The organism is Stenotrophomonas sp. YJH_SMC_81, assembly GCF_059370875.1.
On sequence record NZ_JCAFUB010000001.1, the window covers coordinates 1 to 56,019 of the forward strand.

Here is a 56,019-nt window from a genome sequence, read left to right on the forward strand (position 1 = left end):
CAGCAACATCGCACCAGCGGTGACGGCCGGACCGCCCGTGCCCAGGCCGATGAACCACAGCGCCCGGGTCTTGTCCGCCTGCAACCCTGGATCATTCAGGATCTTGATGCCATCAATGCTCGACAGCGCCACCTGCATCCAGGCCAAGCTCTTGTCGATCTGGTCTTCCGGCTGCTGGTCCTTGCCGGTCACCACGTGGGTGATCAGGCCTTTGACGTCCTCGTTGAGGAATTTCTGCAGGTTGCTGCCGAACATCGCCATGCTGGTGGCAACGCTCACAATCAACGCCGCGCGCGCCATATTGGTCACCAGCACCATCATGGAGTCGCGACTGCGGCCGGTGACGATCCGGAAGCCCTGGATCAGTACCCACAGCGTCATCAGCACCAGGGCAATACCACCGACCCAGGACATCATGCGCCCCATCAGGTCGATGCCGTAGTCACTGATCCTGTCGCGCAGGTAATCCATGATCAGCTTGAAGAAGACGAAATCGCCGATCGACTGGACACGCACAGCGTAGCCCAGCAGATCCTGCAATCCGCCTGAGAAATCAAAGTTGGCCAGCCACCTGATCGTCATTTCCACAATCCCTTGGTAATTCCGTTACTGCATGAAATGCCGCATTGCTTTGCAGCGCATGTCTACGTATTAGCGGCCTGCAATCACTTGACGCTGAGCGCGGCCTTCAGTGCGGTGGTCTTGACCATGTCGCTGATCAGCTGCTTGGTCGGGTCCCCCTTCAATGCGGCCTGCGCCACCACCTTCTGGTTGGACTCCATGACCTCGATATAGGCATCATAGGATTTCATCCGCGCTTCCCAGCTCTGGGCAAGTGCGGCAATGTCATTGGCGGTGCGGAGCGATTCGCTGTCGGCACCCTGCACGGTGCCCTGATCGTTGTTGGTCAGGCGGATCTTGAGGATGCGGGTCAAGGAGTTGTTGATGCGCGGAACGGTCTGGGTCAGGAAATCGATCGCGTCGTTGTACTTGCGGTTCTGCATCATCCGGATGTTGACGCAGATCTGCATCTGCTGCTCCTTCACATCCGCCTGCGGATTGAACACGAACACCTTGAAGGCGGACTCCAGGCTGAAGTCCAGCGCCTTGCCGCAGGTTTCGGCAACCAGATAGTTCGGTGCCACCGGCACCAGCGGCGCGCTGTCGGGCATACCGAAGCTGTTCACCGCCGCCTGCACCTGGATCAGCGCCTGGCGATACTGCTCCAGCGTGCGGATCCAGCGGGTGTTCTGCTCGACGTACTCGGCCGCGTCCTGCGCTTTGGCCGCGTAGACGGTCGCCTCGGTCTTGTAGGTGTTGATCTGATTGAGCAGGTGCTGGATGAGGCTGGTACCGGTCTCCTGCACGGGAATCCAGGCGCTGACATTGCCGGTGCCGAGCGCCATCATGGCTGCCACGGTCATCGCTGCAAGACGGGGCGCGCGGCGGCGGGGCGAGGAAGCTTGCTTGGTATTGTTCATATCAGTCTCCATTGATCGGAACTCGTAGTCTTCGGGCAGGCCGTCTCGCGGATCAGGTAACAGTGTCGCGCGCTGCGACAGCCGCCTTGCCCGAGCCCTTTCGATTCTTGTAGAAATCTTCAAGCCACTGTTCCGGCGTCAGCTCATCCACCGTCACCCGTGCGCGTACCGCAGCTGTCTGCAATACCCGATGCATGATGTCGATGTTGTCAGTGGACGCCGAGATCACTGACAGGATGTCGTCCATGCCACGCAGGTTGAGCTGGCACACGCTGGAGGCATGACCCTGCTTGACCAGGAAGCAGCGCGAGCGCTCGTCCAGGGCGGTAACCACCCTGAACTCGGCCTCGGTCAGTTTCAGGCCATCCATGTAATCGCTCTTGCTGGCATTCGGGTTCGGCAGCAGGATCAGCGTGGCGGTCTGTTCGATCAGGGCGGCGGAGATATCACTCTTCAGTGCATCTTCCGGGCTCTGCGTTGCGAAGATGCCGAGACCATTCTGCTTACGGATGGTCTTCTGCTTGTTCTTCGCGAATTCCTTCAGGCCACCCTCGCCGTCCAGGATCTTCCAGAACTCGTCCATCACGTAGATCAGCGGACGACCATCGATCAGTGACTCCAGGCGGTGCAGCAGGTAATTGATGACCGGCACGCGCACTTCGGGATTGTCGATGATGTCGGTGTAGTCGAACCCGATGATATTGGCCTTGCTCAGGTCGACGGTATCCACCGGATTGTCGAACACCCAGCCCAGCGAATTGCCCGAGGTCCAGCGGCGCATGCGCGCGTAGAGCCCATCGTCACCCATGTTGGGCAGGCTCTTCTGGAAGTTGGTCATGCTGCGCAGGTGCATCGGCGTATCGAGCATGCTCTCTACAGCGCGATAGATATCCTCTTCCTCGCGGGCGCTGTACTCACGCTTGCCGGCCAGCACCTTGATCAGGTCGGCCAGGAACTGCACGTTGGCTTCGTTGTTCTCGCACTGGAACGGGTTGAAGCCGGTCGGCGCGCCGTTCTCCAGGGCCAGGTAGTTGCCTCCGCAGGCCCGCACGAAGATTTCCGCACCACGGTCCTTGTCGAAGAAGAAGATGGTCGGCGACGGCTCATACTTCTGCACCTGGCTGAGCAGGAAGTTGATCAGCGCGGTCTTACCGGTACCGGACTTGCCGATCACCATGGTGTTGGCGATCGCCTTCTCCCCCAGCGAGTTTTCCGACGGATGGGTCGCGTGGAAATTGAAGTAGTACGGCTGGCCGTTGGTGGTCTGCAGCGTGGTGACGCAGTCGCCCCACGGGTTGTTGTGCTGCTTGCCAGTGGCGAAGTTGTGCAGCGGCGACAGGCCCAGGAAGTTCAGCGAGCTGACATTGGCCAAGCGTGTGCGATAGCGCCAGTTGCCCGGCAGCTGCGAATAGAAGGACGAGGTAACCGCCAGGTCTTCCTTGGTCGACACGAAGCCGGCGTTGGATAGCTCGGCGCGGGTCGAAGCGACGTTCTGCGACAGCTTGGCCTGGGTGTCGCCGTAGACCGCCATGATGAAGTGGTATTCACCCAGCACGAAGTTGCCCGACGACAGCTGATCCATCGCCTGGTCCAGCTCGACGATCTGGCTCACCGCCTTGTCGCCGGAGGAGATCATCATGCCCTTGGTGCGGTCGAGCACCTTGAGCGCGTCCTGACGCCCCATCGGGCTGAACGAATGGGTGATGACGTACTCGTAGTCCAGGTACTTCAGGCCGTTGAGGATGCCCGGGTAAGTTCCCTCGGCATACTCCTTGATGTTCAGGATGGCGCCGAAGTGGTTGGCACCATTGGGGGTATTGATGACGAAGTCACCGGTCTTGGACGAGAACATGTGCCGGCTGACCGGCAGGTAGTCCTTGATTGGTGCCGACAGCACCGGGACCGGCTCGTCAATGCGATTGATCAGGTAGCCGAACAGCTCCAGCGTTTCCGAGAACACCACGCCATTCTTGGCCTCATACATGCCCAGGCGATACGGCGCGTAGTCGCGGATCACGGCCTCGACGTTGCCGGCCAGTTCCATCAGCTTTTCGACTGCCTGCTCCTGCTCCGCGCGCAGCTTGTCCACGTTCGCCGACTTCTCGACGAAGCGCTTACCCGCCACCACGGGGCGATAGATCATGGTCAGGTACAGTTCGTTTTGCATGATGCGCTGCGAGGACAGCATGCCCATGTACTGGTCGGACACGTCCTGGTTGAAGCGCTGCTTGTAGTTGCTCTTGCCCTTCAGCGTGCGGCGACGACGGATGTCATGCACCCAGAACGCCACGTTCACGAAGTCGGGAGCACGCAGCGTCTGCAGCAGGCGGTTGAACGTGTTGTGGCGATGCTCCAGCTCCCACTCCTCACGGCCGACGAACGGCAGCCCTTCCAGATGCCAGGTCAGCAGGTAGTCGCCGCCCGTGGTCTTGACCACGTTCGGGGCGACGTGCGACGACAATGGAATGAACTCGCTGATGGAGGTGTCTGGGCTGAACATACGACTGCTTCCAAAGAGGTACTGCCAAGAAGTTTCAACAGACCCGACGGGCGCTTGCGCCCGCCGGGCCGGATCCGGACCTCAATCCATTCGGGCCGGCTTGTCGCGGTAATGGTTGGGGTTGAACACCCACATGCCATCGTGTTCCTGCACGTTGCGGACTTTCAGCTTGAACATCAGGCGCAGGCCCAACAGGCGGAAGATCATTTCGTCACGCTTGGCCATCTGCCGCATGATGAAGACCGCCACCGGGATGGTGAGCAGGAACCAGAAGTTCGTGTACATGCTGAGCAGCAGCAACCCACCTGCCACCATGAAGAATGGCAGGTAGGGCACGCCCAGGAACATGGCCGGGCGCGTGCAGCCGCGGAACACGACGTTCTTATGCACTGTAGTACTGGATCGCGTTGTTGATCAGGTAGTAGGTGGTGCCGGTGCCGCCGCCGCACTTGCCATCACTGCCTTCGCCCAGCAGCATGCGCGCGATCTGGCCGGCGGCACCGATCAGCACGCCACCGATCAGGATCGGCGCGACGTCAGCGATGCGCTTGTGTGCGAAGGCGATCTGGTAGCCGGCGAAGATCACCGCGATGGTCACCACGGCGATCGAAGCCATGTTCAGCAGGCCGTTGATGTTGGAGAAGAAGCCGCAGACCTTCTTGTCGGTACCGCCGAAGTCGGGACTGGTGGCGAACACCTGCGGGGCGAACAGTGCGCCAACGAAGATCGTGGCCATCAGCAGGGTCTTCAGCGTGCGCTGGGCCTGGACGAGGTCGAGATTGGATCGCTTCATGGATTGATTTCCTTGTTGATGGACTAACACAACTGAATCGGCCAGCCGGGGGACTGGCCGCACCACGACTTCGTCAGAACACGAAGGCCGCATCCCCTGCGGGAATCTGTTGCACCGGTGCGGCCTGCACCGGCGCGTTGTACGAATTGTCGGTACCGGCCACAGGCTGGTTACGCTCGCTCCAGGGGCGCAACATCACCGGCCCTTCGTTGCCGGCGCCAGCCGCGCCCGGCAACTGCTGCGGCATGGCCATCGCCTGTGCGGGGCCTTGCTGTGGCAGCTGCTGCGGCATGCCGCCGGCCTGCTGCTGCGGATAGGCGCCCGCCTGGGCCGGCTGCGCCTGCGGCTGCATCATCCGATCCACCGAACCCAGCACCACCTTGGACAGCGCCTGGTCAGCGATGTTCAGCAGGCTGCCCCGCGCCATCGCACCGGTGGAGGGATACACGACATACGCGCGTGCCGGATCTTCCGACGGCACGTACACCGGGCCATTGGATTGAGCAACGATGCGCGCCTGCGCCGGAGAGGCCAGCTGCGGATGATGCTCGACCTTCACGCTGCGGCGTTCACCGCGGCTCACCACGTCGATCGGCGCAACACCATTGCTGGCAACCTGCTGGCCGCGGCGGATCGAGTCGTAGATCTTCTGCACGTAGCCATGACGGAAGCCGGTCTCGAAGTTGCCCGAGTAGTAACAGCTGAACGACTTGCCCCAGTCACCGCCGGAACGCTTGTAGCATTCAGCAAGGATGCGCGAACCGGCCTGCAGGTTCGGGCACTGCTGGAAGGCCTTCTCGTAGGAATCCAGCCCGTATTTGCCCAGGTTGTAGCGATTGACCTGGGCCAGCCCGATCGAGAAGTTGTAGCCCTTCTCTTCCAGCATGCGCACCGTCGCCAGCGCTTCATCCAACGCCTTGGGCTGGCGCACCAGTGCACCGCCGACCACGCCGATGGCGTAGGGATTGCGCGACGATTCGACGTTGATGACGTGCTGCATCACATCCATCGACACGGCCATCTCCGGGCACGCCATCATTTCCAGTCCTGGCAGCATCCCTCAGCCCTCCTGCCCCTGGGCACGCCCAGGATTGAAGTCGATGCCGGTGATGTAGCGCGAGCCGGCATGCGCCTTGATATGCACAACGATGTCGATGGTCATCATCAACAGCCGCTTGATCACGTTGAACTCCAGGCCCGAACCTTCGGCTGAAGCCTTCACCATAAGCGCCAGCTGGTCCCAGGTCTGCTCCGGGCTGCCGGCATGACAGCTGGTGATCGAGCCCGGGTGGCCGGACGCGCAGTTGCGGATGAAGTAGAACGCCTCGTCACCGCGCAGCTCGGCCAGGATGATGCGCTCGGGCTTCATGCGCAGGCAGGCTTCCATGCAGCTCTTGGCCGTGACATTGCTGGTGCTCTGCCCGCCCTTGGAATACAGCAGGTGCACGACATTGGGCTGGGTCAGGAACAGCTCGCGTGCGTCCTCGATGGTGACCAGGCGCTCGTTGTCCGGGATATGGTTGACCAACGCCTTCATGAAGGTGGTCTTGCCGCTGCCGGTCGCGCCGGATACCACGATGTTCTTGCGGTACATCACCGCACGCCGGAAGAATTCGGCGTACTCTCGCGAATGACGCAGCTCCAGCAGCTCGCGATCCTGCTCGCTGATGCTGCCATCAGATTCCAGGATCTGATTGAAGAAGCCGTCTTCGTGATACTGCGTGAGCGACTTGGTGTGCTTGGACGGCAGACGGATGGTGATCGACACCTTGCCAGCGTCACACGCGGGCGGAATGACGAACTGTGCACGCTGGCCGGTGGGGAACGTGAGCGACACGACCGGATCGGCATCGGTGATGCGCTGGCCGGTGTTGCTCTCGTTCACCACCGCCGTGCAGAACTGCCGGGCCCGCTCGAAGGTCAGGCTCGGCACGTCCACCCGCTGCCACCCCGCCCGGGTTTCCAGGTACAGCTCACCGGGACGGTTGATGCAGATTTCCGTCACTTCCGGGGAAGTCATGTACTCGGCGATGCCCAGCACTTCGTACTGATAGCGCAGGAAATCGCTGGAGACGAGGGCGAGGGGTGACACTTCGGCGTCCATGATCGTTCGTTGGGTTACCGGCGGGGGTGCAGCACGTTGGTGAAGTCGACGTCCTTTGCAACGTAGACGTTCACGATCGTGCCCTGGTTGATGGTGACGGTCGGCGGACGACGGTTGCTGCTGAGAGCCTCATTGGCCAGGCGCTCCATCGTGCGTGCGGTAGCACTCTCATAAGGCGACTGCACCGTCATGCCATTGTTGGCGATGGTCGTGGTCTCCGGACCGTGCTCGGCGGCCGCATACTTGAAGGCATCGGAAATCAGGCTGATCATCAGCGCCGAAGCGATACGGCTACCCCAGTGCGCGCTGTACTGGCCCGGATGACCGGCGCCACCCAGCTGATCCACGCCCGGGCTGGACATCGCAACGTCGATGCCATTTGGTGTGGTGATGCGATCCCAGATCACTTCCACGCGCTTGCCCATCGGACCGCCGCCGTAGGCGCCATAGATCTTGGAGCCCTTCGGCAGCAGCAGGTTGCGACCGTTGATCGAGTACACCGGCTCGGTCAGCAGGCACGAGGTATAGCCGGCGAGATCGGTGATGATGCGGGTTTCCAGCACGCAACGCAGGTAGGTGCCACGCACCAGCAGCGCGTCGGGGCTCTGGATGTAGGTGGCGCTGGAGACATCCTCGACGTCCGGGCCGCGACGGACCTTTGCCGGCGCCGCCTGATTGTTGGGCAGCTGCGCCAGCATGGTACGGGTGTACTCATCCATGCCGCGGCCGCCATTGCCCCCGTTGCCATCCTGTCCATCACCACCACCCACCCCGCTCCCGGAGCCGATGCGGCGGTCCAGCAAAGTCGGGCCACGGTCCATCTCGCGGGCCGAATCGGACTGGGGAACGAACAGCGGGGTGGAATCCAGCGGCGGCGGCGGTAGCGGCGGCGTCATCGGAATCGGATCAACCGGTTGCATGGCCTGGGAGGGCACCGGACTCGTCTGCACGGCGTCCGGCAGCGTCGGCGTAGACACGCGCGCAACGTCCGGCACCTTCTGCACGGCATTCTTGTCATCCTGCCCCTTGCGGAACAGCAGGAAACCCATGGCCACCAGCAGCACCACGATACCGCCCAGGAACAGCAGCGCCTTGCGGTTCAACCGCTGCTCTTCGGCCGAGCGCAGCTGCGGCGCGGCCGCATCCAGATCCGGCGCGGGCTCGGCCTGGGTCGTGCCGAAGTAGGGATTCGACGGCGCGTCCGCGGCACCCTGTGCGCCGTACGGGCTCTGGCTCTCGTCGCGTCCGTTGTTCGGGTCGTTTCCGGGAGTGTTCTGCTGGCTCATTTCTTCACGTTCCTTCGCAGGCCGACGACGAAGTCGCCGTGGCGGATGACCAGGTACGGGTGCGTCCCGTGCACGATCAGCGTATTGCCTTCAACCGTGGTGTTGACCACGAAGTCTTCACCGTATTCCGTTTCACGACCGAACACCGCCGGGAAGATGCCGGTCTTGTACTCCGGCGAATTCGGCAGTTTCAGGTAGGTGAAACGACCATCGTCGTAGGCGTTGACCGGGATCAGCCACCCCATCTTCTTCGCCTTGCTGGTCGAATAGGAGTAGTTGAAGTTGTACTGCCGGTCCTTGGCCAGTTCCGAGCTCAACAACGGCTTGGCCTCTTCTTCGACCGCTTCCTGGGCGACACCGAACACGGTGTCGTTGGGATAGACGAAGGCGATCTTGTACTGCACGCCTGCACGGCGTGCCTGCTCCAGCTGGCGCCAGTCGGTGGCCACCACCTTCAGTTCGAAGATGTAGGAATGGGTCTCGGTGCGCACCATCATGTTGGTGTCAACGTCGACGTTCTTCGGCTTGAGGTAGAACACGTTCTCGCGGCGGGTCAGTTCCCAGCCGCTGCTGAAGCCGGTGCTGTAGTCGAGGATCTTCTCGTTCGGGCTCAACTCGATCTGGGTGGTCAGGCCCAGGCCGGTGCGAACCGGATAGATACGGTCCTTCTCGTACTCGTAGTGGTCAACCGCCTGCGCCATCGCCGCTGCTGAGAACAGCAACGACAACATCGACAGCAGCGCCAGCGCGCTTCCCCTGATATTTCGACTACTCATCGGTTGCTTGCTCCATCAGCAGTTCCGGTGGAATTGTTCTGCGCCGGCCTCATGGCCGGCTGTCCGGGCATGGCCTGCCCCGGCATCGCTTGCCCCTGCACCGGCTGACCCGGCATCGGTTGGCCCTGTACAGGCTGTCCCGGCATTGCCTGGCCCGGTACCTGGCCGTTGGCTGGCACCGCGACCGGCTGGCCGGTGGCCGGGTCGATCATGGTGGCCGCGGCCGGATTGTTGGGATCGTAGACACCCTGCGCCTGCTGCGCGGCCTGCGCGGCCTGCTGCGCCTGTGCCTGCATGGCGCCGTCATCCGGCACCGGCACGCCACGCGAGTAGTCGTTGTCGACGCGGTACTCGGTGACCTGGAACGCCAGCGGATTGAGGATGCGATCCTGTTCGGACAGCGCCAGGTTCTGGTTGTAGCTGAAGCGCATCGTCACCAGCTGGTTGTCCAGGTAGGTAGAGACGCCGGTGCGCTTGTCCAGCAGGCTGCGCTGGATGCGCACCGAAGCGCCGCGGAAGCTGCCGTTCGGTTCTGCGCCCAGCGGCGTGATGCTGAGGATCTTGACCCGGATCGCGCGTTCGCGGCCATACATCACGAACGGGTTCTGCGGATTGTTGCCGGCATAGCGGACACGCATGGACTGCGCCACCGGATCGGTGGACATCACGAACACCAGTTCCCAGTCACGCAGCCCCATCACCGCCGAGTCATACGATTCGCGCGCGAGCACGTACTGGGCGACGTTGCTGCGATTGATCGCTTCGTTGGTGGTGATCGTCTCGCCCTGGAACGTGCCACTCAGGCGCGCGACGGTCGCGGTACCCGTGTAGGCATCGGCCATCACCAGGAACGGCACCTTCTCCTTCAGCGGCAGCATGTAGTAGTAGCCGCCCGCCAGGGCGAGCGACATCAGCAACGAGCCTGTGGCGACCCACCATGCGCGCCGCTCGCTGCGGCGTGCCATGTCGGCCACGGTGATCTCGTAGCTGACCGCCTTGGCGACCGACTGCTCGACCTTGGGACTATTGCCGGGATCCTTCTTGCGGAACATGGATTCTTCCGTACTGCTGAAACATCAATGGGCGTGGCACCCCTGCGACAGGCGCGGGGAGCGGCACGTTCGATGATTTCGAGGTGGACTCAGGTGCCGCTGTTGGAATCAGCGCCCTGCGCCGACGCGGTCGGCGTCGAGCCAGCGCTCTGCACAACGATCTGGTTGCCAACGATGGAGACGGAGATGCCCTGCGCTGCATAGGCTGCGGTCAGATCGATCACGGCCTGCTGTGCGTTGGTGGTGTCGATGTTCGAGACCGCGCCATACAGGGTGAAATCCGAGCTGAGGCGGTAGTCCAGCGTGCGCCCGGAATCCTTGGCCCAACGCTCGAGCATGGCTTTGAGCGTGCCATCCATCGGCGAGGCCTGGTAGACGTAGCTGGAGTACAGCGGAATTTCGGTCGTCGTCGCAGCAAAGCGGTTGACCGGCTTCCAGCGGCCTCCGAAATCCGGAGCGGACTTGGTGGCGCAACCGGCCACCATCAGCGCCGCCACTGCGGCGATGGACATTTTCGCGATAAACGCCTGATTCATACGGGCTTCACTTTGACGTACGAAAAAGCAGTCCCGAGCATTGGTCCCCTGGTCGTCCGGCGCTGCATCGCGCACGCCGGAATCGGAGGGACACGCTGTGTGCAGCGCACCCACTCCGGCTCCCCTGCAGCCCAAAGGCTGCCAACCAGGTCGCGGGGCCATCGGCGCAGCCGACAACACATCCGCATACCTCACCAACGTCGAAACCATCCTTGTTTCCATGGCACAAACTCCTGGCCACCCTGCTGCTACATCTTTGACATCCAGCACACACTTCTGGACGACAGACACAGGGTCGCACAACCACGCGTCAATTCCATGTCAGGCAAGTCTGAAAATCCATGAACAAATGCCAAATTCTTGACCGAAATCACGAATTCACATTCTTAACTTCGAATCAAATTCACAAATTAAGCGTCGTGAATTAGACGTTCAGCATCGGAACATCCACCTTCGGCAGCAGCCTCGAGGTGAAGTAGCGGTCCTTGTAGTAGCGGATCTTGTCGCACTTCACCGGATGCGGTATGCCCTCATACAGGAACACCTCCATGTCCGGCCCCATCGCCTTCAGCTCCTGCGGCAGCATCAGCGCGCGCCGTTCCTCGGTGAAGTTGTGGGTCTTCTCGCGGGCATGGGTGACGTTCTTCTTGCGCACCGTGGTGTAGCCCAGCATGTCCGAATAGTCATTGGCATCCTGTTGCTCACGCGGCGCGTACAGGATCTGCAGGGCATGGTTGGTGATGATGGTGCGTGACACTTCCCGGCCGTAGGTGGCGTCGAGCTGGGACATGCTCTGGATGATCGGCAGCAGGCGGATGTTGTAGCCAGCCATGTAGGACACCGCCGAGGCGATGATCTCCACTTTGCCGATCGAGGTGAATTCGTCCATCAGCAGCAGGCACTGGTACTTCAGGTCCGGGTTGGACTTGGGCAGTTCCTTGGTGTTGAGGTTGATCAGCTGGCTGAAGAACAGGTTGATGATCAGCCGGCTCTCGGCCAGCTTGTTCGGTTGGATGCCGATATAGATGGTCATCTTCTTCTTGCGGACATCGGTCAGCAGGAAGTCGTTGCAGCTGGTGGCCTTGTCCAGCACCGGATTGATCCAGGGATTGAGCGGTTCCTTGAAGGTGCCCAGGATCGAGGCGAAGGTCTCATCGGCCTGGGACAGCATGTTGGCGAACGCCGAACGTGCGTTGGCGCTGAGGAACGGCCGCTCCGACAGGGTCTTGAGGTACTTCTTCAGGTCGGTGCCGTCGCCGGAGGACAGACGGTACACCGCACCGAGCGTGGGCGTGCCGGCGCCGCCCGGGAAACCGCTGCTGCGCTCGTCGTCCCAGTTCTCGAACAGATACAGGGTGAAGGCCATGAACGCGTTGCGCGCCTGGCTGACCCAGAATTTCTGGTCCTCGGCCCCGTCCGGATACAGCATCGCGGCGATGCTCATCAGGTCCGACACCCGGAAGGCCGGATCATCGGAGACGTAGCTGAGCGGGTTCCAGCGGTGCGTGCGCCGGTCCTCGGCGAAGGGATTGAACAGATAGATTTCCTGGCCCTGGCTGGCGCGCCAGCCACTGGTCAGGTCGAAGTTCTCCTGCTTGATGTCCAGCACGACCAGTGATTCGCCGTACTCCAGCAGGTTCGGGATGACCACGCCCACGCCCTTGCCCGAGCGGGTCGGCGCGGCCAGGATCACGAACTGCTGGCCATCCAGGCGCACCAGCTTGCCGCCATGGCTGCCGACCACGATGCTCTGGCCGGTCTTCTTGAACATGCCGTGCTTGGCCAGGTCGGAGCCGGTGGCAAAGCGCGCATCGCCGTGCAGCGAGCGCTTGTCCTTCTTCAGCAGCAGCACCAGGCCGGCCACCAGCAGCACCAGCAAGGGCAGGCCGAAGCCCACGTAGCCCGCCCATTTGATCTTGCCCACGAAGGGCGCGACCTGCGGTTGGCCGATGGCGTGGACGTACTGGTAGTAGGTGTTCCAGGTGAACAGCTGGGTGTCCAGCCCCAGGAACAGCAGGGTCAGATAGCCGGAAAACACGAAACCGAGCAGCAGGGTCGCCAGCGTGATGATGGCGATGAGCAGATACTTCTTACTGGGCAACACCCGAATCCTCCATGATGCGCACGCGGCGCGACGGCCTAGCGGTGGCGCCAGCGCGACGCCTTCTTCCGCAGGTGGTTCTCGTTTTCCAGCCCGGGCTCCTCGCCCTCTTCACGCACCAGTTGCAGCAAGCGTTGGCGCGCTTCGGCCAGTGATATCAGGTCGGTCAGACGATCCCCATCGTCGGCGACGACCGCATGGCCGACCACATCGCCGGGAGCGTACACCGGCTCGTAGGACACCGCTACCAGCTGATAGCGCCCACGGGTTTCCAGCACATGCCTGAATTCCTGCATCTCACTCCTCCTTGTCGGGGCAACACTGCGTCCCCTGCCTCGCCATCATGCCCGTGGCAGCGTCATGGGCGCATCCACAACCGCTGCGGCGTTTGCGCGAAACTGTGCGCGGATATCCAAGGAGACTGCAATGGACTGGGTAGCACTTGCCCGCACGCTGGCCACCGAGGCCCACGCGGGGCAGATCGACAAGGCCGGCCAGCCTTACATCGGCCATGTGGCGCGGGTGGCGGCTGCGGTGCGCGGCGACGATGACGCCGAAGTGGTGGCCTGGCTGCATGACGTGGCCGAGGACTGCCCGGCGTTTGCCGCACGGATCGAGGTATTTCCCGCACCGCTGCGCGAGGCGGTGCAACTGCTCAACCGCGATGCAGCACCCGACGCGGACAGCTACTACGCGCGCGTTGCCGCCCACCCGCTGGCACTCAAAGTGAAGCGCGCCGATCTGGATGACAACGCCGATCCACAGCGGCTGGCGATGCTGGACGGAACCACGGCAGGGCGCCTTCGCGACAAATACGCTCATGCCCGGGCGGCGCTGGGCATCTGAGCCGGCCGCGAGGTGGCGCGGAGGGCCGGCGTGTCACCGATCAAACGCTGATTTACCCTGAGTGCTGCTGCTCCTGTTGCAGTGCAGCAGTACAATGGACGGCTCCCCCGCCCCATCGCGCCCCCGCATGAGCCCCAACTCTTCCCTGGCTGCGCGGCTGACGCCCCGTCAGCGCACCCTGATCATCCTCGCTCTGTCACTGGGTGGCTTCGCCATCGGCACCAGCGAATTCGCCAGCATGGGCCTGATGCTGGAGATCAGCCGCGGCCTGTCGATTTCCGAAACCCAGGTCGGGCACCTGATCAGCGCCTACGCCATCGGCGTGGTGGTCGGTGCCCCGATCCTCGCCTTCGTGGGTGCCAGCTTCCCGCGCCGCAAGCTGCTGCTGGCGCTGATGGGCTTCTACGCGATCGGCAACCTGGCCAGCGCGCTGGCACCGAATTACGGCACGATGCTGGTGGCACGCTTCGTCGCCGGCCTGCCGCATGGCGCCTACTTCGGCGTTGCGATGCTGGTGGCCGCTGCGATCAGCCCTGCCGGCCAGCGCGGCCAGGCGATGTCGCGGGTGCTGCTGGGCCTGTCGATCGCGATCCTGGTCGGCAATCCGTTGACCACCTGGCTGGGCCAGCAGTTGAGCTGGCGCACCGCCTTTGCCCTGGTCAGCGTGCTGGCCATTGCCACGGTGGCGATGATCGCGCGCTTCCTGCTGCCGGACCCGGACGAAGTGCGTACCTCGCCGATGCGCGAACTGCGCGCCTTCAACACTCCCCAGGTGTGGCTGGCGCTAGCGATCGGTGCGGTCGGCTTCGCCGGCATGTTCTGCGTGTTCACCTACCTCGCACCCACCCTCGTGCAGGTCACCGGCGTGGCCGAATCGTGGATGCCGCTGGCAGTAGGCGTGTTCGGCATCGGCGCGATCATCGGCAACATCGCCGGTGGCTGGCTGGTGGACAAGTTCCATTTCAAGGCCGCCGCCGTGGTGCTGCTGTGGTCGATCGTGATGCTGCTGCTGTATCCGCTGGCCGCACAGTCGGTGTGGACCATCGGCCCGATGATCATCACGGTCGGCACCATGGGTGCGCTGGCGGCGGTGCTGCAGACGCGCCTGATGGACGTGGCCGGCGAAGCGCAGACGCTGGCGGCGGCCTCCAATCACGCCGCCTTCAATACCGCCAACGCACTCGGCCCGTGGCTGGGCGGCATGGCGATCAGCGCCGGCTTCAGCCCGGCCAGTACCGGCTATGTCGGTGCAGCCACCGCGATCGGCGGCCTGCTGCTGTGGTGCGTGGCGGTGATGCTGGACAGGAAGCGCAAGACCGTCGCCGCCGGCAACCACTGAAGAACGGACGACCGCATCCACAGGTCAACCGTTCGACTGAGCCGGCTTCGTCGCGCTCCTGACGCGCGATGAACACATTTCGTGGATGTGCATTTGGGCACAGTGCAGCCGACGCCGTTTCCTCGGCCTGCACCGGACCCGCAATGCACCACCCTCGCGCCCCTGCCCGCCACGATGCCATCGCCTTGCAGGCCGGCATGCTGGGCAGCGTGCTGGGGGTGGCGTTGTCCAAGGCCATTGCCTTGTCCGCGTTGGCAGCCGGTTCGATGATGGGGATCGGGCTGTGGGTGGTGGCCTGTGCACTGCTGGCTGCGTGGGCGCTCGCAGCCTATCTCGCCTGCCTGGCGCTGAGCCGTCGTGTGTTCGTGCTGATGGTGGCGCTGTGCATGGTGCTGATGATCTGCATCGCCTGACCCAGCAGGGGCCGGACTATCGCGCATTTGTTACAGAATAACAAGTGCAACGGGTCCGATTGTGCATGCCCGGCGTCACGGATTTGAATTCCATGGCCATCCTGGCATTACCCGAGGCCATCCCATGAACCTGCAGCCTTCATTCCACGCCACCCTCACTGCCATCGCTCTGGCGTCGCTCAGCGCCTGCGCCACCTACGACGACAGTGCCATGCATCCGGCCTGCCAGGAGCCACCCCATCTGAAGGATCTGCCACGCGAGGTCGCTGCCCGCGAGAGCCGTTGCAACAAGGGTGTGGAAGTGTGGTCGAGCGAGCGCGGCGGCAGTGACAAGCCGCTGGACCTGAGCGGAAAGAAAAAGGATCTCTGAAATGGAGCGCTGCCGGTTGCCGCGGCTGTCTTGATCATGTCCATGCACCTGGCTGACTGGCCCATCACAACCGGCGCGCGACGATGAGGTCTCCCCACCCTGTCGAGATTCAGATGCCGGACACTGCCCACCCTGTCATTCGCGCGTTCGAGGCCGTGTTCGATCTGTCAGGGGGCGTGCAGCGCATCACCGCGCTCACGGTCACTTGCCGGCATTGCACGTCGACCAGTTCGGCCAGTGAGGACAATCTGGTGCACTTGCCAGGTGGAGCATTGTTCCGCTGCGACGGGTGCGGCTGCCATCAACCGGTCAGCCATGCCCGGCTGTCGGACTGGCAACCGGCGTCGTTGCTGGGTATCTGAGGACCGCGACGTGGCAATGACTGTGGAACAGCGGAAAATACTCCAGGCCATCGCCGCTGCAGAACCGGTGCGCGGTGATGCCGCAACGTGGGCGGTGACCGCCGGATGGGCGGTACAGGCAGAGGACGGGGATATCGATCTCACCGAGGCTGGCCGGGATGCGCTCACCGCGCAGGCAGGTCGTGAGGGCTAGACCCGCCGCTCAGGCCAGCGTCGCCTCCCTTCGCGCTGCGTCGCGATAGCGGCAACCTGCGGAACAAAGGGCACATCGCTGCCACGTCGGCGGCGAAGTGGCGAGGTCTTTCATGTCGGCGGTGTGCAGAGCGTCATGACATGCGCTGGGCTATGCTGCGCCACCTTCCTGCGCCAATGGCGGCCATGCATCCTTTTCCCCTGCCAGTCTCTGCACCTGATCAGCTCGCTTACCGACTGCTGCAGGACAGTGACTGGGCCCGCTCGGCCACTGCCGCAAGCGCACCCGCCGAACTTCGCACGTTGCTGGCGATGATCCTGGATTCGCCAGAACCCCTGTGGCTTGCCTGGGGCAAGGAAGACAAGGCGTTCTTCTTCAATGATGCGTACCTGCCCATGCTGGGGGAAAAACTGCACGGCGCGATGGGCAATCGCCTGGAGGATGTCTGGGCGGACGTATGGCCAGACGTGGTGCAGGCCGTCAACGATGCCTTCGCCGGCACCAGCCGCAGTTTCAAGAACCTGCCACTGATGATGGATCGCGACGGCACGCTGCGTGAAACATTCTGGACGTTCTCCTATTCGCCGCTGCGCGTCGGCTGCGGCAGTGTGGCCGGCATCCTGTGCGTGGTCAGCGAACAGACCGAACGGGTGATCGAGCGCGACCTGCACAGCCGCCAGGTCGCGGCGATCACCGAGCAGGCGCGGGAGGCCCATCTGGAACTGGTGCGCGCCCGCGAGCAGCTGCGCCAGTCGCAGAAGCTGGAGGCGATCGGCCAGCTCACCGGCGGGGTGGCCCACGACTTCAACAACCTGCTGCAGGTCATCACCGGTTCGGTAGACATGCTCCTGCACACGTGGCCGGCAGACGACACCCGGCGCCGCTACATCCAGGCCATTGCAACAGCGTCGGACCGCGCCACCAAGCTGACCGCGCAACTGCTTGCATTCTCGCGTCGCCAGAGCCTGTCGCCGGAGGTCTTCGACCTCTGCGAAAGCGTGCACGCGCTCTCGGATATCATCACCACGGTACTTGGCGCGCGCATCCAGGTGTCGTTGACATTGCCCGATACACCGATGCCGGTACTGCTGGACCGGACCCAGCTGGACACTGCATTGATCAACATCGCGGTCAATGCCCGCGATGCGATCGAGGGACACGGCAGGGTGACCATCCAGGTGGAGCAGGTAACCGCCGTGCCTTCGGTGCGCTTCGCCGCGCCGATGAAGGGCGACTTTGCCGCAATCAGTGTGACCGACACCGGAGCGGGCATCGACCCTGCGGTGGTTGACCGCATTTTCGAGCCCTTCTTCACCACCAAGAGCGTGGGCGCTGGGACCGGACTCGGTCTCAGCCAGGTATTCGGCTTCGTCAAGCAGTCAGAAGGCGAGGTGGACGTGCAGAGCCAGGCCGGCGCCGGCACCCGCTTTACGCTGTACCTGCCGCTGGCGCAGGCAGGAGAAACGACGGAACGGCCGGCGGCGCAATCGGGGCTGCAGCATGGGCATGGCGTCTGCGTGCTGGTGGTGGAAGACAACGTCGACGTGGCCGAATTTGCGGTGGGCGCCCTGCGCGAACTCGACTACAGCGTGGTCCTTGCACGCAATGCGGACGAGGCCCTGGCCGAGCTGGAACGGGATGCCTCGCGCTTCCATGTGGTGTTCAGCGACGTGGTAATGCCGGGCATGAACGGCCTGGATCTGGCCCGTGCCATCCGCGCCCGCTTCCCGGAGCTTCCGGTGATCCTCACCAGCGGCTACAGCGAATTGCTGGCGCGGGATCCTGGCCATGGCTTCACCCTGCTGCGCAAGCCGTACTCATTGAAGCAGCTGGCCTCGGTGATGACCGAGACCGCGCGCCGCGCGCTGGCTGTGGTGGCATCGCCCTAGCCGGTCGCTCCCCGCGGCGGACCGAACCAGCGTTCCAGCGAGGGCGCCAGCCCCGACGCATCGCCGCCGGCATCGCAGGCCCAGGCCACGATACCGTCAGGGCGGACCAGCAACGCACCCAGTCCCATCGCATCGCGCGCCGTGGATATCACGCAGGTAACCGAGCGTTGCCAGCGCGCAAAGATCGGGCCGAGTGAAACGCCGGTATCGAGCCCCAGCAGCACGCCCTTCCCTGCGCGCAGCAGCTCCCCCATGCGATCGCCATTGGCCAGCTGGACGTCAGGCACGCTTTGGCCAACCCACGGATGCTCGCCGTTGAACACCGCTGGTTGTGCCACGCCCCACAGCCGCTCAGCGAGATAGGTGGCACCGTCGCGGGTCGCGGCCAGGTCGGCGAAGACCGCCGCCAGCGCGCGCTGCCCTGGGCCTGGTCGCATCAACGCCACCTGCGCACGCGACCAGTCGAGCACCCGGGCGCCGATCGGATGACGCTCAGCCTGATAGCTGTCCAGCAGCGTCTCGGCGGCGTCGCCTCGCGCCACGGCGGCCAGCTTCCACCCCAGGTTCATCGCATCGCCGATGCCGAGATTCAGGCCCTGACCTCCCAGCGGCGAATGCATGTGCGCCGCATCACCAGCCAACAGCACGCGGCCGCTGCGATAGGCCGTGGCCTGGCGCGCGGCATCGGTCCATGTGGTGGCCAGATGCAACGCGGTGATCGTTGCCTGGCGCCCGGACACCCGCCGCAGCAACGCCTGGGATGCGTGCAGGTCCAGTGGCCCGCGGTGGCCTGCGCCACCGTCGAAATCGGCCAGCGCCAGCACGCCCGGCGGGTTGAAATTGCACATGCCGTATTCGGTGAACTGACGCCCCGGGGTGAGCACCGACGGATCGGCCAGTTCAACCTGCAGCGTGTACCCGGTGAACTCGGGCGCCGTCCCTGCGAACTCGAAGCCGGAGTGCTTGCGTACCGTGCTGCGGGCGCCGTCGCAACCGACCAGCCATCGCCCCCGCATCAGCCCGCGAGCGGTCTGCACCTCCATCTGTGACTGGTGTGCGTGCACTGCCTGCACCGTACAGCCCCGCTCGATCTGCACACCCAGTGACACTGCGCGCTCGGCCAGCACCGCCTCCAGCGACTGCAGCTCCACCGCCATCTGGGTGGGTACCGGGGTCGGCAGGCGATCACGCCAGCGCCCGCCGTCCACGTCATCCAGGGCGAAAGGAATGCCGGCGAAGTGGCCTCCCAGCGGCCGCGGTTGCGCCAGCCAATGGGCGGTGCCGGGCGGCGGTGCGCCCTTGTCCGGCTTCAGCACCTGGCGGGCCGCGACCGCGTCCAGCAGGCCGCGCCGATCCAGCGCTTCCAGCGTGGGCGCGTTCAAGCCGCGCAGGCCAAAGGGCAGGCGCTTCAGGGCTGAATCGGGCGACTCAGCCTGCTCCAGCAGCAGGACCGAACAGCCGGCCTGGGCCAGCTCGCAGGACAGGAACAGGCCGACCGGGCCGGCCCCGGCAATGACAACGTCGTACAGCATCAGGATCCCCGCTCTGCGCCGGCCCGGCGCTCTGGTGCGCACAATGTTACACTCGGTGTACGTTTACACAAGCCAACCGCCATGACCCCGCCCCAAGGCCGTCGCGAGCAACGCAAGGCACAGACGCGACAGGCAATTTCCGATGTCGCCACCGCGCTGATCATCCAGCGTGGCTTCGAGGCGGTGTCGATGTCCGAGATCGCCGAGGCCGCCGGAGTCTCGCGCAAGACGGTCTTCAACTATTTCGCCAGCAAGGAGGACCTGGTATTCGACCGCGACGAGGAGGCGCGGGCGTTGCTGCGCGAGGGCATGGCGGCGCGCCGCGGCATGACGCCGCTGGCCGCCTTCCAGTCTCTGGTGAGGGAGCTGCTCGACAGCGGCCATCCCCTGTTGCGGATCAATGCCGGTGCAGCGGCCTTCTGGGCCACCGTGGCCGACAGTCCGGTGCTGGTGGCGCACGCGCGACGGCTGCAGGCACTGCTGGCCGACGACCTCACGCTGTTGATGGCAAGCGCGGTCGGGCGGCCAGCGGATGATGCCGAGGCACGCCTGGGTGCGGCGATGCTGCTGGCGTCGATGGTGGCGGCCTATCAGGGAGGACTGGCCAGCCAGCAGGAGGGTGAGGATCCGCGCCAGGCGATGCTGCAGCTGATCGTGCGCGGCGGGACCGGCGTGCTGGTGGCCCTGGCCGGCACTCCGTATACCGACCCGGGCCCGCGTCCATAGTGCATCCGGGGGATAGGCCTCGAAGCACTGCAAATGCTAATCTTTCTCATTTGCAGCCCGGCCTCGTCCCTCATGCCCCTTCCAACCCCGCTCAAGCACGCCCTCTGCCTGGCGCTGCCTCTCTCCCTGGCTGCACCTGCACTGGCTTCCGAGACCTCCACTGACGCCCCGAAGGACCTGGACAAAGTGGAAGTCCGCGGCCGCGCGCAGACCCTGTATCGCGCCAACGATGCAGCCGTCGGCACCCGCACCGATACTCCGCTGGAGCGGGTACCGCAGTCGATCCAGGTCGTGCCACGCGAGCTGATCGACGACCAGGCGGCGCGCCAGGTCACCGATCTGTACCGCAGCATCAGCGGCATCAGCTTCTTCAGCTATGCCGGCGTCACGCTGCGCGGTTTCCGCCAGGAGAACGTGCTCTACGACGGTCTGCGCGGCGATCCGTATGCAGGCTTCTCGGTGCCGCAGCTGTTCAACATCGAACGCGTGGAAGTGCTGAAGGGCCCGGCCGGTGCGCTGTACGGCGGTGGTGATGCGGGCGGCATCATCAACTACGTGACGCGCAAGCCCAAGGCGCGCGCCGAACGCCGCATCGAGCTGCAGGCAGGCGACAAGGACTTCCGCGCCGGATCGATCGAAGGCACCGGCCCGCTGAATGCCAGCGGCAGCATCCGCTATCGCGCCGGCCTGTATGCCGACAGCGAGCAGGGGGTGCGCTGGAACGCCGACAGCGAAAGCGTGATCGGCGATGCATCGCTGGCCTTCGACGTTGGCCAGACCGGCGAACTGGTGCTGCAGTTCACCGACATCACCCAGAACCTGGGCGGCAACCGGCTGCGCGGTGTGCCGGTGAACGATGCCGGCAGCTTCCTGACCGACCGGCGATGGAACCACAACGAGGCCAGTGATTTCCTCGACATGCGCGCCAGGGTTGCACTGGCGCAGTACCGCTTCGCACCGCTCGATACGCTGGACGTGGACATTGCTGCACGCTGGTTCAGCAACAACGAGCACCAGATGTACCACGAACCGATGGGCTTGATCGATCGTGACCGCGATGGCGTAGCCGAATGGATGACGCGCCAGCTGCGCAACCAGATCCGCGACAACGAGGCCTTCACCGCCAGCGGCAATGCCGTCTGGCGGATCAACACCGGCCGTATCGAACACAAGGTGCTGTTCGGCGCCGACGTGTATCAGCTCGACGCCGACTTCACGGCGCAGACCGCCAACAGTGCCGACCTGGCACGCGGCGCCGGCCCGGTGCGCGGCATCGACCTGTTCAACCCGGTCTATGGCGCGAGCACCTGGCATGACTACAACCTGGCCGCCCTGCCCTGGCGCAGCACCGCAACCCGCAGCAAGCGCTACGGCGGCTATCTGCAGGATGAGCTGGCGCTGGGCACGCGCTGGCACGTGCTGGCCGGACTGCGCTGGGATGGCTTCAAGGATGAGGACCGCATGGGTGGCGGCAGCGTGGATGGCAACGATCTCAGCTGGCGCCTGGGCAGTACCTTTACCGTCCGGGACGGCGTGAACCTGTATGCCAACATCGCCAGCGGCTTCGTGCCGCAGAGTGCCACCAACCAGAACCCGGCGGCCGGCGGACCGTTCGACGCGGAGCGCAGCAGGCAATGGGAAGTCGGCCTGAAGTCCCTGCTGGCCGACCGTGTGACCCTGAACATGGCGGCCTACCGCATCGACCGCAGCAACATCGTGCAGGCCACCGGTGAAGTACGGGACGGCGTGAACCAGCTGGCCGCGCTGGGCCTGGTATGCAGTACGGGCATGGAACTGGACCTGCTGGCCGACGTGACCGAGCGCTGGGTGGTGAACCTGACCTACGCCTACAACGACGCACGGGTGAAGGACGCCGGACCGAACGGCATCACCAATGCCTCCGGCGACCGCTTCGCGAATGCGCCACGCAACAAGCTCGGCCTGTGGACGCGCTACGACCTGCCTTCGATCAACTCGGCAATCGGCTTCGGCGCCGACCATGTGGGCGAGCGTGTCAGCCTGGATGGGCAGACGGTCAAGGCATACACGGTATTCGACATGAGCTGGAAGACCACGTGGAAGCAGTGGCAGTTCCAGGCCAACGTCAAGAACCTGTTCGACAAGGTGTACGCGGCCAGCGGCTTCATCGAGCGCAACGGGCATTTCCCGGGCGAGCCGCGGCGGGTGTATGTGCAGGCGGCTTACAGCTTCTGACGAGCCGCTCCTGTGGCGCCGTGCCCACGCCCGGCTCGGCGCTCGCCTGGTCACCCCATGCGTATCGCGTGACTTTCGCGCGCCTGCACATCGATATCCTGCTGGCGCTGCATGGCCGCCTGCTGGCGCTCAAGGCTGGCAGCTTCGATCTGCTGCAGTGATTGTTCAACCGGCATCTGCACCGCAACATCGGTAGGCATGACGGCTCGCAGATGCGCGGGATCGCTCATCTCGCCCTGCACCACGAACACGTTGCGGCCGGCCGGATGCTCGGCGGTCTGCGCGCTCAGCAGGACATGGTCCGCCCGTTCAAGCTGGTTGCGACGGGCCAATGCCATCACGCTCGCCACCAAGCGCTCGCTGTTCTCATCGTGGGTACGTCCCGCGCTGGCATCGATCGCGGCCACGCCTTCGCGCACCTGCTGCATCAGTGCGTAGTCGCGGTGGCCCGGACCAATGTCGGCCAGGCGGGTCGGTGCCTGCGAGGGATCCGGCACGTCGTCCACGGCTGCGGTCAGCGGGCTGCGGGTGATGGTCCGGTACGGGTCGTCCGGGTGGAACTGGGTGCGTTTTTCCTGGCGCTCCAGACGGACCTCGCGCGTGTCGTTGAGTTCGGCGATGCGCGCGGGGTCGGTGATCTCCCGCATCGAGATGTGGCCGCCGCCCGCGCTGACACTGGCCCACTTCCTGTCCGCTTCGAAGTACATCGCGTAGTAGCTGTTGCCACCGATGACGTTCGGATCGACTGCTGAGCGGCCCTCCAGCGCCTGGGTGGCTTCCAGCACGCTCAACCGGGTGAGGTACTGGCCGCCCTTCACCCATCCCATCTGGCTGACGGCATCGACACTGGTGTTGCCTACGCGCGGGCCTCCGGCGTAGTCATTGTTGAGCATGTTGGTCCAGATCTGTTCCAGCTTCTCGGGGCCGCTCTTCTGCTCAGCCGCTTGCAGCAACACGCGCGGCGTCCAGCAGTTAGGATCAAGTTCATGCCGTTCAAATGCCCGGTCGTGAGCCAGCATTACATCCTTGCCGGGGAGATTCAGTGCCAGGTCTGGACGGCGCTCGTTCATCCACTGCTGCCGCAACTCAAGATCTCTTTCGAGCAGGGTCTGCCCAAAGGACTCCCATTGCCGCTCCGTCAACTGTGCATTTGAAAACCGGGATCCCTCGTCCTGCTGGGTCTTTGCGTAGCTTTGTGCATACGCGTTCGCGACGCGTCCCGGCAGGCTGTCATTGCGTACAACACCCAGTGCCAGTGTCCCGTATCCATCGGCTCCCGGCAGTTGCGACAGGTAGTTCCAGTAAAGCTCGCGGTTGCCGTCTCTGGCATAGCTGCCAAGGACGCTCAGATCGCGTTCTGTCAATCCACTCATACCCTGCCCCTTCTCTTCCTTGAATCACCGATCACTTGGACCGGGTGCGCGCGATGACGTCCCTGACGGCCTCTTCCATGCGCTTCCAGTCTTTCAGAAACGCTCTCTTGTAGTCCAGGCTGACGGACAGCTTGTTGTCGATGTCCACGAAGTAATGAACGCAGCCCGCGGCCACTTCCCCTGGCTCACTGATCACCTCGCGCCCCTCCAGCCGCACGCCGTCGCCTCGGAATTCCTCGCCGTCACATTTGATGAATGAGCTGATCCGGCCGTCGCTCTGACGTGCGATGTACCAGTCTCTTTCGTAGGCGGGATTGCGCACAGGCGGCTTCCCGTACCGCGCCTCATACTTCTTCGCGTACACCACCATCTTCGCTTCATCGATTGCATGGGGCGTCAGGCCCAAGGTTTCCGGCTGCGCAACGCGTTGATCGAGACGGTCCCTGGGATCCTCCCTTTCCACAGAGCCCTCCTCCGTGATGGCTTCATTTGACGACAGCCTTGAAAGCAGTGTTTCAACGGGAACGCGATCAACATAGTTGATCCGGATGGGAATCTCCTTCCGGAAATCATTCGTACGCGGATTGGCCCGCGCACCCGGCGCCGTCGGCTTCATGTCCGGCCACTCGATGACCAGCGTCACGCCCTCGCCTGGCCATGGTGCGATCTGGCTGTCCAGGTAGTTGGCCGGAATGCGGAAGGTATTCGGCCCGAGCTTCACGTCCACGGGCGCATCGGTATAGGTGTGGCCGTTGATCGTGCGGCCGGTCTGCGTTGCGCCGGACATGGCGGGATTCCTTTCGTGTTCGGTGGACGGTGACCGTGCACATGCGCTGGCGCTCACCGCGACGGCAAGTGCAAGCGTCAGGCAACGGCCGGGGGACATCACGTGCATGGGCATTCCATTGCGGGGTTCCAGCGCCACTATAGGGAACCGGGCGTCAACGGAACAGGAACCGCGTCGCAGCCCTTCACGGCACCAGGCAGCGTTCCACCTGCAGCGACAACGCCTGGCAGGCGTTGAACAGACCTTCGACCACGGCTGCGGAGGGGCAGCAGGCGGGATCGTCGCTCTCCCGCGCCACATGCGCGGCGTGCAGCACCGCAGTCAAAGCCGTGATGCCCGAAACGCTGCGGGTGGCCAGGGCCATGTCGAAGGCGCGGCCGGGGCTCAGGCACATTTCACTCCAGGCCTCGCCATCGGCGCGCAGGTTCCTGCCGTGGCCTTTCAGGTGTGCAAAGAATGCCGATGGGGTGACGAACTCGGCGGATTCGCGGAGCGCGTCCTCCAGCGTTTCGGCCAAGGCAGCGGGAAGATCAAGTACAGCGGCACCCAGCAGCGCGTGCAGGCGGGGATGGTCGGGAAGACGTTCGGGCATGACGGCAACCTCACGTTGTGGCCACCTGCAGATGCAAGGTGGCGGACGGTGCGGGTTGGCGTGCCGGATACGTAGTACGAAAGCCGACGGGCCCTAAGACCCCCACGCACCATCCGCCATGAACTGACAGAAGGTGCATTGTCGTGATCGCAACATACGTTGCAACTACGACGCCTTGTACTACGTAAGTTCGGGACGCCAATCCCGGCCACGGCGAATGCCTTGGCGCGGACATGGTTACCGCCCTGAACCGGCGGTGGAAAGCAGGGAAATCCTGATCGATCACGTCGCTACGTTGGTTGCGTCAGTGGATGTCGAGTTGTCCATTGACTGGCGTTCTTCGCCAGCAGGCGACTACCATCGACGCGTACTTTCCGGACGCCCTATCCAGCCGTATACGACATGCGCGCTCGCGGTGCCAAAGACCCGCCGATGGCTGTAGGCATTCGCGAAACCCACATGCGGCAGGCGCAACGCCCCTCAGCCTTCAGCTATCGCCTTGGGTGCTCTGATAGCCGCGGTAGGTCTCGCCCCACTCGCGCATGGCCAGCAGCACCGGCACCAGCGTGCGACCGAACTCGGACAGCTCGTATTCCACCTTTGGCGGCACTTCCGGATACACGTGGCGGATCACCACGCCATCGGCTTCCAGTTCACGGAGCTGGCTGGTGAGCATGGACTGGGTGGCGTTGGGCACCCGCCGGGTCAATTCCATGAAACGTCGCTTGCGGGTCATCAGGTGAAACAGAATGATCGGCTTCCACACGCCACCGATCACGGACAGCGTGACTTCCACCGCACACCCGCTCTTGCCATCCCAACGCCTGCTACGCATGCATACTCCGGAAAACCATAGTACCTACGGAAAATCATCGTTCTTGTTGCAATAGTGGCACGAGCCTAGCATGGCCCCATTCCATGAATGTGAGGCCATCCATGACGTTCAAAGCCCTGCTGACACGCAAGACGAACAACCAGCTCTCGACCGAGTTGGTCGATTTCGATGAGGCGAATCTGATGGACGGCGACGTCCTGGTGCAGGTCGAGTACTCCACGCTCAACTACAAGGATGCGCTTGCGCTCACCGGCAAGAGTCCGATCATCCGGACATTCCCGCTCATTCCCGGCATCGATCTGGCAGGCGTGGTACTGGAATCCAGCAGGACCGACTTCAAGCCAGGCGACCGCGTCGTACTCAATGGCTGGGACCTGAGCATGGGCCACCACGGCGGCCTGGCCCAGCGCGCCCGCGTACGCGGTGAATGGCTCAACCGGATTCCCGGCAACCTGAGCACCCGCGATGCCATGGCCATCGGCACCGCTGGCTATACCGCGATGCTGTGCGTGCTCGCCCTGGAACATGCCGGCGTGACGCCCGACAAGGGCGATGTGCTGGTAACCGGCGCCAACGGTGGCGTCGGCTCGATCGCGGTGGCAATCCTCTCGAAGCTGGGTTACCGCGTGGTAGCCGCCACCGGACGTCCGGAGCATGCTGAGTATCTGCACAACCTGGGTGCGGCTGAGATCATCGATCGTGCGCAGCTTTCGGAGCCGCGCGAGCGGCCGGTGAGTGCCGAGCGCTGGGCAGGCGTGGTCGATGTGGCCGGCGGCCCCACCCTGGTCAACGCCATCGCCGAGACCAAGTACCGCGGCGCCGTGGCCGCGTGCGGCCTGGCCCAGAGCGACGCTCTGCACGGCTCGGTATTGCCCTTCATCCTGCGCAACGTGACCCTGGCCGGCGTGGATTCGGTGAATGCCCCACAAGAGGTTCGCCAGCGCGCCTGGGATCGGCTTGCAACTGACCTGGACCCGCAGAAGCTGGAAAGTACCGTGCAGCAGATCGGCCTCGCCGAGGTGCTGCATGTCTATGAGCAGATCATCCCCGGCAAGGTGCGCGGCCGCATCGTCGTGGATGTGAACGCCTGACGCCTGTCGTACCGGCGAGGGTGCAATGCCATCGCTGGCTCACGCGCGCGACTGACCGGAAAAACGCAACGTGCCACGCCAAGCCGCCTTATCATGGGGCGGCAAGGGCGCTTTACGCCCGGTGACGTACGCAAGGCAGTATCTGGATGTCTATGGAATGGCGCCCCTCGGGCTGGGGCCAGCGTGTGACCCGCTCGCCGGACTGGCAGTTGCGGCTGGATGGCGAACAGGTCGCGCTTTTGATCGACGGCAGGCAGTACCGCCAGCATGTAGCGAACGAACACAGCGTGCGGGTCGTTCGCGGCGTACTCTGGTCCAGGGTCGAACTGACGACCGAGCGCGGCGAAGCACTGTCTGTGGATGGGCTGCCGAACAGCCAGGGCTCCCGGCTTGCCGCTGCCGTGCAGCACATGCTTTTCGCGCGCTCCAGGCGGGGGCGCAAGGCACAGTTTGAGCACGTTCTGGCGCAGATCCAGGCGTGGCTGGCCGAGGCAGATGCGCTTACCGACCGAGGCACCACCGGCCGCCGCTGGATCACGTACGAACAGCAGCAGGCGTTGCTGGCCGACCGCCCGTCCCTGCCCCTGCCGCCCGCCGAGCTGGAGCAGCTGTTCCTCGACGAGGAGGTGCATGACGACCTGCACTCGGACCGCCACCGCATGGCACTGGACGCACTGCATGACTGGCAGCTGGATTGGCCCGCCCTGTGGGCGGACGCCAATGAGGCAATGGCGACCCGCGAACTGGGTCTGGCCAAGCCCTTCCTGGACCGGGTCGAGAGCAGGCCGCTGACCGAGGAGCAGGCCCGCGCCGTCATCTGCTTCGACAACCGCGTGCAGGTCGTGGCCGCGGCCGGCTCTGGCAAGACCTCCACGATGGTTGCCAAGGCCGCCTATGCCATCGATCGCGGCTTCATGGAGCCCGAACGGATCGTGATGCTCGCCTTCAACAAGGACGCCGCCAAGGAGCTGGAAGAGCGCGCGCAGCGATGCTTCGACCGGCTCGGCATGGGCGATACCGTGGTGGAAGCCCGGACCTTCCACGCCCTGGGCCTGTCCATCATCGCCAAAGCCACAGGGCGCAAGCCGGATATCCCGGAATGGGCGGTCGACGCGACGCTGGGCTTCAACAAGCTGGCCGAACTGGTGGACGACCTGAAGGACCGCTCGACCCACTTCCGCACCCAGTGGGACATGTTCCGCCTGGTGTTCGGGCGCGATCTTCCGCCGTTCGGCGCCGACATGATGGCCGATGGTTACGACCGCGATGGCACGCCCTACATGCGTACCCTGCAGGGCGAGCGGGTGAAGAGCCTGGAAGAGTGCGTCATCGCCGACTGGCTGTTCTACAACGGCGTGGCGTACGACTACGAGTGGCGCTACGAGTTCGATACCGCGACGGATACCCACCGCCAGTATCGTCCGGACTTCTACTATCCGGACGCCCGGCTGTATCACGAGCACTTTGCGCTGGATGCCGATGGCCAGCCGCCGAAGCACTTTGCCAACTACAGCGAAGGGATGCGCTGGAAGCGGCAGCAGCATGCGGCACGCGGCACCGCACTGGTCGAAACGACGTCGTTCGGCCTGCGCAGTGGACAGGCCCTGCAGCATCTTGCCGAGCGGCTGGGTGCGTCTGGTGTCGAACTCGACCCGCACCCGGACCGCGAGCTGCCTGACCCGGGCGCCAAGCCGATGCCGGACGCAGACCTGATCGGCCTGATGCGCACCTTCATTGCGCATGCCAAGAGCAACTGCCTGACGCTGGATGACATGGCGGCACGCCTGCGGCAGATGCCCGAGGATCAGTTCAAGGAACGCTACCGGCGCTTCCTGGAGATCGCCGGGCCGGTTTTCCAGGCCTGGGACAACGCGCTGGCTGACGAGCGCAGCATCGACTTCGAGGACATGCTCAACATGGCCGCCGGGCTGCTGGAACAGGGCCACTATGAATCACCCTACGATCTGGTGATGGCCGACGAATTCCAGGATGCCTCGCGCGCCCGTGCGCGCCTTTGCCGTGCGCTGGTCAGCCAACCGGGCCGCTATCTGTTTGCGGTGGGCGATGACTGGCAGTCGATCAACCGCTTCGCTGGCGCCGACGTTTCGGTGATGACCGGATTCCGTGAATGGATGGGGCATGGCCAGGTGCTGAAACTGGAGCAGACATTCCGATGCCCACAGGCACTGTGTGATGTTTCCAGCCGCTTCATCAGCCGCAACCCCGCGCAGATCGCCAAGAAGGTCCGCTCTGCTGCGCCGGCAATGGGCCCGGTGCTGCAGGCGTTCCAGATGAACCGGCGTGAGGAGGTGCAGGATGGCGTTCGCCAATACCTGTCGAAACTGCACCAGCAACTATTGTCAGGCGCGGTGGCGCAGGGCTGCAACGGGCGCGTGACGGTCTTTGTTCTGGGGCGCTACCGCGCGGACCGCGGCGCGGTGCCTTCGGATTGGAAGACGGCCTTTGGCAGCACGATGGACGTCGAGTTCCTGACCGCACATCGATCGAAGGGGCGCGAGGCGGACTACGTGATCCTGCCGGGCATGATCAACCGCAGCTTCCCGAGCCTGCGCGCCGATGACCCGGTGCTTTCGCTGGCGATGCCGGATGGTGATACCTATCCGCTGAGCGAAGAACGACGCCTGTTCTATGTCGCGCTGACGCGTGCACGACGATCGGTTGCGATGTTCACCGTGCAGGGCAGGCACTCGCCGTTCCTGGATGAGCTGGTGGAGGACGGGGCAGTGGAAGTGACCGCGATTTCAGGCGCGGCCATCCACGAAGAGCGCTGCCCGGTGTGCAAGGTGGGCGTGTTCGTGGACCGCAATGGGCCGCACGGGGCGTTCCGGTCGTGCTCGAGTTACCCGTTGTGCCATAACAAGCCGAAGGGTGGGCGTCGGGGATGAACACGTGACCTCACCAGCGAGCCAGCAGTTCAAGTATCCAGGGGTCGTAGTCTGTCAGAAACACAAATGCCTCTCCCTGGGCATTCGCGCATGGCGATGAGAGTGACCGCACCCAGCCGGCTGTCTCCCAGTATCACCATGAAACTAGGGCCAAGAATATAGGCACGACCCAGCGAAGATTACGATCAGCGCGGGAAAGTTAAAATGCCAACCAATTTCACAAAATGCGAGCAACCTCGCACAAGCGAGCCCTGCATCGGTGTAGGCAGTGTCTCCAAGTCTCTCGGCATTTGAGTCCAGGAGGTCACTGGCCAGCTGCGAAAACAGCTCGACTGATGCGCCAAATCGAACAAGGGAAAAGTATGGACACTGTAAAGAAATCATCGAAGCCGATTGGAAAGGCCTTGATCGCCCTCGCCATTCTCGTTGCGGTCGCGCCAGGACTAGCGGCCGCCAATCCGATTGCCAGTGAAAGCTCGGCGATTCATGAACGCCAGCTTGAATCTTCCGATGGAAAGAAGTGGATCGTTCGAACCATCCCGACGTCCGATTTCCAAGGCGGTACGGTGATGGTTGAGCAACGTCTGTTCAGAGATGGAAAGGGCGGGCTTGTCTATCGGTTTGACGACCAAAGTCAAGCAACCAAGATCTATCACCAGGCCCTGTGTGAAGCAAAAGACTCTGTCCCCTCAAGAGGGGCAACCACAATCTCCGGAGAGGCAGTGTGGAGTTGGTCCTGCACAAACAGCAAAGCTGATGTCCCCTCTTCGAGCAATGCTCCAATCTCCGCCAGGAGCTCGGACTATCTGTACGCTGTCGCCCCGAAGGGTACTATCCTGTAGCAAAAATTTTACATCCACTGGCGCTGTTGCTTTTAAGAGTGTAGTCGCGGGAGACATGAAGGCAACGCTCTCCATCGATGATGGAAGATGTACAACGTCGGTGACCGAGCCATATAGCTCACCATTCGAAGGCACACACACAGCGCAAGTGGCGTGTCTGATAAGTGATGCCCGAACTGTGAACACGTCGATGGAAGGATGCATACCGCAGCGGTGTGCTACTGGTAGAGGTTCCCTCAGCGCTGTGCAGTCTCCCTGAATCCACATTCAGATCAGTATTCGTTGGTACGTACAGGCGCAGCAGCTGAGCAACCCAACGCAGAGTAGACACTTGCTGTTCCCCATTACCGTAGACCCTGACGACAATCCCGACGCTCTGGCGAGGGGCGACGGCCATGTCAGGTGCTGAGATCACCTGTTTTGGGGCACTGCCCGGATGCTTGCCGACGCCCGGGCGGTGCCCTGTTTCGTCAGACGGTCAATTCGTAGAGCAGAAGGTTCGGCGCAGCCTCCGTCGCTGCAGGGAGAAGATTGCGCTGCGCCTGTTGTTGGCCGAGGCGACAACTTCCTCTGGATAGAATCCGGGGTGCAAGGCTGGGTTCGGCAGCAGATCGCGCAGAATCGACCTTTGCAGGTGGAAGGGTAAGCGGGCGGGCAGCTAAGGCTGTAGAAGCGAAAAAGCCCCTATTTCCAGGAGCTTTTTGCAAAGACTGGCGGAGAGAGTGTCATCCAAACCAGAATACAAATTTTATCCAGTCCGTCCACACAACTCACTTACAATCTTATAAATCAGACACTTGTAGGCCATGAAATACAAATAGAGTCTAGACCGTTCCCGCCCAGCCAGGCTACCATGTAGGGAACAAAGATGGGAACGAAATCAGGCAATGCTCACAGCGGTGGCAGTCAAAAACGCAGGCCCGGGCAGGCACAGTGACGGCGGCAACCTGTATCTGTACGTCAAGAAGGACAGTGGTCGTAAGACTTGGGTTTTCCGCTACCGAGACCGGCTCACGGGTAAGTTGAAGGACTTGGGACTAGGCTCGGTCAGAGATGTAAGCCTTGCGCGAGCGAGGCATCGCGCCCAGCAGCTCCGAGCTGAACTCGCGACAGGCATAGACCCATTGCGCGCAAAAAGAGACGCACTGAAAGCGGCGCGGCGCGGCCTGGCAAGACAAATAACCTTCGGAGAGTGTGCACTGCACTGCATTGCGACACATGAGCACGAATGGCGGAACGCAAAGCACAAAGCGCAATGGACCTCGACCCTCAAAACACACTGCGCCTCGATTGAGGACATACCCGTTTCAGAAATCAATGTGGACCATGTATACGAGGTGCTGAAGCAAATCTGGCTCGATAAGACCGAGACCGCGACCAGAGTCAGGGCACGAATGGAACGAGTCCTTGATTGGGCGAAGGCCAACAACTATCGCGAGGGCGACAACCCTGCTGCGTGGCGCGGCAATCTTCGCAGCCTCCTTCCCTCCCCCGCGAAGGTAAAAAAGGTCGCACACAGACCTGCATTAGACTACACAGAAGTGCCAGCCCTGATGCGCGAGCTGGCGTCCAAGACTGACCTGTCCGCAGCCTGCCTGCGTCTCCAGATTCTTACAGCGACTCGTCCCGGCGAAGCTTCGGCCGCTCGATGGGAGGAGTTCAACTTGACCAATGGAATCTGGAAAATTCCAGGGTCACGCACGAAGACCGGAACGGAACACGCTATCCCCCTATCCGCCCAAGCCATTGCATTGCTGACCAGCCTTCCAACATCGGGGGACGCTTTCCTGTTTCCTGGGAAGCCAGGTAAGTCCATCACAACTGCGGCCCCCTTGAAACTCCTGAAGTCGCTAAGAGCGGGACAGACATGCCACGGCTTCCGAAGCTCCTTCAGAGATTGGGCCGCCGAGGCCACCCATCACAGTAGAGAAGCGGCAGAGCTATCGCTTGGACACGTCATCAAATCCAAGACCGAGGCAGCCTACTTCCGTTCTGATATGTTCAAAAAGCGAGTTCCCCTCATGCAGGACTGGGCGGACTACTGCCACGCCAAGCCGTAGCGGCTAGGCCAGGACCAGCGCAGCCCTGGCCAAGCTACCGCTGCCGCGCAAAGCGACCATTTGCGTAAGTCCATGCCTCCCTCCCCGGAAGGCTTCTCAGTACCGGCCTTCCGTTGCTGCTGTCCAAGTAGAAGTTGGTCCCTTTGAACTTCTTGGCGCTCTCAGTGTACCCAGGCAGCACATCACTACTCGCGTTGTGCCACCAGCCCCCTTCATACCGATAGACGCCCAGCTCATGCAAACCGGAGTTGCCTTCATAGTACGTCACCAGCATGTTTGAGGCACCTCGCGGCAACCACATCTGCGTGCTCGCATCAAGCTCAGCGTAGCCATTGCCGGCATCTATACGCACGAAATCTGATGCCGACACACCTGCATAGCTTGGATGAGTTCCTAGTGCAGCGATGGCCTCGTGGATAGACGCGAATCCCCGCGAAGTGATGGAGCGGTCACAGTCACTGCCAAGTGCGGATGTCACACGATTCACCCGCACCTGCATGAGGCGAGCTTCAATGCGCTCGTCGTACATTTCATCTTCCGGCAGCAACCTCACATTGGCGAGCACGACGGTAGCCGTTCCTTTTGCTACGTACTTGCACCCAGGCCTCTGGGCGGCCTGCACGACCCCAAGGAGCTTTGCGCCCTCCGAAGGGTTTGACAGGCAAAGAGCGCCGCCCCACTGTTGTAGCTGCGGATTCCGGGCTACAGAAGTCGCGTCCAGCTGGAAGCAGACATTGAGTCCCTCGTCCGTCTCCATTCGGGACGCATCGTGATATTCCCACTGGCCGGTGACGGTGAGATGGCTCTGTGCCTGGGAGCCAAGTGGAACGAATGCAAGGGACACCGCGATGGCAAACCGATTCAGCATGTGCTCTTTCCTTAAAGTGCAATGTCCGAAGAGATGAGGATTTTGGGTCTCTGAGAGCGCTACGCGGGATGTAGGGAGGAGTCCCTGTCTACGCGAATCCACAAAACGCCAAACTTGTTGTCTCTTCAGCCTGGTTGTCGTGTGAACTTTTTCACCCCTTCTGCCATCTACAGAGCAAGCACGGAAGTGATGTCCCGCGCGCTGGGGTCGGCGATCAACTCCTGGACCCTATTGAACGCCGGAATGCTGTCCTTTACGTCAACACATACAAGGCTTTCGACCCCCTTCTCGTAGAAGATGGTGGCAACGCGCTCCTCTCCCGGCATCAGGGTAACGCCCATCATTGCGTGCACGTTCTTGGGCCTGCCCACCATGCGCTTTTGACCGTCAAAGCCCACACACTCCATGTTGGCCTCCCTGGGAGCGCTCATGTGATTGCGCATCACGCAGTTGAAGCTGACTGGTCCACGCCGTTCGCATGACACGGGTCTGACGAACCCGAATGAGACCATCTCACTCGGGCCAGTCATGGCCGTGAGCTGGTCACAGCCAGCGAGGAGAATGGGGAGTAATACAGTGCAGAGAGGGCGAACGACGCGCATGGTTCTCCTTTGATGCGGGGATTGTTGTAAGGAAGCGAGGCTTGGTTAGCGGCGTTGAAGGTCTGCTTCGCAGTTCGGGCAGGAATAGACTTCATGGCTTCCAGACATCGCCACGCCGCTGACCAACGCACCAACCACGAATGCAGCCACCACTCCGATACCGCCGAACAAGACAAATGCGACGCACGCTGCTGCGGCGGAGAGGAGCGTGCTTCCCCACCACGTTGCGTACCACGGCCTCCAACTAGATTTGATGCCCACGAGTCCGGTGTATCCGCATTCCAGACATGTCATTCCTGGGGCATGTCGTTGGTGCTTCTTCAAATTCATACGGACGTGTTCAGGCAACGCATACGTGGCGCTGGCGTCCGACCCACTCTCGTTCATAGCTGTCCCCTAGTCGAATGATTTCCCCATCCCGGTCCAGCAAGCCCTGACTAACTCATAAGCACCTTACTAGCCTAGTCAGCAGCTCTAATTCCCTGCGGAGTAGGGCCTCGCGCGACATCCAAGTGCACCCTCCAGCGCGAACAAACAATTGCTCTGAACGCAACCGGGGTGTCTAGCATGTCCGCACCGACAAAGTATGGATTCTCCGAACCAATAGAGTCAAGCCACGCCGAACGACAGCGGTGCGGACACTCCATATTTTGTTTGCCTAGTCCAGCAGGCAGTCCAGATGAAGGGTTTTGGCGACAGATTGCGTGAGGCGCGAGCAGCCTCGGGGCTGACACAGGAGCAGCTTGGCTTCGCTATCGGGGTCACAAAGGCCTCGGTCTCGGCCTGGGAGAATGGACGCGAAACACCTGGCTTCCGCGTCCTTCTTGCCCTGCGGGCAGCGTTAGACCGCTCCTTGGATGAGCTGATTTGCGGGGAAACGAATGCCGTAACCGGGCCTGCGGCTGGAAAGGAAAACGAGCTACGCGCCAACAATGCGCAGGAGGAGGCTCTACTAATTCGCTTTCGGGCGCTACGGGCCAGGAAGCGTGAGGCGCTTTTGGAACTACTTAAGCCTTAGGAGCGAGCTTCAGGGCACGGTACACGCTGCTCCTGCTGATGGAAAAGCGTTCAGCTAGTTGCTCGATGCTAAACCCTTCCTCGGCCCGAAGCGCTCGGATGCGCTCTTCCTGCTCACTGGTGAGTGCCTTCTTGCGACCAAACCGGGTGCCCTTCTGCTGAGCGAGTGCAATGCCATCTCGCTGGCGCTCGGCACGGATATCAGCCTCGAACTCTGCGAAGGCGCCTAGCAAGTTAAACATCAGCTTGCCTTCTGACGTGGTGGTATCCAGACCTTGGTCGAGCACCCGGAGACTGACACCCTTCCGCTTGAGTCGGTCGGCAATCTTGGCGAGGTCCAGCACTGACCGAGCCATGCGGTCCAAGCGACACACGACTAGCGTGTCCCCGTCGCGAAGGTACTCCAACGCCGCTTGTAGCTCCGGACGGTTGTCAGCCTGACGGCCAGAGCGCTTCTCTTGGTAGACCCGGCTGCAACCTGCCCTGTGCAGCTTGTCCAGTTGAACATCCAGCGATTGCCCTGCTGAACTTACCCGCGCGTAGCCGATGACTTGCATCCTTTGTCCCAAAAGCTCTAGACGTTACGATAATATCATTCTGGAATGGGTTTTGAAACGCAGACTAGGCCGTCCCAAGTTGTATACATTAAGAACCACCCCGCCATGCCGCTACAACCAGCTGACGAGGGCGACTCGACCGCGTGACGCCAGCCACCAAGGAATTCTTAGTGAACGACCAGCAGATACCTCCCCCTCTTGAGAGCTTTTGCATTAAAGGGCTTCATGGCTACAAAGACGTCCGAATAGACTTTTCGGGAGAATCGACCGTCGTAGTGGCTGAGAACGGGACGGGCAAGACCACGGTTCTGAACGCTCTAAATGCCTTCATAACCAGGCGCTTTCATCGCTTGGCATCTATCAGCTTCGAGTCAATCGAATGCAAATTCACCGGAGCCGAGAAGCCCATCTCAATCTCGAAATCGCAACTCACTTCGAAACGCGATGATTCGAGTGATAGTCTCAGTCAGCTAGCTGCTTTTGGCGGGATGCCAGAGCCCGTGCTCTCCGAATTCATATCAAACACGTACACACCAGGAAACCTCTGGCACCTGAAAGAGCATCCTATCGCCCATCAGGTTTATATGGGCAGCCCTTACGACTGGGATGCCCTCGAAGACGTTTTTTGCGAACTTCACGAGTCCCTGAGCTCTTCACTTACCGATTTCGCAAAAATTGTTAGCGATGAAGTGAAGTCGCGAATGGAAGGAATCGAGGTTATCTTCCTGCCAACGTATAGGCGAATTGAACGCCCTGTGCTTAGGCAATCCCGCCCGCGCCAATTTCCTCATCGACGCCAGACACCCAGCAAAGCTGAGCACGATGACATGGCTTTCGGCCTCGCTGATGTTCAAGAAAGACTTATCCAGCTAAGCGAGGACATTGAGCGGCGCTCAAATATCGAGTACCGAAATCTAAGTGCGAGAGTCCTTCAAGACATGCTCACTCGTCAGGACACCAGCGAAAACATAGGTTCTTCTTCACTCCCAGATGTGGACGCGCTTGGCCTGTTTCTTAGTCGAGTTGACAGGACAGCAAAAACGTCATCGAGCCTCATGCTCCACCGCATCCAGGAGCTATACGAAAGCGGACACATTAATGACACCGAGAACAAATTCCTTCGCTATTTCCTAAGTCAATTATCCCAAGTAATTGACGAGACCCGCGAGACTGAACTCGTGGTTGAGCAATTCGTGGCCATTTGCAACAGCTATCTGACGCTTTCAAGTGACGAGAAGAGCTTGACCTTCGACGCCCGGACATTGCGCGTAGTTGTTGAGAACACTTGGTCAAAGGAACCGATATCTCTCGACGACTTGTCTTCAGGTGAAAAGCAAATCGTATCCTTGATGGCCCATTTGCACCTGAGCCAGCGCCCCAAACTCGTTCTCATAGATGAGCCGGAGCTATCGCTCTCTATCGACTGGCAGCGAAAGGTTCTGCCAGACATTGCAAACAGCCCCTCCGTCGTTCAGCTATTTGCAATTACGCATTCACCATTTGTTTTCGAAAACGAGCTGGATAAGTTCGCTGCGCCACTGAAGGTCAGCCGCAACGATAGGAAGGAAAAGGGAAATGCCGCTTCTTGAACGGATGCGAGACGGACGAAAGAGCCCGCAAGTTCTCAACTTGAAATTGCTTAGTATTCGAAGCTCAAGACCCAACTCGCTTGTGTTCTTCTTCGAAAGCCGTGAGGATGTTTCCGTATACGGCGACTGGATTTCTCGCGTACCCGGAAGCCCACGATATGAGCCTGTTCCAGGGAATGGGAAGGAGCAGCTGCTAGCATTTCAGCTAATGCTGGAGCAAGACGGCCGTCTGCGGGGCGTATACTTCTTTGTAGACCATGACTACGATGACAACCCGCCTCTTGAGCACGTCTTTGTTCTAAGGGCCTATTCCATCGAGAATCTTCTCTGCTTGGAAGACGCGGTTGAGAGCTTGCTGCTGGACGAACTGCGCTGCACGGGCGACCCAGCCGCGCGCGATACCATCCTAGAAGTGTATCGAAACTTGGTATCACGCTTTGAAGAGCTCAGCTTCCCACTACATGAAGCTCTCTACATCGCGCGCAAAGAGGGATTTCGCATCGTTGCACGGCCTGATTCGGCGACTGATTACCTCAACATCTCACTGCAGGGGGTCACACCGAAGTTTACCGAACTAGACCAAATTCTTACCGTGAATATTGAGCTTAGCCCAGAAAAGCTTGCGATACGGAAGTCGGAATTTTCCGCACTAGAGTCGCCATATGCCATACGTGGAAAATACGCCTTGCAAGTTCTGCGCGAGTGGCTGCGACATCTTGTAATCGACAGGCGAAGCGATAGCCCGCAGCTATTCCCAAGAATGTCAGAGAGACTACCCGGTTCACCAGACCAAGTAGGCCTGAGGAGATTGGCCTCTGCCACTCGCGTGCCAGAAGGGCTGACAGACTTCCTGCAGGCAATAGCTGCTTAACATGTAGTGGTGGCCTTGACGCAATCACTCCACCAACAGCTATCGAGTACGGATTTTCCGCATTAGGTACAGAAATGACAAATCAGGGGAGAGCTGACTCCCCTGAGCTGTCTGATAGCGATATACCCGAGGCAAATGCCTCCCTCGAAGTGAATCCAGTCCTTAAATCGAAGGTCGAATGGGCATAAACATAACAAGCACTCCATCGAGGTTGTCGCCACACTTCTTCAGGACGTAGTTAGTCATCTCGTTCCTATCGCGCGCGTCGTCCAGCTGGATGAACCAATCGTTACTATTCGGACAGTTCACTTTCGGGTCTCCACACAGTTTTCCTGAGGCTCTCCACAGCGTTCGGACTACTTCCTTGTAATCCATCGGACAACCAGGGAGGCGCATAAGGCAATGAATGTGCGTTCCCTGTCGAGTTCCCGCAACCGATGTACTCCACATCATTTCGCTACCAAAGCTCTCAACTACCGGACACATAGATATTCGTTTCTTCGACTTTGCACCAAACAGGTGGCATTTGAACTTGTGCGCAAAACTTCCAAATGCATTTTCCGCCAGCCTGTAGCTGACCCCCTCATCACCGCTGAATGTTAACGTCACCATAGCGTTGTGCTCAGCTTTCAGGAGCCAGTCTGCGGCTTGTTGTTGAAACTCGGTTCTCGAATACGTTGTGTCGTCCATTACCTGTACCTTCAAGAGCGTTGTGCGTTTGTGCTCTCACAGGTATCTTCCATAGGCGGGACACTTCGCAAGTACAGACTATGGCAAATCCGAGGGGCAACCCAGAATTCCTGCGTATCCGCAACTCAGATACTGGGGCTGCGAATCTTGCAAGACAGCGAGCGGCTGACGAGCAGGCGCTAAGAGTTTTCGCCTTGGTCATGAACGCATTGGAGAGCGGCTGCACAGACATGTCGCAGTGCATGCAGTGGTTGAATGCGCACGGTCACTTCACGCGCGGCAAAAGCCCTAAGCCCTGGTCCAAAAAAACGTTCAATCGGGTCTTGGGGCGGCTTGCAAAGCGCCAGCTAATTTCACTCCAGGATGCTCGACGTATCCTTGGGCTTCGCCGCTGACGTCTACTCCATGTCGTCTGACGGTTCTCGACGGACTGCTCCCAGCCTCTCTGGGAGACTGTGTACGCTCTTTACGTAGACATACGTGCGATTTCCTATCGGAAACGTCTCAAGCAGCCCTTGACTCGCATACTGGAACGCCCTTGTCCGCGATATCCCATGTGCCTTGCACACATCGACCAACGGTCCATATGCGACCTCAAATGTCGGCTGCTTTGCCATGCACTTCCCCTTTCGTCGTCGCCCAATTGTAGCCAGTGACTAGCTAGGGAACAAAGTAGGGAACAATATGAAAGGCCGCACTTGGCGACCTTTAACTTCAAACACTTACACTCACAATTGGCGGAGAGAGTGGGATTCGAACCCACGGAAGGTTTAACCCTTCGCCGGTTTTCAAGACCGGTGCCTTAAACCGCTCGGCCATCTCTCCAATCGGGTCCCGGTCGCCCGGGCAGCGACGTATTCTCGCACGTGAAGGGCATTTGCCCAAGACCACCTTGCCCCTGCCCTTCGCATCCGGCACGGTGGGAGCCTTCACCGCACTCGGAGCCGCCATGGCCCATCTCGATCTGGCCAACCTGCGCACCTGCCTGCTGGACGATACACAGCTGGCCGCTGTGGCCCTGCACCGCACCTTCGCGGGGCACCTGCCGGTCAGCAGCGGGCAGCTGGTGGTCTGCGATCCGCTGGTCCAGGCCGAGGCGCCTGCGCTGGCCGACTACACCGCCCCGCTGGGGCGGCACCCGGTCGAAATCATCGTGCACAGCGGCCACCCGGCCCTGGCCGTGGTCTGGTTCAAGCCCCGCGAAGCTCTTACCGCGACCGCCCTGCACTGGCAGATGGCGCGCTGGGCCACCCAGGACCTGACCGGCCTGGATGAGGACAGCTTCATCGGCTATCCGGTCGACGCTGGCATCGGTTGTTTCATGGACACCGACACCCAGCAGGCGCTGCTGGCCCTGATCGAACAGGCCGATGGCGAGGAAGAGAGTGAATGGTCGGATGCACTGATCGACCACGATGGCCTGGACGAAGGCGTCGAATACCGCCCCTGGGGGGAGAACTCGCCGCACGGCCTGGTGGTCTTCACCAGCGGCTGGGGCGACGGTGTCTATCCCAGCTACTGGGGGCTGGATACGTCCGGCATTCCGGTCGCCCTGGTCACCGATTTCCTGTGCATCCAGGGCGGCGATGGGCGCGACGAGCGCGAGATTGCCGACCAGGCCTATCGCGACAACCTGCCCCCTGCGGAAGCCGAGGCGCTGGCGCGGCTGGTGGCTGCGGTAGAAGGAGACGACGCGGAGGCATTGCAGGACCTGCTGAAGGATGCGCCGCAGCGCGCCAACCAGATCGAACCGGGCTGCGGCGGCACCGCCCTGTACGAGGCGATCCGCCTGGACCGCCCGCAGGCATTGCGGGTGCTGTTGCAGGGCGGCGCATTGCCGGCAATGCCCGAACGCCTTCACATGAGCAAGGTGACCGGCTATCTGGACTATGCGCGCTTCCTGAAGAAGCCGCGCAGCGCGGAACTGATGGCGGTGCTGGAAGCGCCCGTCGTTGCGGCCGAACCGCCACCGGCCGCAGCGCGACGCCGCAGCTTCTGGGACCGGCTGTTCGGCCGGAACTGATCGTCGGAAAACAGCAACGCCGGGCATGGCCCGGCGCTACCGTTCAGCGCTCTCAGCCGGCATCCACCGCCAGCGCACCCAGTGCACTGGCCTTGATTCGCTCCTTGGCCTTCTCACAGGCGCCACCGCAATCCAGGCGCGAGGCCTCCAGCTGCGGCGGCAGGTGCTCGGCCAGGAAGTCGATGAACACGCGCACCGCCGGCAGCAGGCCGCGGCGCGAAGCGAACACGGCGTGGCACACGCCCTGCGGCAGCGACCAGTCCGGCAGCACCACTTCCAGCTCGCCGTTGCGCACGGCGTCGGCGCACACGGTCTCCGGCAGCATGGTGATGCCGAAACCGTCCTTCACCATGCTCTGCAGCAGCGGGAAGTCGAAACCGGCCACGCGCGGCTGCAAGTCGACCCGGCGCACTTCGCCTTCCGGGCCATGCAGTTCCCAGCGCTGGCGTGCTTCGTCTTCGCTGATGCTGAGGGTGACGTGCTGGGTGAGCTCTTCCGGGTCCTTGGGGCGTCCGGCGCGGTCCAGGTACTTCGGGCTGGCCACCAGCAGTTCCTGCACCTGGCCGAAGCTGCGCATCACCAGGCTGCCGTCGTCGTCCAGGCGCGAACGCACGCGCAGGGCGACGTCGTAGCCTTCATTGATGATATCCACGCGGCGGTTGCTGATGTTCAGCTGCAGCCGCACCTTCGGGTACTGCTCAAGGAACTTGGGCAGCAGCTTGGGAAGCTGCATCTGCGCCAGTGACACCGGCACGCTGGCGCGCACCACGCCGCGCGGCTCCGCGCTGAGGCGGTCCACCACTTCGCGGGCGGCCTGGGCCTCGGCCAGCATCGTCTGCGCATGGCGATGCACGCTGGTGCCGACATCGGTGACCGCGAAACGGCGCGTGGAGCGCTGCAGCAGGCGTACGCCCAGGTCGGTTTCCAGCTGGCTGATGCGGCGGCTCAGGCGCGACTTGGGAATACCCAGTGCGCGCTCGGCGGCGGCGAATCCCCCGTGGTCGACCACCATCGCGAAGTAGTACAGGTCATTCAGGTCATGCATACCCGAGTTCCATATCTAGAACAATACGTGGCATTCAATCACCTTTATTCCGCCTTTGCAACAACCTATCGTTCTCTCCGTCGGCGGGGCCACCCCGCCCCTTCCTCCCAGAACACAGGTGACTGCCATGAAGCTTCTGCATCTCGACGCCAGCGTGCTTGGCGACAACTCCGTCTCGCGCCAGCTGTCGGCCGCCGTGGTCGCCCGCTTCGCCAGCCAGATCGATGACCTGCAGGTCGATTATCGCGATCTTGACGCCAATCCGGTACCGCATCTGCGCAGCAGCTCGCTGGCCAGGACCGACGCGGCCGAGGCGACCGATGCTGAACAGGTGATGCAGCAGTTCCTGGACGCCGACATCGTGGTGATCGGCGCGCCGATGTACAACTTCAGCATTCCGTCCACGCTGAAGGCCTGGATCGACCGCGTGGCCGTGGCCGGCCGCACCTTCAAGTACACCGAGAACGGCCCGGTGGGCCTGGCCGGTGGCAAGCGGGTGATCATCGCCAGCAGCCGTGGCGGCATCTACACCGACTCGCCGGCCGACTTCCAGGAGCCGTTCCTGCGCCAGGTGTTCGCCTTCATGGGCATCAACGAGGTCGAATTCGTGCGCGCCGAGGGCATCGCCTATTCGCCGCAGCACCGTGAAGACGCCATTGCCGGTGCACTGGCGGCACTGCCGTCGCACGAAGCGGCCGAAGCCGTCGCTGCGTAACGCGTTCCAACGTTCGGCGCCCCTCTCTCCTCGTCTGGGCGCTGAACGCGGGCCGGGATCCCCTCCCCCATCCCGGCCCACCCTGGCGGCCCCGCTATGCGGGGCCATTTTCTTTTGCGACGCGCTAGGCTGGGGCCATGAACTACATCGTGACGGCTGCGCACCGCAGCGAATTTCCGCACCCGATCACCCTGCGCCGTGGCCAGGCGCTGGTGGTGGGCGAACGTTATGAAGGCCCGGAGGGCTGGGAAGACTGGTTCCTGTGCCAAGCCGAAGGGCAGCAGCCCGGTTTCGTGCCGGCGCCGGTGATCGGTCGCGATGCGCAGGATGACGCCTATGCCACGGAGGATTACTGCGCGCGGGAGCTGGATGTGGATCCCGGGCAGATCTTGCGCGGGCTGCGCATCCTCAATGGCTGGGCGTGGTGCGTGCCGGAGAACGGCGAACCGGGATGGGTGCCGCTGGAGAAGCTGCGGGTCATAAAGGAGAGCCGAGCATAGGCTCGGCTCTACATGGATCTGTAGCGCCCGAGCCTACGCTCGGGCGGCGGCGCAAAGCGCCGGCTGTCAGGCGATGGTTTCCAGGCCGCCCATGTACGGGCGCAGGGCCTCTGGCACGGTGATGCTGCCGTCGGCGTTCTGGTAGTTCTCCATCACCGCGATCATCGCACGGCCAACCGCCACGCCCGAGCCGTTCAGGGTATGCACCAGCTCCGGCTTGCCGGTGGCCGGGTTGCGCCAGCGCGCCTGCATGCGGCGGGCCTGGAAATCACCACAGTTCGAGCACGAGGAGATCTCGCGGTAGGTCTCCTGCGACGGCAGCCAGACTTCCAGATCGTAGGTCTTCACCGCCGAGAAGCCCATGTCGCCGGTGCACAGCAGCACCTTGCGATACGGCAGGCCCAGTTTCTCCAGCACCACTTCGGCGCAGCGGGTCATGCGCTGGTGCTCGGCGTCGCTGTCTTCCGGGCGGCTGATCGAGACCAGCTCGACCTTCTCGAACTGGTGCTGGCGGATCATGCCGCGCACGTCGCGGCCGCCGCTGCCAGCCTCGGCACGGAAGCACATCGAATGGGCGGTCATGCGCAGCGGCAGGCGCTCGGCGTCGACGATCTCGTCGCGCACGATGTTGGTCAGCGGCACTTCCGAGGTCGGGATCAGATAACGCGTGGAGTCGCCCACGGCGGTCTTGAACAGGTCGTCCTCGAACTTCGGCAGCTGGCTGGTGCCGCGCAGCGAGTCAGCATTGACCAGCAGCGGTACGTTGGTTTCCTCGTAACCGTGCTCGCCGGTGTGCAGGTCGACCATGAACTGGGCCAGGGCGCGGTGCAGGCGCGCGATCGGGCCGCGCAGGACGGTGAAGCGCGAACCGGACAGTTTGGCCGCGGTCTCGCCGTCCAGCCAGCCATTGCGGGCGCCCAGTTCGACGTGGTCAAGCACCTTGAAGTCGAACTGGCGCGGAGTACCCCAGCGCGCCTGCTCGACGTTGTCGTTCTCGTCAGCACCGGCTGGCACGTCATCGGCCGGCAGGTTCGGGATCCCCATCGAGATCGCTTCGATCTTCTCGCGCAGCTCGTCCAGCGCCACCTCCGAGGCCTTCAGCTCGTCGGCGAAGGCGGCAACTTCAGCCATGATGGCCGACACGTCCTCGCCCTTGGCCTTGGCCTGGCCGATGGCCTTGGAACGGCTGTTGCGCAGGCTCTGCAGCTCCTGGGTCCGCACCTGGATGCGCTTGCGATCGGCCTCCAGGAACTCCAAGGCAGACACGTCGAGCTCGAAGCCGCGGCTGGCGCGCAGGCGTTCGGCGAGGTCGGCGGGCTGGTGGCGGAGCAGGGCTGGATCAAGCATGGCAGGTGTCGTGGTGGGTATCAGGGATGGGATTATCGCTTGTTATACGGATTTCTGCCGCCCGGTTCATTCCCGCCGTGGCAGAATCGGGGCATTCCGTACTGGTCCGGTCCATGTCTGCACCCCGCTCGTCGTCCGCCAAGTCGTTTACCGTGCATATCCCGCGCAACGCCCTGAAGATCGCGGGCATCGCCTTCGGCGTGGGCGTGCTGCTGTTCGTGCTGGTCTGGTTCACCGGTCGCGACAAGGAATTCTTCCGCGCCGACCCGGCCGCACAGACCCCGCAGGAGACGGCGCAGGTGGAACCGCTGCCCGAACCGCTGGCGGCGGCCGCCGGTTCCAGCGACATGCCCGATGCCAAGCCGGCCCCGGTCGAAGAGGAAGCCCCGAAGCTGGTCGAAACCCCGCCGCCACCGCCGGCGCCCGTCGCCGAAGCGGCCCCGGCCGCACCGGCTCCCGCGCCGGCTGCCACGGGCAACAGCCAGCCGATGCCGATTGCCGGCCAGTCGCCACCGCCGTCCTATCCCGCCGCCGCCCTGCGCGCCGGTGAAACCGGTACGGTGGTCGTACGCGTGGACGTGGATGCCACCGGCTATCCGAACAATGCCACGGTGATCCAGCGCAGCGGCTCACGCGAGCTCGACCGTGCCGCGACCGATGCGGTGCGCCGCTGGCGCTTCACCCCGGCACAGAGCAACGGCCAGGCCGTACCGGGCAGCATTGAAGTGCCGTTCGACTTCAAGACCCAGTAACTGAACGTTTCCCGGCAGGCAAACTGAACCCTGCCGGTTGCGTTGACGCAACGCTGACACTTCCCGCCACTGGCCCGCGCAACACTCTCCCCGTCGTCCATTGACGGAAGGAGTTTGCGATGACCGCCACCACCCACGAAGACCTTCATTCGCCGCAGCAACAGCAGGACGCCAGCGAACAGCACAAGCCCACGTCGCCCTGGATGTGGATCGCGCTGATCGTGGCGATGTTTGCCGCCGCACTGCTCTGGCTGCGTCACTCGAACCAGGAAGACGTGGCGCCGGCACCGGTCGGCGAGCGCATGCTGCCCGCGCCCGAGCAGGCGCCGGTCGCCGACGTACAGCAGCCTGCGGCACGCCAGGCCGCAGCGGCCGGCAACCAGCGCAAGGCGACCCCTGCCGTACGCAATCGCGAGGCGCGCCCGCTGGCGGGCAACAGCAAGCCGACCTACCCCGCTGCCGCGCTGCGCAATGGCGTGCAGGGCAGCGTGATCGCCAGCCTGAATGTCGATGCCCGCGGCCAAGTGACCAATGCTGCGATTGTTTCGCGCAGCGGCGAGCGCAGCCGTGACCTGGATCGTGCGGTGCTGAGCACCGTGCAGAACTGGAAGTTCCAGCCGGCGATGCATGAAGGCCGTGCAGTGGCCAGTGTGGTGCGGGTCCCGGTGGATTTCCGTACCGGACAGCGTTGATCGCGGACGAGGGGTTCGTGATGTTTAGACGGAGGCTTCGGCCTCCGTCCTTTTATGCGGAGAAGCGTGCCGACCAAGGAAGGTCGGCACCTACCGGGCGATGTGAGCGTGCCGACCGAGGTTGGCACCTACCGGACAGGGGGCGCGTGCCAACCATGGTTGGCACCTACCGGAAAACCTGATCCGCCGGTCAGGCCAGGTTGAAGCCGGCGCTGCGCGCCAGGCCGTCGAAGTCCGGGAAGGACGTGGCGACATTGGCGATGTCGTTGATGCGCACTTCGCCGTTACTGATCTGGCCGGCAATGGCGAACGCCATAGCGATGCGGTGGTCGCCGTGGCTTTCGATGGTGCCGCTGCCCAGGCGCACGCCCCCGTGCAGGGTGGCACCGTCTTCAGTTTCGTCCACCTGCATGCCCAGCGCGCGCAGGCCGGTGGCCATCGCTGCGAGACGATCGGATTCCTTCACCCGCAGCTCGGCGGCGCCGGTCACCACGGTCTGGCCTTCTGCAGCAGCTGCCGCCACGAACAGCGCCGGGAACTCGTCGATCATGTCCGGCACCAGTTCTTCCGGAATGCGTGCGCCCTTCAGCGGGGCGTAGCGCACCACCAGGTCGGCCACCGGTTCACCGCCCTGTTCTGCCGGGTTCTCTTCGGTGATGTCCGCACCCATCAGGCGCAGCGCATGCAACAGGCCGGTGCGGCGCGGATTCAGGCCGACCTGCTTCAGGCGCAGCTCGGAACCGGGAATGATGCTGGCGGCGACCAGGTAGAACGCGGCCGAAGAGAAATCGGCGGGCACCACGATATCCGTGGCGCGCAGGCGCTGGCCACCGCGCAGGCGGGCCTTGCCCGGCGAAAACGCGATGTCCACGCCGAACGCGGACAACATGCGCTCGGTGTAGTCGCGGGTCGGGTGCGGTTCGGTCACGCAGGTTTCGCCCTGCGCATACAGCCCGGCCAGCAGCACCGCCGACTTGACCTGCGCACTGGCCACCGGCGAGGCGAAATCGATGCCGTGCAGCGCTTGGCCACCATGCACGTGCAGCGGCGGTGTGCCGTCGTCCTGGGTGTCGATCCTTGCGCCCATCTGCGACAGCGGGCCAGTGACGCGGCGCATCGGGCGGCCGGACAGCGATTCATCGCCGATCAGCGTGCAGTCGAACGACTGGCCCGCCAACAGGCCGGCCAGCAGGCGCATGCCGGTACCGGCATTGCCGCAATCCAGCGGTGCATCCGGCGCCTTCAGGCCATCGATGCCGACACCGTGCACGACGCGCTGCGACGGGCTGGGCGTTTCGATGCGCACCCCCAGCTGGCTGAAGATGCGCGCGGTCGCGCGGGTGTCCTCGCCTTCCAGGAAGCCTTCGATGTGCGAGGTGCCATCGGCCAGCGCGGCAAACATCACCGAGCGGTGCGAGACCGACTTGTCGCCGGGAATGGTCAGGCTGCCCTGCAGCGGCTGGCCCTTGCGGGCTATCCAGTGTTGCGCGTTGCTCATCGTTCGATCATTCCGTAAACACCGGCAGCGCCGGCGATGCATCAGGGAGCGGCGGCTGTTGCCGCCGCAGCAGCACTCAGGGCACGGCCACCGGATAGGAGCCCAGCACCTTGATCTGCGCCGAGTGCGCTTCCAGTTCGGCCAGCGCGGCCTGCATCGGCGCGTCGTCGATGTGGCCGGCCAGGTCGATGAAGAAACCGTACTCCCACTTGCCGTGGTGTGACGGCCGCGACTCGATGCGGTTCATGCTGATGCCGTGGCGGGCGAACGGGCTGAGCACGTCGAACAGCGCACCGGGCTTGTCATGGATGAACACCAGCACCGAGGTGCGGTCGTGGCCGGAGGTCGGGAAAATGTTGCGGCCCACCACCAGGAAGCGGGTGGTGTTGTCGGCATCGTTCTGGATCGGCTTGGTGACCACCTTCTTCAGGCCGTACACGTGGCCGGCACTCTCGCCGCCGATGGCCGCCGCGTCGTCGGCGTTGCGCGCACGGCGCGCGCCTTCGGCGTTGCTCGACACCGGAATCTTCTCGGCCTTCGGCAGATTGGCGCGCAGCCACGCCGAGGTCTGCATGAACGACTGCGGGTGCGCGTAGATGCGCTCGATGTCCTCGATGCGGCCGCTGCGCGACATCAGGTACTGCTGCACGCGCAGTTCCACTTCGCCGCAGATCTTCAGGTTGGAGGTCAGGAACATGTCCAGGGTGATCTGGATGGTGCCCTGCCCCGAATTCTCCACCGGCACCACGCCGAAATCGGCGTTGCCCGCTTCCACTTCCTGGAACACCTCTTCGATGCTGGCCATCGGCAGGCCCAGCGCGGAGCGGCCGAAGTGCTTGAGCACGGCCTGCTGGCTGAAAGTACCTTCCGGGCCGAGGTAGCCGATCTTCAGCGGCTCCTGCTGGGCCAGGCAGGCCGACATGATCTCGCGGTAGACGTGCACCAGCAGTTCATCGCTGAGCGGGCCTTCGTTGCGGTCCACCACCATGCGCAGCACCTGCGCTTCGCGCTCGGGGCGGTAGTAGTCGACGGCGGCGGCGAGCTTGCCCTTGGCCTTGCCGACCTGGTGGGCGAAGCGCGCGCGCTCGGCGATCAGGCTCTGGATGTCGCGGTCGATCTGGTCGATCTTCGAGCGCACATCGGCCAGCGCCAGCGGCGCCAGGGTGGGTGCCGGGTTCGAGGTGGCCTTGGCCTTGCCCTTCGCCTTGGTGGGCACGCTGTCCTTGGCCGGTTCGGCCTTCTTCGGCGCCTTCTTGCTGGATTTGCTGCTTGCCATCGGAATTCCTTGTTGCGGGGAACGCACCCGACGGTGCGCGCCGTTCATTGCTCAGCCGTGACGCTGCTGGAAATCGGCCATGAAGGCGACCAGCGCCTCGGCCCCGGCCAGCGGCATGGCGTTGTACAGCGAGGCACGGATGCCACCGACGACCTTGTGCCCCTTCAGCGCCAGCAGGCCAGCGGCCTTGGCCTCGGCCACGAAGCGGGCATCGAGATCGGCATCGGGCAGGAAGAACGGGATGTTCATCCGCGAACGGGCCGCGTGTGCAACCTCATTGCGGTAGAAGCCGCCGGAGCCGTCGATGGCGCCGTACACCAGCGCGGCCTTGGCGGCATTGCGCCTGGCGAACTCGGTCACGCCGCCCTCGGCCAGCATCCACTTGAACACCAGACCGGCCAGGTACCAGTTCCAGGTCGGCGGGGTGTTCAGCATCGAATCGCGGGCGACATGCGAGCGGTAATCGAAGATGTCCGCGCGTGGCTGGCCACTGCGCTCGAGCAGGTCGCGGCGGATGATCATCACCGCGATGCCGACCGGACCCAGGTTTTTCTGCGCACCGGCATAGATCACGCCGTAGCGGCGCACGTCCAGCGGCTCGCTGGCAATGGACGAACTGAAGTCGGCCACCAGCGGCACATTGCCGGTATCGGGCACATCACGGAACTCGACGCCGTGGATGGTCTCGTTGGCGGTGATGTGCACGTAGGCGGCATCCGGCGAGAGCTGCCAATCGGCGTGCGGCGGCAGCGTGCGATAGCCATCGGCCTCGCTGCTGGCGGCGATGTTGACGTCCACGTAGACACCGGCCTGCCTGACCGCGGTCTTGCCCCAGTGGCCACTGACCACGTAGTCGGCACGCTGGCCGGGGGCGGCGAAGTTCAGCGGGATCAACGCCTGCTGGGTGGTGGCACCACCGGACAGGAACAGCACCGCATAGTCTTCGGGGATATCGAGCAGGCGACGCAGGTCGGCCTCGGCCTCGGCGGCCACGGACATGAATTCCGCGCCGCGATGGCTCATTTCCACGATCGAAGCGCCGGACCCGTGCCAGTCCAGCATTTCCGCCTGCGCCTGACGCAGGACCGATTCCGGCAAAGTCGCAGGGCCGGCACTGAAGTTGAACGCGCGCGTCATGTCACACCTGTGGGGCAAGACCCCTAGTATGCCGCAGTGCACCAGCCTTGCGGCCTTGTGCGGCAAGGGAAATTTGGTTTCATTGGAATCCATCGGCAACGCGACCGGGTAGTGCCGGCCGCTGGCCGGCAACCTCACGGATTCAGGGGCGGCGGTTGCCGGCCAGCGGCCGGCACCACCGTCAGCGCGCGCCGAACCAGAGCAGCAGGCTGAGCAGCGCGGCCAGCAGCAGCGCACTGACCAGCAGCCACGGCCAGCGCCGCACCCTGCGCGGCGCAGCCGGCAGCACCGGCGCCTGTTCCACGTCCTCGCCCGACTCGTCCTCGACCGGCAACGACCGTCGGCGCGGATCATGCGGCACTTCCAGCACGAAACGGTGCTGGCCATCGAACACCACCTGGTCGCCGGCCTGCAGCCAGCAATGGCGCACGGCCACGCCATTGACGCGGGTGCCGTCGGCACTGCCGAGGTCGCGCAGCAGCACGCGTTCGCCGTGCACTTCCACGCGGGCATGCTGCTCGGCAAAAGCCGGGTCATCGATGGCGATGTCAGCCTCGTTGCCACGCCCGATCAGGCGGGCCCGCGACAGGGTGAAGCTGCGGCCATGATGGAGGCCGCCGACACCGCGCAGCAGCCGCTGCTGCTCGTCGCTGCCATCTTCGGTTTTCGGCGCAGGCGCCTGCAGCAGACTTTCGACCTCGCCCTGCAGGACCATCTCCACGCCATCCACATACACCGCATCGCCTGCACGCAGCAGGGCCATCCTGCGTACCGGGCGACCGTTGACGTGGACGCCGCGGATGCCGTTGCCGACCTGCAGCCAGAGGCCGCGATCATCCATGCAGAACTGGGCCAGCAGCAGTGCGCCGTGGCCGGGATCTCCGAGCCGCACGCTGCCGTTGGCCTGGCGCACGATGCGCTGCACCCCGGGCCGCAAGGGCTGGTCGGGCTGTTGTTGTTGACTGAAGTGAACAAGCAGGTTCTGCACGCGGCGCAGACTAGCAGGTTGGTCGCCAACGAAGAAGAACCCACGATGAGTGCTTGGCGCGGCGGCCCTTGATGCGCACAATGCTTGCCCTCTTCGACCTACCCCGCCCTGCGCCAGGAGCCTGCATGTCCACCATCGATGTCCGCCACGCCCACGCCCTGCCCGATGCACAGGCGCGCGCCGCGATCGAACAGGTCGCTGCCAAGCTGTCCGAGCGCTTTGGCCTGAAGTCGTCCTGGACCGCCGACGTACTGAACTTCTCCGGCAGCGGCGTGGACGGTGCGATCGAACTGCAGCCGGGTGCCGTGCGCGTAACCGCCAAGCTGGGCTTCCTGCTGTCGGCGATGAAGGGCATGGTCGAAGGCGAGATCCAGCGTGTGCTGAAGGAAAAGCTGGGCTGAACCCCGGCGGCGGCCGTCACGGCCGTGCAACGCCGGTGCGCGCTACTCTCGGGGTCAGGCCCAACTCCCACGGGAAGTGCGATGAACCACTACGAGAACGACGACCGCCGCAACGACGATGCCTCTTTCAGTGACCAGGCCGAGCGCTTCTCGCGCAAGCTGAGCGATTCGGCCCAGCAGGTCTGGCTGGCCGGGTTGGGTGCGCTGGGTCGCGCCCAGGCCGAGGGCAGCCGCTTCTTCGATGGCCTGGTGAAGGAAGGCGAAGCCTGGGAAGCCCGCCGCCGTGAACGCAACGGCGACCAGGGCCCGGGCTGGCGTGACAATGTCGAGACCTCGCTGGACGAGGCCCGCGAGAAGGCCTCCGGCACCTGGAACAAGGTGGAGAAGGCCTTCGATGACCAGGTGCAGGGCGTACTCAAGCGCCTCCATGTACCCACCGCCGACGAAGTGACCGCACTGGAGGCCCGCATTGATGCCCTGCACGCGCGCCTGGCCAAGCTGGAAAACCGCGCCGCGTCCGGCACCGACGCCCCTGCTCCGGGCAGCCATCAGTCGCCGGGCAGCGTGCCCTGAGCGCAATTGTTGCAACGCAATAAAAATTGATTGACAATCGCGAGCAACCCGCCAATCGCTTCGGCTGCCGTTTGTTCCCTCCCCTCACGGCTTCAGGATTGGCGGGTTTTTCGTGCCCGCTGTACGCCGATCTGCGCGCTCCATCACGCTTTCTGTCAGGAACATCCTGACCCGGCCAGGCACCGCGACCTTTACACTGTCGTTCTCCGCTTTCGCCCCTTCCGCCCTACTCCTGCATGCTCCCCTGGATCCTGGCCCTGCTGTCGGCCCTGCTTAGCTGTTCCCTGGCCGTTGTCTATCTGTGGTGGGTCAAGCGGCGGCAGAAGGAGATGCAACTCGGCCTGCAGGCCCTGGCGGGCATGCATTGGCGCGAATTCTCGGTTCTGGTCAAGCGCATGCTGCGCGAACAGCGCGGCCTGCGTGAGCTGATCGATCCGGCGGAAGAAGCCCGCGAGCCAAGCAGCGATTTCATGCTCAGCGATGGCCCCAACCACTGGCTGGTGTCGTGCAAGCATGGCCTGGCCTACCGCATCGGCACCGCCGCAGTGAACGAGCTGGGTGCGGCCGCGCGCCTGGCCGGCGCCAAGGGCGGCGTGCTGCTGACCGAAGGCCGCATCGAGCGCGGCGGCCGCAGCGCCGCCGAGAAGCAGGCGGTTGAAGTGCTGGACGGCCCGCGCCTGTGGCCATTGCTGCAGCCTTACCTGCCCGGCGATATCGAAGCACGCGTGCGCGCCAGCGCCCGGCACGAAGCGCTGCGCCGCATCGCCATCGCCGCACTGGGTTCGGCAACGCTGGGGCTGCTGGTTGGCCTGGGCCTGCAGGGCCTGCGTGTGGAAGAGGCCGCGCCGGTTGCTGCGGCACCGGTGGTGGCGACGCCTTCAACCGCGCCTGCGGCGGAACCTGCTGGCACCACGGCAGTGCTCCCGGCCGCCCCTTCACCCGCGGCTGCCGTCGCCCCGGCGGCCGACGCGCGCAGCAATCCCAATCCGGATGCGGCCACGCTGGAGCGCTTCCAGGCCGATCTGGCCCGCGCCCTGGCCGGCAAGCCCGGCATCGCCAGCGGTGTCTGGCTGACCCGGCAGACGCTGGCGATCAACCGCACCGGTGAACTGGAAAAGGTCTGGCCGCAGGTCTGTGAGGAAGTGCTGCACTACCCTGCCCTGCGCAACGTGCGCATCCAGCTCAACGCCCGCCCCGGCGTGGATGAACCCGTACGCTGGCGGCAGTGCGCTACGTATTGATGGGGCAACATCCACGCATGGCGTGGATCTACTGAATCCCGCGCCATGCGTGGATGCCTTTGCAGAGTCGAGCCACGCTCGACTCATCGCGCAACGCGCGAACAGCAGCCGACCATGGGCTGGGCTCTACAAGGCGCCCGCTCAGCCCAATGCTGCGAGATGGGCGATGTAACTGGAGCGGGATTCGCCGGCCGCCCTGGCCTGCGCATCCAGCCTGGCCAGGATGCGACGCGGCAGGCTGATGTTGACCCGCTCGATGGTGTCGTCCAGCAGAGATGGATCAATGCAGATGTAGGCAAGAATCCAGGCCGTACCACTGGGAGCCTCGGCGACGATCTTCTGTGGCGCAGAAGGACTGGGAATCGAGCGCCCCTCATCCAGGGCCGCATCGATCCAGGCAAGCGCAGACTCCTCGGCCGCGCTGAGTGCATCGTCAAGCGTGTCGGCTGCCGAGAAGCACCCCGGCAGATCGGGAACGATGACCCCCCACGCGGTGCGTTCATCGCCGGCCTCAATCAAGACTGGATAGCGCATGGGACCTCCTACGTCAATCCTGCGAGCTTCCGCAACGCCTGAACCAGCCCCTTGCCCAGATCCTTTCTGGGGTGAGGCACGGTGATGATGTGAGGCCACTGCGGGTGCACGAATACATGATGGGATCCGCGAATCCTGCAACAGGTCCAACCTGCCGCCTCCAGATCCCGGATGAGGTCCCTGCTCTTCATGCAGGGACGACACATCGTACACACGCACCAACAGAGTTCAAGACGACAGCCGTACCGGACCAGTAGATCCACGCCATGCGTGGATGGAATCCCTAGCGAGCGCCCGGCGCGAAGCGCGCAACCAGGTCCCAGGCATCCCCCAGGAACACCTGCCGCACGCGGGTGATCGGCTGTTCACCGCGCCAGGTCAGGCGCTCGATCACCAGGCATGCGGTGCCCGGCTTCACCTCCAGCAGCCTGGCGGTAGCGGTATCCGCACCCCAGGCACTGATGCGATGCTGCGCGCGCGTCCAGGACACGTTCTGCAGCAGCCAGCTGCCCGGCGCGGTGGTACTGAAATCGACTTCCAGTACCTCGGGCACGCCCACCGGACTGATCAGGCGATGCTCCAGCGCCAGCGGACGGCCATCGGCCAGGTGCAGGCAGCGCATCGCCAGCAGCTTCTCGCTGCCGGCCAGCTCCACTTCACCGGCATTGCCGGTGTCGGCCAGACGCAGCTCGCGCTGCAGCAGGCGGTACGCGTACTGATGGCCGCGCGAACCGACCTCCATCGCGATATCGGGAATCTCCAGCGCCACCTGTTCCAGGTGCGGCGGCTGACGCGCCACGAATGAACCGGCGCGACGGCGGCGCTCGATCATGCCGCTCTCGGCCAGTGCGGTCAGCACCTTGTTCACCGTCATCCGCGAGCAGCCGTATTGCTCCATCAGCTCGTGCTCGTACGGAATACGGAAGCCCGGCGCCCACTCTCCGCTGAGGATGCGGCTTTCCAGATCGCTGCGGATACGCTGGTTGAGCGTGGCGGACTTGCTTGCCTTCACGTAATGAGGTCCCGGTGGCGGAGGCGATCAGCCCAGCACGCCGCGCAGGGCGGCGGCGAAGGCGGTGGTGATCGCCTCGCGCTGCAGGTGGCGGCCCTCGGCCACGCACTGGCGGCCATGGCGCCAGACCGATCGCAGCGCGCCATTACGTGCGGCGAACACCCAGCTGTCAAGCCATGCGTCATCCTGTCGCGCCTGCAGCGCCGGGTGCGCGGCGTCCAGTTCGACCAGGTCGGCACTGGCACCGACCTGCAGGCCAGCGGCCACGCCCAGCGCCTGCGCTCCACCGCGCAGTGCGCCTTCGAACAGGAAACCACCGGTGCTGCGGGTGGCATCCGGCGCCAGCACGTTGCGTCCGCGCAGGGTCAGCCGCTGGCCGTATTCAAGCAGGCGCAGTTCTTCAGCTGCATCGATCAGCACATTGGAATCGGAACCGACACCGAAGCGCCCGCCCTCGCGGGCGAACGCCTGCATCGGGAACAGGCCGTCGCCCAGATTGGCTTCGGTGATCGGGCACAGGCCGGCCACAGCCTGGCTGGCGACGATGGCCGCGCGCTCGTCATCGGTGATGTGGGTGGCATGCACCAGGCACCAGCGCGCATCGACCGGTGCATGGTCGTACAGCCACTGCACCGGGCGCTGGCCGCTCCAGGCCAGGCAGGCCTCGACTTCACGCACCTGCTCGGCGATATGGATGTGCACCGGGCCGTCGGTCAACGGCAGCAACGCGCCCAGTTCCTCGCCGGTGACCGCACGCAGGCTGTGCGGTGCAATGCCGAGCACCGCATCGGGCAGCGCGGCCAACGCCGGCTTGGCGGCGTCCAGCAGCTGCGCGAAACCGTCCACGTCGTGGATCAGGCGGCGCTGCGCCGGATTCGGCGGCGCGCCACCGAAATCGGCATGCGCGTAGAACACCGGCAGCAGGGTCAGGCCGATGCCGGTCTGATCGGCCGCAGCGGCAATCCGCGCGCTCATCTCGGCGCGGTTGGCATAGGCATGGCCCTCGGCGTCGTGGTGCAGGTAATGGAATTCGCCGACGCGGGTGAAGCCGCTTTCCAGCATTTCCATGTAGGCCTGGGCGGCGATGGCCTG

Annotated in this window: 55 protein-coding genes and 1 tRNA gene (1 of these 56 only partly in view); 23 read left to right on the top strand and 33 right to left on the bottom strand. The window is 63.4% G+C overall.

Annotated elements, in window-relative coordinates; translation table 11 throughout:
* From AC5P8U_RS00005 to AC5P8U_RS00065, 13 genes are all read right to left on the bottom strand, one after another.
* A partial coding sequence (locus tag AC5P8U_RS00005) for a type IV secretion system protein (protein WP_495213898.1) occupies nucleotides 1-582 on the bottom strand: 582 nt, incomplete at its 3' end.
* Between the two features lie 83 nt (nucleotides 583-665).
* Nucleotides 666-1,481, bottom strand: a complete 816-nt coding sequence (locus tag AC5P8U_RS00010) for a hypothetical protein (protein WP_439426272.1) — start codon at nucleotides 1,479-1,481, stop codon at nucleotides 666-668.
* A 52-nt stretch (nucleotides 1,482-1,533) separates the two neighbouring features.
* Entirely contained in the window at nucleotides 1,534-3,981 is a 2,448-nt protein-coding gene (locus AC5P8U_RS00015; protein WP_439426273.1) for a VirB4 family type IV secretion/conjugal transfer ATPase, read from the bottom strand.
* Between the two features lie 81 nt (nucleotides 3,982-4,062).
* A complete protein-coding gene (locus AC5P8U_RS00020) occupies nucleotides 4,063-4,371 on the bottom strand; it encodes a VirB3 family type IV secretion system protein (RefSeq protein ID WP_019660289.1) in 309 nt (102 codons plus the stop codon).
* On the bottom strand, nucleotides 4,364-4,774 hold the full coding sequence (locus AC5P8U_RS00025) for a TrbC/VirB2 family protein (RefSeq protein WP_069139858.1): 411 nt from the start codon (nucleotides 4,772-4,774) through the stop codon (nucleotides 4,364-4,366). The genes AC5P8U_RS00020 and AC5P8U_RS00025 overlap by 8 nt, the downstream gene beginning before the upstream one ends.
* Nucleotides 4,775-4,847: 73 nt before the next feature.
* Complete coding sequence (locus AC5P8U_RS00030; RefSeq protein WP_005417231.1) at nucleotides 4,848-5,831, bottom strand: lytic transglycosylase domain-containing protein; 984 nt, start codon at nucleotides 5,829-5,831, stop codon at nucleotides 4,848-4,850.
* Nucleotides 5,832-5,834: 3 nt separating this feature from the next.
* The gene (gene virB11 / locus AC5P8U_RS00035; RefSeq protein ID WP_021202793.1) at nucleotides 5,835-6,878 is read right to left on the bottom strand and encodes a P-type DNA transfer ATPase VirB11; all 1,044 of its coding nucleotides are present in this window, start codon (nucleotides 6,876-6,878) and stop codon (nucleotides 5,835-5,837) included.
* Nucleotides 6,879-6,892: 14 nt separating this feature from the next.
* Nucleotides 6,893-8,164, bottom strand: a complete 1,272-nt coding sequence (locus AC5P8U_RS00040; RefSeq protein WP_069139857.1) for a TrbI/VirB10 family protein — start codon at nucleotides 8,162-8,164, stop codon at nucleotides 6,893-6,895.
* Nucleotides 8,161-8,940, bottom strand: coding sequence for a TrbG/VirB9 family P-type conjugative transfer protein (locus AC5P8U_RS00045; RefSeq protein WP_014037652.1), 780 nt, complete (start codon nucleotides 8,938-8,940; stop codon nucleotides 8,161-8,163). The genes AC5P8U_RS00040 and AC5P8U_RS00045 overlap by 4 nt, the downstream gene beginning before the upstream one ends.
* On the bottom strand, nucleotides 8,937-9,992 hold the full coding sequence (locus AC5P8U_RS00050; RefSeq protein ID WP_138951844.1) for a VirB8 family type IV secretion system protein: 1,056 nt from the start codon (nucleotides 9,990-9,992) through the stop codon (nucleotides 8,937-8,939). The genes AC5P8U_RS00045 and AC5P8U_RS00050 overlap by 4 nt, the downstream gene beginning before the upstream one ends.
* Nucleotides 9,993-10,081: 89 nt before the next feature.
* The gene (locus AC5P8U_RS00055; protein ID WP_032954281.1) at nucleotides 10,082-10,528 is read right to left on the bottom strand and encodes a hypothetical protein; all 447 of its coding nucleotides are present in this window, start codon (nucleotides 10,526-10,528) and stop codon (nucleotides 10,082-10,084) included.
* Between the two features lie 424 nt (nucleotides 10,529-10,952).
* Nucleotides 10,953-12,632, bottom strand: a complete 1,680-nt coding sequence (locus AC5P8U_RS00060) for a type IV secretory system conjugative DNA transfer family protein (protein WP_227837006.1) — start codon at nucleotides 12,630-12,632, stop codon at nucleotides 10,953-10,955.
* A gap of 35 nt (nucleotides 12,633-12,667) precedes the next feature.
* Entirely contained in the window at nucleotides 12,668-12,925 is a 258-nt protein-coding gene (locus AC5P8U_RS00065; protein ID WP_005417248.1) for a hypothetical protein, read from the bottom strand.
* Between the two features lie 130 nt (nucleotides 12,926-13,055).
* Here AC5P8U_RS00065 and AC5P8U_RS00070 point away from each other — a divergent pair, with 130 nt between their 5' ends.
* From AC5P8U_RS00070 to AC5P8U_RS00095, 6 genes are all read left to right on the top strand, one after another.
* Nucleotides 13,056-13,475, top strand: a complete 420-nt coding sequence (locus AC5P8U_RS00070) for a phosphohydrolase (RefSeq protein ID WP_188240847.1) — start codon at nucleotides 13,056-13,058, stop codon at nucleotides 13,473-13,475.
* Between the two features lie 127 nt (nucleotides 13,476-13,602).
* Entirely contained in the window at nucleotides 13,603-14,814 is a 1,212-nt protein-coding gene (locus AC5P8U_RS00075) for an MFS transporter (protein ID WP_005417252.1), read from the top strand.
* Between the two features lie 143 nt (nucleotides 14,815-14,957).
* On the top strand, nucleotides 14,958-15,227 hold the full coding sequence (locus AC5P8U_RS00080; protein WP_072168098.1) for a hypothetical protein: 270 nt from the start codon (nucleotides 14,958-14,960) through the stop codon (nucleotides 15,225-15,227).
* Nucleotides 15,228-15,351: 124 nt separating this feature from the next.
* Nucleotides 15,352-15,597, top strand: coding sequence for a hypothetical protein (locus AC5P8U_RS00085; RefSeq protein WP_180883948.1), 246 nt, complete (start codon nucleotides 15,352-15,354; stop codon nucleotides 15,595-15,597).
* A 113-nt stretch (nucleotides 15,598-15,710) separates the two neighbouring features.
* Entirely contained in the window at nucleotides 15,711-15,959 is a 249-nt protein-coding gene (locus AC5P8U_RS00090) for a hypothetical protein (protein WP_005417258.1), read from the top strand.
* A gap of 378 nt (nucleotides 15,960-16,337) precedes the next feature.
* On the top strand, nucleotides 16,338-18,041 hold the full coding sequence (locus AC5P8U_RS00095; RefSeq protein WP_088497928.1) for an ATP-binding protein: 1,704 nt from the start codon (nucleotides 16,338-16,340) through the stop codon (nucleotides 18,039-18,041).
* On the opposite strand, the gene AC5P8U_RS00100 is transcribed toward AC5P8U_RS00095, so the two are convergent.
* Nucleotides 18,038-19,573 (bottom strand): FAD-dependent monooxygenase, encoded by a 1,536-nt coding sequence (locus AC5P8U_RS00100; RefSeq protein WP_439426275.1) that lies wholly within the window; start codon nucleotides 19,571-19,573, stop codon nucleotides 18,038-18,040. The two genes, AC5P8U_RS00095 and AC5P8U_RS00100, sit on opposite strands and share 4 nt — an antisense overlap.
* A gap of 81 nt (nucleotides 19,574-19,654) precedes the next feature.
* Between AC5P8U_RS00100 and AC5P8U_RS00105 the strand changes: the two genes are divergently transcribed.
* Both AC5P8U_RS00105 and AC5P8U_RS00110 read left to right on the top strand, forming a co-directional pair.
* Nucleotides 19,655-20,299, top strand: a complete 645-nt coding sequence (locus AC5P8U_RS00105; protein WP_188240845.1) for a TetR/AcrR family transcriptional regulator — start codon at nucleotides 19,655-19,657, stop codon at nucleotides 20,297-20,299.
* Between the two features lie 72 nt (nucleotides 20,300-20,371).
* The gene (locus tag AC5P8U_RS00110) at nucleotides 20,372-22,513 is read left to right on the top strand and encodes a TonB-dependent siderophore receptor (protein WP_353080307.1); all 2,142 of its coding nucleotides are present in this window, start codon (nucleotides 20,372-20,374) and stop codon (nucleotides 22,511-22,513) included.
* 50 nt (nucleotides 22,514-22,563) lie between these two features.
* Here AC5P8U_RS00110 and AC5P8U_RS00115 read toward each other — a convergent pair whose 3' ends face one another.
* The 4 genes from AC5P8U_RS00115 to AC5P8U_RS00130 all read right to left on the bottom strand — a co-directional run bounded on the left by AC5P8U_RS00115 (nucleotide 22,564) and on the right by AC5P8U_RS00130 (nucleotide 26,100).
* Nucleotides 22,564-23,886 (bottom strand): Smlt3024 family type IV secretion system effector, encoded by a 1,323-nt coding sequence (locus AC5P8U_RS00115; protein ID WP_088497910.1) that lies wholly within the window; start codon nucleotides 23,884-23,886, stop codon nucleotides 22,564-22,566.
* Between the two features lie 31 nt (nucleotides 23,887-23,917).
* Complete coding sequence (locus AC5P8U_RS00120; RefSeq protein ID WP_072168103.1) at nucleotides 23,918-24,781, bottom strand: Smlt3025 familytype IV secretion system inhibitor; 864 nt, start codon at nucleotides 24,779-24,781, stop codon at nucleotides 23,918-23,920.
* A gap of 76 nt (nucleotides 24,782-24,857) precedes the next feature.
* Entirely contained in the window at nucleotides 24,858-25,265 is a 408-nt protein-coding gene (locus AC5P8U_RS00125; protein ID WP_072168104.1) for a hypothetical protein, read from the bottom strand.
* A 487-nt stretch (nucleotides 25,266-25,752) separates the two neighbouring features.
* Nucleotides 25,753-26,100, bottom strand: a complete 348-nt coding sequence (locus tag AC5P8U_RS00130; protein ID WP_072168105.1) for a winged helix-turn-helix transcriptional regulator — start codon at nucleotides 26,098-26,100, stop codon at nucleotides 25,753-25,755.
* A gap of 101 nt (nucleotides 26,101-26,201) precedes the next feature.
* Here AC5P8U_RS00130 and acuI point away from each other — a divergent pair, with 101 nt between their 5' ends.
* From acuI to AC5P8U_RS00150, 4 genes are all read left to right on the top strand, one after another.
* Nucleotides 26,202-27,191: an acrylyl-CoA reductase (NADPH) gene (gene acuI / locus AC5P8U_RS00135; protein WP_072168106.1), complete on the top strand. Its 990-nt coding sequence runs from the start codon at nucleotides 26,202-26,204 to the stop codon at nucleotides 27,189-27,191.
* Between the two features lie 152 nt (nucleotides 27,192-27,343).
* Nucleotides 27,344-30,097: a UvrD-helicase domain-containing protein gene (locus AC5P8U_RS00140; RefSeq protein WP_447897099.1), complete on the top strand. Its 2,754-nt coding sequence runs from the start codon at nucleotides 27,344-27,346 to the stop codon at nucleotides 30,095-30,097.
* A gap of 335 nt (nucleotides 30,098-30,432) precedes the next feature.
* A complete protein-coding gene (locus AC5P8U_RS00145; protein ID WP_438914495.1) occupies nucleotides 30,433-30,939 on the top strand; it encodes a hypothetical protein in 507 nt (168 codons plus the stop codon).
* Nucleotides 30,940-31,826: 887 nt separating this feature from the next.
* Entirely contained in the window at nucleotides 31,827-32,999 is a 1,173-nt protein-coding gene (locus AC5P8U_RS00150) for a tyrosine-type recombinase/integrase (RefSeq protein WP_111118386.1), read from the top strand.
* 34 nt (nucleotides 33,000-33,033) lie between these two features.
* Here AC5P8U_RS00150 and AC5P8U_RS00155 read toward each other — a convergent pair whose 3' ends face one another.
* Nucleotides 33,034-33,867: a hypothetical protein gene (locus AC5P8U_RS00155; protein ID WP_495213825.1), complete on the bottom strand. Its 834-nt coding sequence runs from the start codon at nucleotides 33,865-33,867 to the stop codon at nucleotides 33,034-33,036.
* Between the two features lie 167 nt (nucleotides 33,868-34,034).
* Nucleotides 34,035-34,298, bottom strand: a complete 264-nt coding sequence (locus tag AC5P8U_RS00160) for a hypothetical protein (protein ID WP_495213826.1) — start codon at nucleotides 34,296-34,298, stop codon at nucleotides 34,035-34,037.
* Between the two features lie 850 nt (nucleotides 34,299-35,148).
* Here AC5P8U_RS00160 and AC5P8U_RS00165 point away from each other — a divergent pair.
* Entirely contained in the window at nucleotides 35,149-35,487 is a 339-nt protein-coding gene (locus tag AC5P8U_RS00165) for a helix-turn-helix domain-containing protein (protein WP_059064568.1), read from the top strand.
* Here the strand turns inward: AC5P8U_RS00165 and AC5P8U_RS00170 are convergent.
* Nucleotides 35,477-36,043, bottom strand: coding sequence for a recombinase family protein (locus tag AC5P8U_RS00170; protein WP_059064569.1), 567 nt, complete (start codon nucleotides 36,041-36,043; stop codon nucleotides 35,477-35,479). The two genes, AC5P8U_RS00165 and AC5P8U_RS00170, sit on opposite strands and share 11 nt — an antisense overlap.
* A 170-nt stretch (nucleotides 36,044-36,213) precedes the next feature.
* On the opposite strand from AC5P8U_RS00170, the gene AC5P8U_RS00175 reads away from it, so the two are divergent.
* Both AC5P8U_RS00175 and AC5P8U_RS00180 read left to right on the top strand, forming a co-directional pair.
* Nucleotides 36,214-37,632 (top strand): AAA family ATPase, encoded by a 1,419-nt coding sequence (locus tag AC5P8U_RS00175; protein WP_181453532.1) that lies wholly within the window; start codon nucleotides 36,214-36,216, stop codon nucleotides 37,630-37,632.
* The gene (locus AC5P8U_RS00180; protein ID WP_111118390.1) at nucleotides 37,619-38,503 is read left to right on the top strand and encodes a DUF4435 domain-containing protein; all 885 of its coding nucleotides are present in this window, start codon (nucleotides 37,619-37,621) and stop codon (nucleotides 38,501-38,503) included. The genes AC5P8U_RS00175 and AC5P8U_RS00180 overlap by 14 nt, the downstream gene beginning before the upstream one ends.
* 162 nt (nucleotides 38,504-38,665) lie before the next feature.
* On the opposite strand, the gene AC5P8U_RS00185 is transcribed toward AC5P8U_RS00180, so the two are convergent.
* Complete coding sequence (locus AC5P8U_RS00185; protein WP_495213827.1) at nucleotides 38,666-39,193, bottom strand: hypothetical protein; 528 nt, start codon at nucleotides 39,191-39,193, stop codon at nucleotides 38,666-38,668.
* 735 nt (nucleotides 39,194-39,928) lie between these two features.
* Nucleotides 39,929-40,018, bottom strand: a tRNA-Ser gene (locus AC5P8U_RS00190).
* Nucleotides 40,019-40,142: 124 nt separating this feature from the next.
* Between AC5P8U_RS00190 and AC5P8U_RS00195 the strand changes: the two genes are divergently transcribed.
* Entirely contained in the window at nucleotides 40,143-41,216 is a 1,074-nt protein-coding gene (locus AC5P8U_RS00195) for a DUF4241 domain-containing protein (protein ID WP_072168108.1), read from the top strand.
* Between the two features lie 52 nt (nucleotides 41,217-41,268).
* Here AC5P8U_RS00195 and AC5P8U_RS00200 read toward each other — a convergent pair whose 3' ends face one another.
* Nucleotides 41,269-42,261, bottom strand: a complete 993-nt coding sequence (locus AC5P8U_RS00200; RefSeq protein ID WP_005410175.1) for a LysR family transcriptional regulator — start codon at nucleotides 42,259-42,261, stop codon at nucleotides 41,269-41,271.
* Between the two features lie 127 nt (nucleotides 42,262-42,388).
* Here AC5P8U_RS00200 and AC5P8U_RS00205 point away from each other — a divergent pair, with 127 nt between their 5' ends.
* Both AC5P8U_RS00205 and AC5P8U_RS00210 read left to right on the top strand, forming a co-directional pair.
* Entirely contained in the window at nucleotides 42,389-42,976 is a 588-nt protein-coding gene (locus AC5P8U_RS00205; RefSeq protein WP_072168109.1) for an FMN-dependent NADH-azoreductase, read from the top strand.
* A gap of 137 nt (nucleotides 42,977-43,113) precedes the next feature.
* On the top strand, nucleotides 43,114-43,476 hold the full coding sequence (locus AC5P8U_RS00210; RefSeq protein ID WP_151354721.1) for an SH3 domain-containing protein: 363 nt from the start codon (nucleotides 43,114-43,116) through the stop codon (nucleotides 43,474-43,476).
* 66 nt (nucleotides 43,477-43,542) lie between these two features.
* On the opposite strand, the gene serS is transcribed toward AC5P8U_RS00210, so the two are convergent.
* Entirely contained in the window at nucleotides 43,543-44,823 is a 1,281-nt protein-coding gene (gene serS, locus AC5P8U_RS00215) for a serine--tRNA ligase (protein WP_447897100.1), read from the bottom strand.
* A gap of 113 nt (nucleotides 44,824-44,936) precedes the next feature.
* On the opposite strand from serS, the gene AC5P8U_RS00220 reads away from it, so the two are divergent.
* Nucleotides 44,937-45,575, top strand: coding sequence for an energy transducer TonB (locus AC5P8U_RS00220; protein ID WP_072168113.1), 639 nt, complete (start codon nucleotides 44,937-44,939; stop codon nucleotides 45,573-45,575).
* A gap of 119 nt (nucleotides 45,576-45,694) precedes the next feature.
* Nucleotides 45,695-46,267: an energy transducer TonB gene (locus AC5P8U_RS00225; protein WP_188240841.1), complete on the top strand. Its 573-nt coding sequence runs from the start codon at nucleotides 45,695-45,697 to the stop codon at nucleotides 46,265-46,267.
* A gap of 190 nt (nucleotides 46,268-46,457) precedes the next feature.
* Here AC5P8U_RS00225 and aroA read toward each other — a convergent pair whose 3' ends face one another.
* The 4 genes from aroA to AC5P8U_RS00245 form a co-directional block, all read right to left on the bottom strand.
* Nucleotides 46,458-47,765, bottom strand: coding sequence for a 3-phosphoshikimate 1-carboxyvinyltransferase (gene aroA / locus AC5P8U_RS00230; RefSeq protein WP_072168115.1), 1,308 nt, complete (start codon nucleotides 47,763-47,765; stop codon nucleotides 46,458-46,460).
* 76 nt (nucleotides 47,766-47,841) lie between these two features.
* Nucleotides 47,842-49,041, bottom strand: a complete 1,200-nt coding sequence (gene pheA / locus AC5P8U_RS00235; RefSeq protein WP_005417297.1) for a prephenate dehydratase — start codon at nucleotides 49,039-49,041, stop codon at nucleotides 47,842-47,844.
* Between the two features lie 51 nt (nucleotides 49,042-49,092).
* Nucleotides 49,093-50,178, bottom strand: a complete 1,086-nt coding sequence (gene serC / locus AC5P8U_RS00240) for a 3-phosphoserine/phosphohydroxythreonine transaminase (RefSeq protein ID WP_088497904.1) — start codon at nucleotides 50,176-50,178, stop codon at nucleotides 49,093-49,095.
* 181 nt (nucleotides 50,179-50,359) lie between these two features.
* Nucleotides 50,360-51,166 carry an FHA domain-containing protein gene (locus tag AC5P8U_RS00245; protein ID WP_088496097.1) on the bottom strand — a complete coding sequence of 269 codons (807 nt, stop codon included), beginning with the start codon at nucleotides 51,164-51,166 and terminating at the stop codon, nucleotides 50,360-50,362.
* 125 nt (nucleotides 51,167-51,291) lie between these two features.
* Here AC5P8U_RS00245 and AC5P8U_RS00250 point away from each other — a divergent pair, with 125 nt between their 5' ends.
* The 3 genes from AC5P8U_RS00250 (at nucleotide 51,292) to AC5P8U_RS00260 (ending at nucleotide 53,381) form a co-directional block, all read left to right on the top strand.
* Nucleotides 51,292-51,567 carry a polyhydroxyalkanoic acid system family protein gene (locus AC5P8U_RS00250; RefSeq protein ID WP_005417302.1) on the top strand — a complete coding sequence of 92 codons (276 nt, stop codon included), beginning with the start codon at nucleotides 51,292-51,294 and terminating at the stop codon, nucleotides 51,565-51,567.
* A gap of 81 nt (nucleotides 51,568-51,648) precedes the next feature.
* Nucleotides 51,649-52,140, top strand: coding sequence for a phasin family protein (locus AC5P8U_RS00255; protein ID WP_447897186.1), 492 nt, complete (start codon nucleotides 51,649-51,651; stop codon nucleotides 52,138-52,140).
* A gap of 236 nt (nucleotides 52,141-52,376) precedes the next feature.
* Nucleotides 52,377-53,381, top strand: coding sequence for a restriction endonuclease (locus AC5P8U_RS00260; RefSeq protein WP_088496098.1), 1,005 nt, complete (start codon nucleotides 52,377-52,379; stop codon nucleotides 53,379-53,381).
* 141 nt (nucleotides 53,382-53,522) lie between these two features.
* Here the strand turns inward: AC5P8U_RS00260 and AC5P8U_RS00265 are convergent, their stop codons facing one another.
* From AC5P8U_RS00265 to AC5P8U_RS00280, 4 genes are all read right to left on the bottom strand, one after another.
* Entirely contained in the window at nucleotides 53,523-53,915 is a 393-nt protein-coding gene (locus tag AC5P8U_RS00265; protein WP_005417308.1) for a type II toxin-antitoxin system HicB family antitoxin, read from the bottom strand.
* Between the two features lie 8 nt (nucleotides 53,916-53,923).
* Nucleotides 53,924-54,121, bottom strand: a complete 198-nt coding sequence (locus tag AC5P8U_RS00270) for a type II toxin-antitoxin system HicA family toxin (RefSeq protein ID WP_343124706.1) — start codon at nucleotides 54,119-54,121, stop codon at nucleotides 53,924-53,926.
* Between the two features lie 77 nt (nucleotides 54,122-54,198).
* Nucleotides 54,199-54,927, bottom strand: coding sequence for a histidine utilization transcriptional repressor HutC (gene hutC, locus AC5P8U_RS00275; protein ID WP_072168119.1), 729 nt, complete (start codon nucleotides 54,925-54,927; stop codon nucleotides 54,199-54,201).
* Nucleotides 54,928-54,954: 27 nt separating this feature from the next.
* On the bottom strand, nucleotides 54,955-56,019 hold the 3' portion of the coding sequence (locus tag AC5P8U_RS00280) for a formimidoylglutamate deiminase (protein ID WP_072168120.1). Its footprint extends 306 nt past the window's final position; only the last 1,065 of its 1,371 coding nucleotides appear in the window; the start codon falls outside the window, past its right edge — the gene reads right to left on this strand; its stop codon occupies nucleotides 54,955-54,957.

Bases quoted from the DNA above. Each gene is read 5' to 3' on its own strand.
- AC5P8U_RS00010 (WP_439426272.1), bottom strand. From the start codon at position 1,481: ATGAACAATACCAAGCAAGCTTCCTCGCCCCGCCGCCGCGCGCCCCGT.
- AC5P8U_RS00015 (WP_439426273.1), bottom strand. From the start codon at position 3,981: ATGTTCAGCCCAGACACCTCCATCAGCGAGTTCATTCCATTGTCGTCG.
- AC5P8U_RS00025 (WP_069139858.1), bottom strand. From the start codon at position 4,774: ATGAAGCGATCCAATCTCGACCTCGTCCAGGCCCAGCGCACGCTGAAG.
- AC5P8U_RS00030 (WP_005417231.1), bottom strand. From the start codon at position 5,831: ATGCTGCCAGGACTGGAAATGATGGCGTGCCCGGAGATGGCCGTGTCG.
- virB11 (WP_021202793.1), bottom strand. From the start codon at position 6,878: ATGGACGCCGAAGTGTCACCCCTCGCCCTCGTCTCCAGCGATTTCCTG.
- AC5P8U_RS00040 (WP_069139857.1), bottom strand. From the start codon at position 8,164: ATGAGCCAGCAGAACACTCCCGGAAACGACCCGAACAACGGACGCGAC.
- AC5P8U_RS00045 (WP_014037652.1), bottom strand. From the start codon at position 8,940: ATGAGTAGTCGAAATATCAGGGGAAGCGCGCTGGCGCTGCTGTCGATG.
- AC5P8U_RS00050 (WP_138951844.1), bottom strand. From the start codon at position 9,992: ATGTTCCGCAAGAAGGATCCCGGCAATAGTCCCAAGGTCGAGCAGTCG.
- AC5P8U_RS00055 (WP_032954281.1), bottom strand. From the start codon at position 10,528: ATGAATCAGGCGTTTATCGCGAAAATGTCCATCGCCGCAGTGGCGGCG.
- AC5P8U_RS00065 (WP_005417248.1), bottom strand. From the start codon at position 12,925: ATGCAGGAATTCAGGCATGTGCTGGAAACCCGTGGGCGCTATCAGCTG.
- AC5P8U_RS00070 (WP_188240847.1), top strand. From the start codon at position 13,056: ATGGACTGGGTAGCACTTGCCCGCACGCTGGCCACCGAGGCCCACGCG.
- AC5P8U_RS00075 (WP_005417252.1), top strand. From the start codon at position 13,603: ATGAGCCCCAACTCTTCCCTGGCTGCGCGGCTGACGCCCCGTCAGCGC.
- AC5P8U_RS00080 (WP_072168098.1), top strand. From the start codon at position 14,958: ATGCACCACCCTCGCGCCCCTGCCCGCCACGATGCCATCGCCTTGCAG.
- AC5P8U_RS00085 (WP_180883948.1), top strand. From the start codon at position 15,352: ATGAACCTGCAGCCTTCATTCCACGCCACCCTCACTGCCATCGCTCTG.
- AC5P8U_RS00090 (WP_005417258.1), top strand. From the start codon at position 15,711: ATGCCGGACACTGCCCACCCTGTCATTCGCGCGTTCGAGGCCGTGTTC.
- AC5P8U_RS00095 (WP_088497928.1), top strand. From the start codon at position 16,338: ATGCATCCTTTTCCCCTGCCAGTCTCTGCACCTGATCAGCTCGCTTAC.
- AC5P8U_RS00100 (WP_439426275.1), bottom strand. From the start codon at position 19,573: ATGCTGTACGACGTTGTCATTGCCGGGGCCGGCCCGGTCGGCCTGTTC.
- AC5P8U_RS00105 (WP_188240845.1), top strand. From the start codon at position 19,655: ATGACCCCGCCCCAAGGCCGTCGCGAGCAACGCAAGGCACAGACGCGA.
- AC5P8U_RS00110 (WP_353080307.1), top strand. From the start codon at position 20,372: ATGCCCCTTCCAACCCCGCTCAAGCACGCCCTCTGCCTGGCGCTGCCT.
- AC5P8U_RS00115 (WP_088497910.1), bottom strand. From the start codon at position 23,886: ATGAGTGGATTGACAGAACGCGATCTGAGCGTCCTTGGCAGCTATGCC.
- AC5P8U_RS00120 (WP_072168103.1), bottom strand. From the start codon at position 24,781: ATGCACGTGATGTCCCCCGGCCGTTGCCTGACGCTTGCACTTGCCGTC.
- AC5P8U_RS00125 (WP_072168104.1), bottom strand. From the start codon at position 25,265: ATGCCCGAACGTCTTCCCGACCATCCCCGCCTGCACGCGCTGCTGGGT.
- AC5P8U_RS00130 (WP_072168105.1), bottom strand. From the start codon at position 26,100: ATGCGTAGCAGGCGTTGGGATGGCAAGAGCGGGTGTGCGGTGGAAGTC.
- acuI (WP_072168106.1), top strand. From the start codon at position 26,202: ATGACGTTCAAAGCCCTGCTGACACGCAAGACGAACAACCAGCTCTCG.
- AC5P8U_RS00140 (WP_447897099.1), top strand. From the start codon at position 27,344: ATGGAATGGCGCCCCTCGGGCTGGGGCCAGCGTGTGACCCGCTCGCCG.
- AC5P8U_RS00145 (WP_438914495.1), top strand. From the start codon at position 30,433: ATGCGCCAAATCGAACAAGGGAAAAGTATGGACACTGTAAAGAAATCA.
- AC5P8U_RS00150 (WP_111118386.1), top strand. From the start codon at position 31,827: ATGCTCACAGCGGTGGCAGTCAAAAACGCAGGCCCGGGCAGGCACAGT.
- AC5P8U_RS00155 (WP_495213825.1), bottom strand. From the start codon at position 33,867: ATGCTGAATCGGTTTGCCATCGCGGTGTCCCTTGCATTCGTTCCACTT.
- AC5P8U_RS00160 (WP_495213826.1), bottom strand. From the start codon at position 34,298: ATGAGCGCTCCCAGGGAGGCCAACATGGAGTGTGTGGGCTTTGACGGT.
- AC5P8U_RS00165 (WP_059064568.1), top strand. From the start codon at position 35,149: ATGAAGGGTTTTGGCGACAGATTGCGTGAGGCGCGAGCAGCCTCGGGG.
- AC5P8U_RS00170 (WP_059064569.1), bottom strand. From the start codon at position 36,043: ATGCAAGTCATCGGCTACGCGCGGGTAAGTTCAGCAGGGCAATCGCTG.
- AC5P8U_RS00180 (WP_111118390.1), top strand. From the start codon at position 37,619: ATGCCGCTTCTTGAACGGATGCGAGACGGACGAAAGAGCCCGCAAGTT.
- AC5P8U_RS00185 (WP_495213827.1), bottom strand. From the start codon at position 39,193: ATGGACGACACAACGTATTCGAGAACCGAGTTTCAACAACAAGCCGCA.
- AC5P8U_RS00195 (WP_072168108.1), top strand. From the start codon at position 40,143: ATGGCCCATCTCGATCTGGCCAACCTGCGCACCTGCCTGCTGGACGAT.
- AC5P8U_RS00200 (WP_005410175.1), bottom strand. From the start codon at position 42,261: ATGCATGACCTGAATGACCTGTACTACTTCGCGATGGTGGTCGACCAC.
- AC5P8U_RS00205 (WP_072168109.1), top strand. From the start codon at position 42,389: ATGAAGCTTCTGCATCTCGACGCCAGCGTGCTTGGCGACAACTCCGTC.
- AC5P8U_RS00210 (WP_151354721.1), top strand. From the start codon at position 43,114: ATGAACTACATCGTGACGGCTGCGCACCGCAGCGAATTTCCGCACCCG.
- serS (WP_447897100.1), bottom strand. From the start codon at position 44,823: ATGCTTGATCCAGCCCTGCTCCGCCACCAGCCCGCCGACCTCGCCGAA.
- AC5P8U_RS00220 (WP_072168113.1), top strand. From the start codon at position 44,937: ATGTCTGCACCCCGCTCGTCGTCCGCCAAGTCGTTTACCGTGCATATC.
- AC5P8U_RS00225 (WP_188240841.1), top strand. From the start codon at position 45,695: ATGACCGCCACCACCCACGAAGACCTTCATTCGCCGCAGCAACAGCAG.
- aroA (WP_072168115.1), bottom strand. From the start codon at position 47,765: ATGAGCAACGCGCAACACTGGATAGCCCGCAAGGGCCAGCCGCTGCAG.
- pheA (WP_005417297.1), bottom strand. From the start codon at position 49,041: ATGGCAAGCAGCAAATCCAGCAAGAAGGCGCCGAAGAAGGCCGAACCG.
- serC (WP_088497904.1), bottom strand. From the start codon at position 50,178: ATGACGCGCGCGTTCAACTTCAGTGCCGGCCCTGCGACTTTGCCGGAA.
- AC5P8U_RS00250 (WP_005417302.1), top strand. From the start codon at position 51,292: ATGTCCACCATCGATGTCCGCCACGCCCACGCCCTGCCCGATGCACAG.
- AC5P8U_RS00255 (WP_447897186.1), top strand. From the start codon at position 51,649: ATGAACCACTACGAGAACGACGACCGCCGCAACGACGATGCCTCTTTC.
- AC5P8U_RS00260 (WP_088496098.1), top strand. From the start codon at position 52,377: ATGCTCCCCTGGATCCTGGCCCTGCTGTCGGCCCTGCTTAGCTGTTCC.
- AC5P8U_RS00265 (WP_005417308.1), bottom strand. From the start codon at position 53,915: ATGCGCTATCCAGTCTTGATTGAGGCCGGCGATGAACGCACCGCGTGG.
- AC5P8U_RS00270 (WP_343124706.1), bottom strand. From the start codon at position 54,121: ATGTGTCGTCCCTGCATGAAGAGCAGGGACCTCATCCGGGATCTGGAG.